At 59.5% G+C, this 56,189-nt stretch carries 55 protein-coding genes and 1 riboswitch (1 of these 56 only partly in view); of the genes, 12 read left to right on the top strand and 43 right to left on the bottom strand.

The window, feature by feature from the left end; all coding sequences use genetic code 11:
* The 6 genes from proB to rplU form a co-directional block, all read right to left on the bottom strand.
* Positions 1-784, bottom strand: partial view of a glutamate 5-kinase gene (gene proB, locus F3H58_RS09420; protein WP_149742010.1) — the 5' portion only. It extends 386 nt beyond the left edge of the window; only the first 784 of its 1,170 coding nucleotides appear in the window; its start codon is at positions 782-784; its stop codon lies off the left edge, out of view.
* On the bottom strand, positions 781-1,851 hold the full coding sequence (obgE, locus tag F3H58_RS09415) for a GTPase ObgE (RefSeq protein ID WP_035265258.1): 1,071 nt from the start codon (positions 1,849-1,851) through the stop codon (positions 781-783). Before obgE ends, proB begins: the two co-directional genes overlap by 4 nt.
* Positions 1,852-2,019: 168 nt before the next feature.
* Positions 2,020-2,613, bottom strand: a complete 594-nt coding sequence (locus F3H58_RS09410) for a GNAT family N-acetyltransferase (RefSeq protein WP_149742009.1) — start codon at positions 2,611-2,613, stop codon at positions 2,020-2,022.
* A complete protein-coding gene (locus F3H58_RS09405) occupies positions 2,610-3,242 on the bottom strand; it encodes a GNAT family N-acetyltransferase (protein ID WP_003505256.1) in 633 nt (210 codons plus the stop codon). Before F3H58_RS09405 ends, F3H58_RS09410 begins: the two co-directional genes overlap by 4 nt.
* Before the next feature lie 131 nt (positions 3,243-3,373).
* Positions 3,374-3,643, bottom strand: coding sequence for a 50S ribosomal protein L27 (gene rpmA, locus F3H58_RS09400; RefSeq protein ID WP_003492686.1), 270 nt, complete (start codon positions 3,641-3,643; stop codon positions 3,374-3,376).
* Positions 3,644-3,683: 40 nt separating this feature from the next.
* Positions 3,684-3,998, bottom strand: coding sequence for a 50S ribosomal protein L21 (gene rplU, locus F3H58_RS09395; RefSeq protein WP_003492690.1), 315 nt, complete (start codon positions 3,996-3,998; stop codon positions 3,684-3,686).
* Between the two features lie 330 nt (positions 3,999-4,328).
* Between rplU and F3H58_RS09390 the strand changes: the two genes are divergently transcribed.
* Positions 4,329-4,769: a metallopeptidase family protein gene (locus tag F3H58_RS09390; protein WP_003492693.1), complete on the top strand. Its 441-nt coding sequence runs from the start codon at positions 4,329-4,331 to the stop codon at positions 4,767-4,769.
* Positions 4,770-4,788: 19 nt separating this feature from the next.
* Here the strand turns inward: F3H58_RS09390 and F3H58_RS09385 are convergent, their stop codons facing one another.
* Entirely contained in the window at positions 4,789-4,995 is a 207-nt protein-coding gene (locus F3H58_RS09385; protein ID WP_003505258.1) for a DUF1737 domain-containing protein, read from the bottom strand.
* A complete protein-coding gene (locus F3H58_RS09380; RefSeq protein ID WP_188128846.1) occupies positions 4,992-5,903 on the bottom strand; it encodes an HpcH/HpaI aldolase/citrate lyase family protein in 912 nt (303 codons plus the stop codon). Before F3H58_RS09380 ends, F3H58_RS09385 begins: the two co-directional genes overlap by 4 nt.
* A 110-nt stretch (positions 5,904-6,013) precedes the next feature.
* Between F3H58_RS09380 and F3H58_RS09375 the strand changes: the two genes are divergently transcribed.
* The 3 genes from F3H58_RS09375 to leuB all read left to right on the top strand — a co-directional run bounded on the left by F3H58_RS09375 (position 6,014) and on the right by leuB (position 8,350).
* Positions 6,014-6,244, top strand: coding sequence for a hypothetical protein (locus F3H58_RS09375; protein WP_149742007.1), 231 nt, complete (start codon positions 6,014-6,016; stop codon positions 6,242-6,244).
* Positions 6,245-6,410: 166 nt separating this feature from the next.
* On the top strand, positions 6,411-7,016 hold the full coding sequence (gene leuD, locus F3H58_RS09370) for a 3-isopropylmalate dehydratase small subunit (RefSeq protein ID WP_149742006.1): 606 nt from the start codon (positions 6,411-6,413) through the stop codon (positions 7,014-7,016).
* 221 nt (positions 7,017-7,237) lie between these two features.
* Positions 7,238-8,350, top strand: coding sequence for a 3-isopropylmalate dehydrogenase (leuB, locus tag F3H58_RS09365; protein WP_065657028.1), 1,113 nt, complete (start codon positions 7,238-7,240; stop codon positions 8,348-8,350).
* Here the strand turns inward: leuB and F3H58_RS09360 are convergent.
* From F3H58_RS09360 to cobA, 3 genes are all read right to left on the bottom strand, one after another.
* On the bottom strand, positions 8,331-9,581 hold the full coding sequence (locus F3H58_RS09360) for a cytochrome-c peroxidase (RefSeq protein ID WP_149742005.1): 1,251 nt from the start codon (positions 9,579-9,581) through the stop codon (positions 8,331-8,333). The two genes, leuB and F3H58_RS09360, sit on opposite strands and share 20 nt — an antisense overlap.
* A gap of 169 nt (positions 9,582-9,750) precedes the next feature.
* The gene (locus F3H58_RS09355; protein WP_149742004.1) at positions 9,751-11,067 is read right to left on the bottom strand and encodes a cobyrinic acid a,c-diamide synthase CobB; all 1,317 of its coding nucleotides are present in this window, start codon (positions 11,065-11,067) and stop codon (positions 9,751-9,753) included.
* A complete protein-coding gene (gene cobA / locus F3H58_RS09350) occupies positions 11,064-11,852 on the bottom strand; it encodes a uroporphyrinogen-III C-methyltransferase (protein WP_149742003.1) in 789 nt (262 codons plus the stop codon). Before cobA ends, F3H58_RS09355 begins: the two co-directional genes overlap by 4 nt.
* A 58-nt stretch (positions 11,853-11,910) precedes the next feature.
* Here cobA and F3H58_RS09345 point away from each other — a divergent pair, with 58 nt between their 5' ends.
* Positions 11,911-13,041, top strand: a complete 1,131-nt coding sequence (locus tag F3H58_RS09345; protein ID WP_188128845.1) for a cobalt-precorrin-5B (C(1))-methyltransferase — start codon at positions 11,911-11,913, stop codon at positions 13,039-13,041.
* On the opposite strand, the gene cobM is transcribed toward F3H58_RS09345, so the two are convergent.
* From cobM to cbiE, 3 genes are read right to left on the bottom strand one after another with little or no spacing between them, the layout of a single operon-like run.
* Positions 12,996-13,769, bottom strand: a complete 774-nt coding sequence (gene cobM, locus F3H58_RS09340) for a precorrin-4 C(11)-methyltransferase (protein ID WP_149742002.1) — start codon at positions 13,767-13,769, stop codon at positions 12,996-12,998. The genes F3H58_RS09345 and cobM overlap by 46 nt on opposite strands.
* On the bottom strand, positions 13,766-14,185 hold the full coding sequence (locus tag F3H58_RS09335) for a cobalamin biosynthesis protein (protein WP_188128844.1): 420 nt from the start codon (positions 14,183-14,185) through the stop codon (positions 13,766-13,768). Before F3H58_RS09335 ends, cobM begins: the two co-directional genes overlap by 4 nt.
* Positions 14,179-15,438 carry a precorrin-6y C5,15-methyltransferase (decarboxylating) subunit CbiE gene (gene cbiE / locus F3H58_RS09330; protein WP_149742000.1) on the bottom strand — a complete coding sequence of 420 codons (1,260 nt, stop codon included), beginning with the start codon at positions 15,436-15,438 and terminating at the stop codon, positions 14,179-14,181. Before cbiE ends, F3H58_RS09335 begins: the two co-directional genes overlap by 7 nt.
* Between cbiE and F3H58_RS09325 the strand changes: the two genes are divergently transcribed.
* Complete coding sequence (locus tag F3H58_RS09325) at positions 15,437-16,219, top strand: cobalt-precorrin-6A reductase (protein ID WP_149741999.1); 783 nt, start codon at positions 15,437-15,439, stop codon at positions 16,217-16,219. The genes cbiE and F3H58_RS09325 overlap by 2 nt on opposite strands.
* Here F3H58_RS09325 and F3H58_RS09320 read toward each other — a convergent pair.
* Genes F3H58_RS09320 through F3H58_RS09290 form a run of 7 tightly spaced genes read right to left on the bottom strand, consistent with a single transcriptional unit; the run spans position 16,186 to position 24,501 of the window.
* Positions 16,186-16,947 (bottom strand): precorrin-3B C(17)-methyltransferase, encoded by a 762-nt coding sequence (locus F3H58_RS09320; protein ID WP_149741998.1) that lies wholly within the window; start codon positions 16,945-16,947, stop codon positions 16,186-16,188. The two genes, F3H58_RS09325 and F3H58_RS09320, sit on opposite strands and share 34 nt — an antisense overlap.
* The gene (locus tag F3H58_RS09315; RefSeq protein ID WP_149741997.1) at positions 16,944-17,711 is read right to left on the bottom strand and encodes a precorrin-2 C(20)-methyltransferase; all 768 of its coding nucleotides are present in this window, start codon (positions 17,709-17,711) and stop codon (positions 16,944-16,946) included. Before F3H58_RS09315 ends, F3H58_RS09320 begins: the two co-directional genes overlap by 4 nt.
* The gene (locus F3H58_RS09310; RefSeq protein ID WP_149741996.1) at positions 17,708-18,340 is read right to left on the bottom strand and encodes a precorrin-8X methylmutase; all 633 of its coding nucleotides are present in this window, start codon (positions 18,338-18,340) and stop codon (positions 17,708-17,710) included. The genes F3H58_RS09315 and F3H58_RS09310 overlap by 4 nt, the downstream gene beginning before the upstream one ends.
* The gene (cobG, locus tag F3H58_RS09305; protein ID WP_149741995.1) at positions 18,337-19,692 is read right to left on the bottom strand and encodes a precorrin-3B synthase; all 1,356 of its coding nucleotides are present in this window, start codon (positions 19,690-19,692) and stop codon (positions 18,337-18,339) included. The genes F3H58_RS09310 and cobG overlap by 4 nt, the downstream gene beginning before the upstream one ends.
* The gene (cobN, locus tag F3H58_RS09300; protein WP_149741994.1) at positions 19,689-23,039 is read right to left on the bottom strand and encodes a cobaltochelatase subunit CobN; all 3,351 of its coding nucleotides are present in this window, start codon (positions 23,037-23,039) and stop codon (positions 19,689-19,691) included. The genes cobG and cobN overlap by 4 nt, the downstream gene beginning before the upstream one ends.
* A gap of 2 nt (positions 23,040-23,041) precedes the next feature.
* Positions 23,042-24,079, bottom strand: a complete 1,038-nt coding sequence (gene cobW / locus F3H58_RS09295) for a cobalamin biosynthesis protein CobW (protein ID WP_149741993.1) — start codon at positions 24,077-24,079, stop codon at positions 23,042-23,044.
* A complete protein-coding gene (locus F3H58_RS09290) occupies positions 24,076-24,501 on the bottom strand; it encodes a DUF1636 family protein (protein WP_149741992.1) in 426 nt (141 codons plus the stop codon). The genes cobW and F3H58_RS09290 overlap by 4 nt, the downstream gene beginning before the upstream one ends.
* A 121-nt stretch (positions 24,502-24,622) precedes the next feature.
* Positions 24,623-24,838, bottom strand: a riboswitch (cobalamin riboswitch).
* A 134-nt stretch (positions 24,839-24,972) separates the two neighbouring features.
* Here F3H58_RS09290 and cobO point away from each other — a divergent pair.
* Entirely contained in the window at positions 24,973-25,590 is a 618-nt protein-coding gene (cobO, locus tag F3H58_RS09285) for a cob(I)yrinic acid a,c-diamide adenosyltransferase (RefSeq protein WP_149741991.1), read from the top strand.
* Position 25,591: 1 nt separating this feature from the next.
* Positions 25,592-27,049, top strand: a complete 1,458-nt coding sequence (locus F3H58_RS09280) for a cobyric acid synthase (protein ID WP_149741990.1) — start codon at positions 25,592-25,594, stop codon at positions 27,047-27,049.
* Here F3H58_RS09280 and cbiB read toward each other — a convergent pair.
* Positions 27,036-28,001 (bottom strand): adenosylcobinamide-phosphate synthase CbiB, encoded by a 966-nt coding sequence (gene cbiB / locus F3H58_RS09275; protein ID WP_149741989.1) that lies wholly within the window; start codon positions 27,999-28,001, stop codon positions 27,036-27,038. The genes F3H58_RS09280 and cbiB overlap by 14 nt on opposite strands.
* Here cbiB and cobD point away from each other — a divergent pair.
* Entirely contained in the window at positions 28,000-29,046 is a 1,047-nt protein-coding gene (gene cobD / locus F3H58_RS09270; RefSeq protein ID WP_149741988.1) for a threonine-phosphate decarboxylase CobD, read from the top strand. The two genes, cbiB and cobD, sit on opposite strands and share 2 nt — an antisense overlap.
* On the opposite strand, the gene F3H58_RS09265 is transcribed toward cobD, so the two are convergent.
* The 9 genes from F3H58_RS09265 to F3H58_RS09225 all read right to left on the bottom strand — a co-directional run bounded on the left by F3H58_RS09265 (position 29,028) and on the right by F3H58_RS09225 (position 38,346).
* Positions 29,028-30,305 (bottom strand): L-fuconate dehydratase, encoded by a 1,278-nt coding sequence (locus F3H58_RS09265; RefSeq protein ID WP_149741987.1) that lies wholly within the window; start codon positions 30,303-30,305, stop codon positions 29,028-29,030. The genes cobD and F3H58_RS09265 overlap by 19 nt on opposite strands.
* A gap of 36 nt (positions 30,306-30,341) precedes the next feature.
* Positions 30,342-30,671 (bottom strand): L-rhamnose mutarotase, encoded by a 330-nt coding sequence (locus tag F3H58_RS09260; RefSeq protein ID WP_149741986.1) that lies wholly within the window; start codon positions 30,669-30,671, stop codon positions 30,342-30,344.
* An 11-nt stretch (positions 30,672-30,682) separates the two neighbouring features.
* On the bottom strand, positions 30,683-31,816 hold the full coding sequence (locus tag F3H58_RS09255; protein ID WP_149741985.1) for a mannitol dehydrogenase family protein: 1,134 nt from the start codon (positions 31,814-31,816) through the stop codon (positions 30,683-30,685).
* Positions 31,813-32,823, bottom strand: coding sequence for a zinc-binding alcohol dehydrogenase family protein (locus F3H58_RS09250; protein WP_149741984.1), 1,011 nt, complete (start codon positions 32,821-32,823; stop codon positions 31,813-31,815). The genes F3H58_RS09255 and F3H58_RS09250 overlap by 4 nt, the downstream gene beginning before the upstream one ends.
* Positions 32,824-32,826: 3 nt before the next feature.
* Positions 32,827-33,648: an amidohydrolase family protein gene (locus F3H58_RS09245; protein ID WP_149741983.1), complete on the bottom strand. Its 822-nt coding sequence runs from the start codon at positions 33,646-33,648 to the stop codon at positions 32,827-32,829.
* Between the two features lie 4 nt (positions 33,649-33,652).
* Positions 33,653-34,666: an aldo/keto reductase gene (locus F3H58_RS09240; RefSeq protein ID WP_149741982.1), complete on the bottom strand. Its 1,014-nt coding sequence runs from the start codon at positions 34,664-34,666 to the stop codon at positions 33,653-33,655.
* Positions 34,667-34,731: 65 nt separating this feature from the next.
* Positions 34,732-35,673: an ABC transporter substrate-binding protein gene (locus F3H58_RS09235; RefSeq protein ID WP_003520222.1), complete on the bottom strand. Its 942-nt coding sequence runs from the start codon at positions 35,671-35,673 to the stop codon at positions 34,732-34,734.
* Between the two features lie 76 nt (positions 35,674-35,749).
* Positions 35,750-36,772, bottom strand: coding sequence for an ABC transporter permease (locus tag F3H58_RS09230; RefSeq protein ID WP_003520221.1), 1,023 nt, complete (start codon positions 36,770-36,772; stop codon positions 35,750-35,752).
* An 8-nt stretch (positions 36,773-36,780) separates the two neighbouring features.
* Positions 36,781-38,346 (bottom strand): sugar ABC transporter ATP-binding protein, encoded by a 1,566-nt coding sequence (locus F3H58_RS09225; protein ID WP_188128843.1) that lies wholly within the window; start codon positions 38,344-38,346, stop codon positions 36,781-36,783.
* A 254-nt stretch (positions 38,347-38,600) separates the two neighbouring features.
* Here F3H58_RS09225 and F3H58_RS09220 point away from each other — a divergent pair, with 254 nt between their 5' ends.
* Positions 38,601-39,293, top strand: a complete 693-nt coding sequence (locus tag F3H58_RS09220) for a FadR/GntR family transcriptional regulator (RefSeq protein ID WP_020809848.1) — start codon at positions 38,601-38,603, stop codon at positions 39,291-39,293.
* Between the two features lie 42 nt (positions 39,294-39,335).
* A complete protein-coding gene (locus F3H58_RS09215; protein ID WP_149741981.1) occupies positions 39,336-40,868 on the top strand; it encodes a UxaA family hydrolase in 1,533 nt (510 codons plus the stop codon).
* Between the two features lie 86 nt (positions 40,869-40,954).
* Here F3H58_RS09215 and purH read toward each other — a convergent pair whose 3' ends face one another.
* From purH to htpX, 4 genes are all read right to left on the bottom strand, one after another.
* Entirely contained in the window at positions 40,955-42,571 is a 1,617-nt protein-coding gene (gene purH, locus F3H58_RS09210) for a bifunctional phosphoribosylaminoimidazolecarboxamide formyltransferase/IMP cyclohydrolase (RefSeq protein WP_149741980.1), read from the bottom strand.
* A gap of 152 nt (positions 42,572-42,723) precedes the next feature.
* Entirely contained in the window at positions 42,724-44,391 is a 1,668-nt protein-coding gene (locus F3H58_RS09205; RefSeq protein WP_188128862.1) for a heparinase II/III family protein, read from the bottom strand.
* A 125-nt stretch (positions 44,392-44,516) separates the two neighbouring features.
* Positions 44,517-45,902 carry an RsmB/NOP family class I SAM-dependent RNA methyltransferase gene (locus F3H58_RS09200; protein ID WP_149741979.1) on the bottom strand — a complete coding sequence of 462 codons (1,386 nt, stop codon included), beginning with the start codon at positions 45,900-45,902 and terminating at the stop codon, positions 44,517-44,519.
* Positions 45,899-46,864, bottom strand: coding sequence for a zinc metalloprotease HtpX (gene htpX, locus F3H58_RS09195; RefSeq protein ID WP_003520211.1), 966 nt, complete (start codon positions 46,862-46,864; stop codon positions 45,899-45,901). The genes F3H58_RS09200 and htpX overlap by 4 nt, the downstream gene beginning before the upstream one ends.
* A 116-nt stretch (positions 46,865-46,980) precedes the next feature.
* Here htpX and F3H58_RS09190 point away from each other — a divergent pair, with 116 nt between their 5' ends.
* A complete protein-coding gene (locus F3H58_RS09190; protein WP_149741978.1) occupies positions 46,981-47,193 on the top strand; it encodes a DUF1674 domain-containing protein in 213 nt (70 codons plus the stop codon).
* A gap of 61 nt (positions 47,194-47,254) precedes the next feature.
* Here F3H58_RS09190 and F3H58_RS09185 read toward each other — a convergent pair whose 3' ends face one another.
* From F3H58_RS09185 to hemE, 8 genes are all read right to left on the bottom strand, one after another.
* On the bottom strand, positions 47,255-48,136 hold the full coding sequence (locus tag F3H58_RS09185; protein WP_149741977.1) for a ParB/RepB/Spo0J family partition protein: 882 nt from the start codon (positions 48,134-48,136) through the stop codon (positions 47,255-47,257).
* A gap of 30 nt (positions 48,137-48,166) precedes the next feature.
* Positions 48,167-48,961 (bottom strand): ParA family protein, encoded by a 795-nt coding sequence (locus F3H58_RS09180; RefSeq protein WP_003521142.1) that lies wholly within the window; start codon positions 48,959-48,961, stop codon positions 48,167-48,169.
* A gap of 19 nt (positions 48,962-48,980) precedes the next feature.
* On the bottom strand, positions 48,981-49,598 hold the full coding sequence (gene rsmG, locus F3H58_RS09175) for a 16S rRNA (guanine(527)-N(7))-methyltransferase RsmG (protein WP_003521143.1): 618 nt from the start codon (positions 49,596-49,598) through the stop codon (positions 48,981-48,983).
* An 11-nt stretch (positions 49,599-49,609) separates the two neighbouring features.
* Positions 49,610-51,493: a tRNA uridine-5-carboxymethylaminomethyl(34) synthesis enzyme MnmG gene (mnmG, locus tag F3H58_RS09170; RefSeq protein ID WP_149742145.1), complete on the bottom strand. Its 1,884-nt coding sequence runs from the start codon at positions 51,491-51,493 to the stop codon at positions 49,610-49,612.
* A 62-nt stretch (positions 51,494-51,555) separates the two neighbouring features.
* Positions 51,556-52,887 carry a tRNA uridine-5-carboxymethylaminomethyl(34) synthesis GTPase MnmE gene (mnmE, locus tag F3H58_RS09165; protein WP_188128842.1) on the bottom strand — a complete coding sequence of 444 codons (1,332 nt, stop codon included), beginning with the start codon at positions 52,885-52,887 and terminating at the stop codon, positions 51,556-51,558.
* An 86-nt stretch (positions 52,888-52,973) separates the two neighbouring features.
* Positions 52,974-54,239 carry a transcription termination factor Rho gene (rho, locus tag F3H58_RS09160; protein ID WP_004444236.1) on the bottom strand — a complete coding sequence of 422 codons (1,266 nt, stop codon included), beginning with the start codon at positions 54,237-54,239 and terminating at the stop codon, positions 52,974-52,976.
* 186 nt (positions 54,240-54,425) lie between these two features.
* Entirely contained in the window at positions 54,426-54,971 is a 546-nt protein-coding gene (gene hemJ, locus F3H58_RS09155) for a protoporphyrinogen oxidase HemJ (protein ID WP_188128841.1), read from the bottom strand.
* The gene (gene hemE / locus F3H58_RS09150) at positions 54,968-56,002 is read right to left on the bottom strand and encodes a uroporphyrinogen decarboxylase (RefSeq protein WP_149741975.1); all 1,035 of its coding nucleotides are present in this window, start codon (positions 56,000-56,002) and stop codon (positions 54,968-54,970) included. Before hemE ends, hemJ begins: the two co-directional genes overlap by 4 nt.
* Positions 56,003-56,189: the final 187 nt, after the last annotated feature.

Here is a 56,189-nt window from a genome sequence, read left to right as displayed (position 1 = left end):
CGAACCATGAGGAGCGCGCGCCGTTTTCAATAGCCTTCAAAGGATTAAGCGTCTTGCCGGAGGCGATGATCATGCCGCAGCCGGCAGCGGTCGCGATCTTGCCCGCATCGATCTTGGTGCGCATGCCGCCGCGTGAAAGCTCGGATGCCGCACCGCCTGCCATGGCCTCAATCTCGGGCGTGATATCGGCGATCGTCTCAAGGAATTTCGCGTCGGGATCAAGATGCGGCGGAGCCGTGTAAAGCCCGTCAATATCCGAAAGCAGCACCAGAAGATCGGCGCCCGTCATGGTCGCCACACGCGCCGCCAGACGGTCATTGTCGCCATAGCGGATTTCGGTGGTCGCCACGGTATCGTTTTCATTGATGATCGGGATAGCGCCGATCTTCAGCAACTGGTTGATGGTGGCGCGCGCATTGAGATAACGGCGACGCTCTTCGGTATCGGAGAGCGTCAGAAGAATCTGGCCGGCGACGATCTCATGCCGCGACAGGCTTTCCGACCATGCCCGCGCCAGCGCAATCTGGCCGACAGCCGCCGCCGCTTGGCTTTCCTCCAGTTTCAATGCACCGGAAGGCAGGCCGAGCACGGTGCGGCCAAGCGCGATGGCGCCCGAAGACACGACCTGGACATCCGCGCCGTTTTTCTTGAGCGCGGCGATATCCTCGCAGATGGCATCCAGCCAGTCTTTCTTCAGGCCGCTTTTCCGGTCCACCAGAAGCGCCGACCCGATCTTGATGACGATCCGGTGATGGCTCGCCAGCGGCTTGCGCGTCAGGCTCATAGGCGGTCGTCCTCTTCCTCGGCCTCGCTGTCCTCATGCGGCATCGACCGGTCGGGTAGGGCGGTTTCGCCGCCATTGCTCGCCGAGACGATGACATCGCGAAGGGCGCGCAGCGCTTCCGTCATGCCGATATGGGCGGCAGCGGAGAGAAGTAGAGGGGGGCGGCCGCAGGCCTTCTCCAGTTCCTTGGCCTTCTTTTTCAGCTCTTTTTCATCGAGCACGTCGATCTGCGACAGCGCCACGATTTCCGGCTTGTCGGTCAGCCCGCCGCCATAGGCGTCCAGCTCGGCCTTAACAGTCTTATAGGCCTTGCCGACCTTCTCCTCCTGCGCGGAAACGAGATGCAGAAGCACGCGGGTACGCTCCACATGGCCGAGGAAACGGTCACCGATGCCCACACCCTCATGCGCGCCTTCGATGAGGCCGGGAATATCGGCCAGCACGAATTCACGGCCATCGATGGTCGCGACGCCCAGATTCGGATGAAGGGTGGTGAAGGGATAATTGGCAATCTTCGGCCGCGCACGGGTGACCGTCGCAAGGAACGTGGATTTACCCGCATTGGGCAGACCGACGAGACCGGCATCGGCGATCAGTTTCAGGCGAAGCCAGACTGTCTTTTCCTCGCCTGCGAGGCCCGGATTGGCATGGGTGGGCGCCTGATTGGTGGACGACTTGAAATAGGCATTGCCGAAGCCGCCGTTGCCGCCGGCGGCAAGGCGAAAACGCTGGCCTTCCTTGGTAAGGTCAACGATCAGCGTCTCGTTATCTTCCTCGAAAATCTGGGTACCAACAGGCACCTTCAGCACCACGTCCGAACCCTTGGCGCCGGTGCGGGTCTTGCCCATGCCGTGCTGTCCGATGGAGGCCTTGAAATGCTGCTGGAAGCGGAAATCGATCAGCGTGTTGAGGCCGTTGACCACCTCAACCCAGACATCGCCGCCGCGTCCGCCATCGCCACCGTCAGGGCCGCCGAATTCGATGAATTTTTCGCGCCGGAAGGAAACGGCGCCCGCGCCACCGTCGCCGGACTTGATATAGACTTTTGCTTCATCGAGAAATTTCATCGGACTGCCGTTCTATCGGTTTGCGGACGCAACAATCTTGCCGTTGCGTCGAACAAAAATATCGTCGTTTCGAATACAAGCGCTTCTTCACGAGGTCAAAGACTATCGTGCGGGAAGCCCATGCGCGAGACAAGGCCGGTTTGGATCAAACCGGCCTTGCAATGCTCCTCAAGTACGATGCGGCTGAATGAAATCTTCAGCCGTGATCATCGTATCGATATGCGCCACCATGGCGGCGCGCGCCGTGGCATAGATTTGGTGGCAGCCGGTCACCCGGAAGCCAAGTTTCTCCTGCACACGCAGCGAAGCGGGGTTATCCGCAAACACGCCGGAATGCAGAACCACTCCGGGCATGCGACGGAAAAACCGCTCGACCACGGCGGCCACCGCCTCGGTCATGTAACCCTTGCCCCAGTAGAAGCGGTTCAGCCAGTAGCCGAGATGCCACTCGCCGTGCCGCAATTCCACCGAGACGACACCGATCAGGGTATCGTCGCCGCTGGTAATGGCGAAATCCCAGTCGGGCAGGGTGCCGGAGGTGCGCAAGACCAGCCATTCCAGCGCATCCTGCTTGTGGTAGGGCGCCGGAACGCGGGCCAACATTCTGGTCACGGCGAAATCGCCAAGCGATTCCGCAATGCTGCCGGCATCGGAAAGCCGCTGCGGCCGCAGCACCAGACGCTTTGTCTCGATGACAGGGCAGGGGCCGGGCGGCGCCACGGCAGTGGCGGCGCGGCGACGGGTAAGCTCTATCGTGCTCATCCCATATCCCCCCAGCTCTTCAGCGAAACCCAGGTCTTGCGGTCCAGCCTGTACCATTCGACCGGCACCATGCCGCCAAGCGCCAGCGAACCGACCATGCCGGAGCCCTGGAACTGGAAACCGCATTTCTGGATGACGCGGCGCGACGCGATGTTGGTGACCCGGCAACGGGCATCGATCTGGTCGATTTCACGCGTGCGGAAGGCCATGTCGATCAGCGCATGCGCCGCTTCCGTCATATAGCCGCGGTTCCAGTAAGGTTCCCCCAGCCAGTAACCGATCTCCAGCGTCTTTTCATCTTCCTGGGGTTCGAGCGCGCAGCAGCCCAGAAACTCGCCATTGTCCATGCGGGTAATCGCATAGACGCACTTGCCAATCTCGCCAGCTTTGGAGCGTCGCACAAAATCCGCGGCGTCTTTGGCCGTGTAAGGGTGCGGCATACGCGACACCATGGTCGCGATATTGGCATTGTTGGCAAGATGGGCAAGGGCGTCGATGTCTTCTTCGTGAGGCTTGCGCAAAACCAGCCTCTGCGACAGTAAAACGGGGCAATCGCTCCTCGACCGATCGGGCCTCGGCCGTTCCTCGGGTGACCGTGATTGGTCAACCCTCAACAATTCAGCTTGCATGGTTCAGTCCCTCCTTGGGGTTAAAGAAAAAGGGGAGTTGGGTGGTGCCCCATCTCCCCTGTTTTCTTGACTGAACCTGATACGTCTCAGCCGGGTCGATGGGACACCGGCTGCATATGACGCTTACCGGCTTATTCTGCGGCTTCCGCTTTCGGGGCCACGGATACGAATACGCGGCCGTTGGCCTTCGTACGGAAGTTCACGTTACCTGCGGTCAGTGCGAAAATCGTGTGGTCCTTGCCGATGCCAACATTGGCGCCCGGATGCCACTGCGTGCCGCGCTGACGCAGAATAATGTTGCCTGGAATGACAGCTTCGCCGCCGAACTTCTTTACGCCAAGGCGCTTGGATTCGGAATCGCGACCGTTACGCGAGGAACCGCCAGCTTTTTTGTGTGCCATTGGAGTTCTCCTTTAAACCTTGTTTCCCGTGTCGCGCCGATCAGGCAGCAACGATGTCCGTGATGCGGACGACAGTGTGATGCTGACGATGGCCGCGCGAACGCTTGGAGTTCTGACGACGACGCTTCTTGAAGGCGATGACCTTCTTGCCGCGATTGTGCTCGACAACTTCAGCCTTGACGATGGCGCCCTTGACGAAGGGTGCACCGAACTTGGCGTCGGCGCCTTCGCCAACAACGAGAACTTCGGTGAATTCTACAGTTGCGCCTGCCTCTGCTTCCAGCTTTTCGATGGTCAGCACGGCGTCGGCCGCTACGCGGTACTGCTTACCGCCGGTCTTGATGACTGCGAACATTTTTTATCCTTTCATGTTCGTTCCGGCTCTGCCCGCAAATGCAAGCTGGCCGTCTTTTTATCAGTCGGAGTAGCGGAAATCCGTCAGGACTGAATGCCCTTTTGAATGTCTGCCGGTGAAGCCGCCTTTTGAAGGGCGGAATAAACAGAAGGCGCACTACGCCATCAATTTGGGTGCCGATTACGCGAGACGCCCGTTTATGTCAAGATGACGACGGCTCGAAAAGTAACTGTAACGCCAAGAATTTCATGCTTTTTCGGCGGGTGAAGCAGTCGGGTCTCGAAATTTGTCCAGCAAGTGTTTATATGGGCCTTCCAACAAGGAGCAGAAATGGCCCGCATAGACCAGACCGACGATTGGCGGGACCGCCATGCGCCGACACTTTCCGCCTTCGAGTCGCTTGCGATCGAGGCATATGGCCACCTGCCGGAAGAATTTCGCGCACTGACGAAAGATCTCATCATCGAGATCGCCGATTTTCCGACCGATGACGTGTTCGAGGACATGGCGCTCGAAACACCCTTCGATCTTCTCGGACTGTTCGAAGGACGCGGCATCTCCGAACGTTTCACCATGGAAACGGGCGAGATGGTGAACCGCATCACGCTTTATCGCCGTCCCATTCTCGACTACTGGGCCGAGAATGAGGAGACGCTGGGCGATATCATCACCCATGTCCTCATCCACGAAATCGGCCACCACTTCGGCCTGTCGGACGACGACATGGAGCGGATAGAGGAAAGCGCCGACGAAGCCGCCGCCGAACGCTGATCGGGGCGGCTACCGCCGCTCACTGCTCGCCGAGCTTCATGTCCGGATGGTATTCCTTGCCCTCGACCACCTTGGTCACGGCCTGGCCGCAATGCATGACGCCGCTTGCGGCGTTGAAGGCGTAGCTTGGCGAACCCGCGAGTTCCCATCCCTTGTTCAGCGCCTCGGTGACCCGGTGACAGAATTTCGCGTCGTCGGGACCGGTTATGAAACGATAGACCTTCACGTCTTATTTGCCTCTCTTTGTGCGATGATATCGGCCATGGCGACCAGCCTTTCGGCCTGCCCCACATGCAGACGCTCGATCATGCGGCCGTTCATGTTGATGACGTTCAATTCCACAGATTCGGGTTTTGCGAAAGCGGCAATGATCTCGCGGGCTTCCGCAACCGCTGCCCGGTCCGGGGCGAAGTGCCGGTTGGCCGGCTCGATCTGTGCCGGATGGATCAGCATCTTGCCATCGAACCCCATCGCGCGACCCTGCTCACATTCGGCTTCGAAAGCGGCGATATCGCGGAAATCGTTCGAGACGCTGTCGATGACATCCAGACCATAGGCACGGGCGGCAAGCACCACCTGCATCATCCAGGGTACGAGATAAGTGCGTCCGGGAAGGGCCGGCACCCGCGTTTCCTTGCGCAGATCGTTGAGCCCGATCACAAAAGCCGAAAGCCGCGCATCCGGCGTGTGGGCCGCGTCAGCAATCGAGGCGGCATTCAGGACGCCAAGCGGCGTTTCGATCATCGCCCAGATTTTCAGGTGCTCCGGCACATCTGCCTCGGCCAGAAGATCGGCCACATCGTGAATATCGGCCGGCTGCTCCACCTTCGGCAAAAGAATTGCATCCGGCCGGCAGGAAAGCACAAGCTGCAAATCCGCCTTCCCACCCGGCGTGGAAGGTGGGTTGATGCGGATAATGGTCTCGCCCGCTGCAAAAGGCCCTTCCGAAAACAGCTTTTGCAGATTGTCCCGCGCCTTGCCCTTCATCCCGGGTGCGACCGAATCCTCCAGATCGAGGATAACTCCGTCACAATCGAGATCGCGGATTTTTTCCAGTGCCCGGACATTGATGGCCGGCACGGAGAGCAACGAACGACGTGGTCTCACAAGAATATTTTCGGAAAAGTTGACCATGCCGCACTTGTGTCAAGCTTTTGTGACATCTGCAAGCTGACAATCCACTGAATCCTCTTGCAAGCCGGAAGAAGAAGGCCCACATTCGTCTGGATAGAAAGGTTTGGATCATGCAAGGCATACGTTCGTTTTTCATCGCCGCATCCGGCATTGCAATTCTGGCGATAGTCGCCCTTTTCACTGCGTCGCTCACGGTCGCTTTTGTCGGCGTGCTCGCGGTTCTCAGTGCTGCCCGCCTGCTTTCCGCGCGTCTGAAGCCGGCCCCCATTCCGGTCAAGCCCCGTAACCAGCGCGATATGCGCGTCTGGAACGACGGCAAAGGCACGATTATCGATCTCTGAGATCGTCTCTAATCGGCAAAAATGCCAGAGCGCCGCGCGCGGCGTACCGAAGAACGCGGGTTTGCGCTTCTAAAGTGATGAGTTTTGCAGTATTTCCCGGCAGAACACGTCCGGTGAGCTTTAACCAGCCCCGGATTTTGTTGAAGGGAAACACGGGAAGCGACAGATGGAAAAATTCACCAAGCTGACGGGCGTTGCCGCGCCCATGCCGGTGGTCAATATCGACACCGATATGATCATTCCGAAAGACTATCTGAAGACCATCAAGCGCACCGGCCTTGGCAAGGGCCTCTTCGCCGAGTCGCGCTATCTCGAGGATGGTTCGCCCAATCCGGATTTCGTGCTGAACAAGCCCGCCTACCAGAACGCCCAGATTCTTGTCGCCGGTGACAATTTCGGTTGCGGCTCTTCGCGCGAACATGCGCCATGGGCGCTTCTCGATTTCGGCATCCGCTGCGTGATCTCCACCAGCTTCGCCGACATCTTCTACAATAACTGTTTCAAGAATGGCATCCTGCCGATCGTCGTCAGCCCCGAGAACCTCGAAAAGCTGCTGGACGATGCGTCGCGCGGATCGAACGCCGTTCTCTCCATCGATCTGGAACGTCAGGAAATCAGCGGCCCCGATGGCGGCACGATCACCTTCGAGATCGACGAATTCAAGCGTCACTGCATGCTGAACGGTCTGGACGATATCGGCCTGACGCTTGAACATTCGGGCGCTATCGACACGTTCGAAAAGGCAAACGCCTCGGTCCGCCCCTGGGCCTGATCAGATTTCCGCTCTTCAAAAAAGCCGATCCCGTACCAAACCGTACCGGATCGGCTTTTGCTTTGCTTGAAAAGCCCTTGAGGCGGAGATAAGAAGCCTCCGATCCCGTCCGGCCGCGATACGACTTTTCATGTGCAGGACGGAAACGAGTTTGACGCCGCGTTCGCCGCAATCGAAAACCCTTCAGGATTTTTCCGGCGCGCCGCCCAAGGAGGGTTCTCATGACAGTCCGTTCGCTTTTCCTGCTGCCCGGTGACGGTATCGGCCCCGAAGCCATGGCCGAAGTTCGCAAGCTGATCGATTATATGAACAGCGCGCACAATGCCGGCTTCACCGTTGCGGAAGGTCTGGTCGGCGGCTCTGCTTATGACGCCCATGGCGTGGCGATTTCCGATGCGGATATGGAAAAGGCGCTTGCCGCCGATGCGATCCTGTTCGGCGCCGTCGGCGGCCCGAAATGGGATGGCGTGCCCTACGAGCACCGCCCGGAAGCCGGTCTGCTTCGTCTGCGCAAGGATCTCGAACTTTTCGCCAATCTGCGCCCCGCCATCTGCTATCCGGCACTTGCCGCGGCCTCTTCGCTGAAGCCGGAACTGGTCGAAGGCCTCGATATCCTCATCGTCCGCGAGCTGACGGGCGGTGTTTATTTCGGTGAGCCGAAGCAGATCATCGATCTCGGCAACGGCCAGAAGCGCGGCATCGACACGCAGATCTACGACACTTTCGAGATCGAGCGTATCGCCAGCGTCGCTTTCGAACTGGCCCGCACCCGCGACAACCGCGTCTGCTCGATGGAAAAGCGCAACGTGATGAAATCCGGCGTTCTGTGGAACCAGGTGGTCACCGAAACCCACGCCGCCAAGTTCAAGGATGTTCAGCTGGAACATATGCTGGCCGATGCCGGCGGCATGCAGCTGGTGCGCAAGCCCAAGCAGTTCGATGTGATCGTCACCGACAATCTCTTCGGCGACATGCTCTCCGACGTCGCCGCCATGCTCACCGGCTCGCTCGGTATGCTGCCGTCCGCTTCGCTTGGCGCGCCTGACGCCAAGACGGGCAAGCGCAAAGCCATGTATGAGCCGGTCCACGGTTCGGCCCCGGATATTGCCGGCAAGGGCATCGCCAACCCCATCGCCATGATCGCGTCCTTCGCCATGTGCCTGCGTTACTCGTTCAACATGGTAGATGAGGCAACGAAGCTCGAAGCAGCGATCGCAAACGTGCTCGACAAGGGCATCCGCACCGCCGACATCATGGCAGAGGGCAGCCGCCAGGTCGGCACCTCTGAAATGGGTGATGCGGTTCTCGCCGAATTCAAGGCGCTTTCGGCGTAACGCTTGACGAAATCGGCTGGGCAGGCGGCACCTTCGCCTGCCCATCTTCCTTCGGCAGAAGATGCTCGTATCTCTTGTCAGTCAGCGTCTTCAGAAAGGCGACGATGGCGTCCACACGCTTGTCGTCCAGCGCCGGCGCGGATGTCAGTTCCGCCATAGCGATATTTTCAGGCACTTCCGGCGCATCCCACGTCTTGCCCGTTTCCGGATTGATCTGGCGGCTCGGCTTCTTGCTTTTATATTTCACATAAAACAGCACCACCGTGCGCAAATCCTTAAACACACCATTGTGCATGTAAGGACCGGTGACGGCGACATTGCGCAACGTCGGCACCTTGAACTTGCCACGCTGGGCGGCATCGCCGGCAACTTCAGGATTTTGCGCCAGACCCAGATCGACCGCGCCCGGCTTGGAGCCGTTCACGGCCCGAACCGATATATTGGCGGGAACGCCGATGTTGAAATATTTGTGGTTGGTGAAGAGGCCGTCTTCCAGACCCCTGGCGCCACGGATTTCATGGCAGGTATTGCAGTTGGTGAATTGCGTCGAGGAGATCAGGACCCGACCCAGCTCTTCCTGATCGGTCAGCTTCTCCTCACCGCGCAGGAAGCGGTCATATTTGGAATCGAAGGTGGAGAACTCATCCGAACGCTCAAAGCTCGCCAGCGCCTTCGTCATCGCGGCATAGGCGGTGTCGTCGCTTTCAAAAACATCCTTGCCGAACTGCGTTCCGAAAGCCGCGACATAATCCGGGTTTTCCCTGAGCCGTCTGACGACCGAGGCCTTGTCCGGCATGCCCATTTCGAGAGGATTGAGCGGCGGACCGCCCGCCTGATCTTCGAGCAGGGAGGCGCGGCCATCCCAGAACTGCCCGCCGACATACTCTCCCGCCGCATTCCTGCCGAATGGCGGCGTGAAGCGGGCATAAGCTGCAGTGGGCGCGTTGCGGTCGCCCAGTGAAATGCCGTCATCGCCGAGCGATACATCCCGCCCGACCTTGTCGCTCTCCCGCGCATCGGAAAAACCGGCGGCCTGCATATGGCAGGTGGAACAGGCCATGGTGCGGTTCATCGAAAGACTGGGATCGTCGAATAGCGCGGCACCCAGTTTTTCCAGCGTCGCATAGTCTTCACCGCCGTGGGCAGCCATACCATCGACACCGGTGCCCAAGGGGGCCAGCAGAATGGATGCGGCAAGAGCAGCGGAGACAAAAAATCCGGGTTTCATCATCGGTAGGCACGCTCGATATAAATGCGCGAGAGCAGGTTCGGACCGGGAGATAACTCCGCGCTTCCATGCCCTGTAAAGAAATCTATAGCACTTTCCCGTGATCCAGGCCTACAAACTTTCGCAGCTTGGTCCACTTTGCCGCAGGTCCACGGGCAGCACCCGGAAACGATCAACCGCCTCTGGCGATGGCGTGGAAAAAAGTCCCCGAGACAAGACCTCTCCTGCCACCGGATGGCCCGAGCGGACGACCCTGCCCGTCCGCAATCTGGGCAAAGGGTTCATCGCGGCCAGGATCGGTAACCCGCGCATAGTGGAATTCATGGCCGCGCAGAACATCACCAGCCGCGCCGAGCGGTCCGCTTGCCGCGATTGTCGCCTGCCGGTAGCCGAGATTCATCTTGCGGGTCGCAAAGCTGGTGGCATGCGACAGAAGCCCGGTCATGGCATGGGTCACGCCATCCGCATCTTCCAGCGCCTCGCCGAGCACCATGTAGCCGCCGCACTCGCCATGAACAGGCTTTGTCGCAGCAAAGCGGGCAATACCCGCCTTGAAACCAGCCGCATCCGCAAGCTTTCCGGCAAAAAGCTCGGGGTACCCGCCCGGCAGCCAGCAAATATCACAACTCCCGTCAGGCGCCTCATCGGCGAGCGGCGAGAACGGCACGATCTCGGCTCCGGCCGCCTGCCAATGCTTCCTGAGATGCGGATAAAGGAAAGTGAACGCCGCATCCTCCGCCAGCGCGATGCGCTGGCCGGGCGGTGCAATCGCCGCATCCACCGAGCCGGAAGGCACACTCACCGGCGCGGCGAGAGAAAGCAGCGCATCGAGATCGATGGATTTTTCCATCGCATCCGCCAGCCGTTCTATATGCGCATCGATTTCCGGATGCTCGCTGGCCTGCACCAGCCCCAGATGCCGTTCAGGCAAGATGAGCGAAGGATCACGCAACACGCAGCCGGCAACGGGAAGGCCGGTTTTTTCGATGGCTTCCGTGCACAGCGTCCGGTGTCTTTCGCTGCCCGCCCGGTTCAGCACAACGGCCGCCATAGTAACGGCCGGATCGTAGTGAGCAAAACCATGGGCGACGGCAGCAGCCGTCTGCGACTGGCCGGACACATCCAGTACCAGCAACACGGGAATGCCGAACAGCCGCGCCAGATCCGCCGCCGAACCTGTGCGATTTTCCGCAACCGGAATGCCGTCGAACAGGCCCATGGCGCTTTCGATCAGAACAAGCTCCGTATCCTCGGCCTGCTGCGAAAACAGGTGCCGCAGCAATTCCGGCCGCATGGCCCAGCTATCCAGATTAAGACCGGCTGTGCCGGTGGCGAAGGCATGGAAACCGGGATCGATGTAGTCAGGCCCCGTCTTGATGCCGCGCACCTTGATACCGCGTCGGGCAAAGGCCCGCAGCAGACCGATGGTCACGCTGGTCTTGCCGGAACCCGAACGCGGCGCACCGATGATGATCGCCCGCGCCGTCATGAGTCGGAAACTCCAAGACGCGCCCGCATCGAAACAATCTCGCCGATGACGATCAAAGCCGGCGCCTCGAAATTTTGCCTGATTGCATCGTCAGCTATGCTTTCCAGCGAACCGATGAAAATCCGCTCCTGCGCCGTCGTTGCCGACATGATGACGGCGACCGGCGTTTCGCCGGAACGCCCACCCTGCATCAAAAGGCTGGCAATCGTGCCGATATTCTTGAGCCCCATATAAACGACGATGGGTTCGCGTGTTTTCGCCAGCGCCAGCCAGTCCAGATCCTCTTCGGTGCCCGCCGCGTGGCCCGTGGCGAGCGTCACGGCGCGGCTGATGCCGCGCATGGTGGCGGGGATGCGGGCGGAAGCAAGGGCGGTGAACGACGAGGTCATGCCCGGCAATATGCGGAACGGAATGCCGGCTTGGACAAGCGCCTCCGCCTCTTCGCCCCCCCGCCCGAAAATAAGCGGATCACCGCCCTTCAGCCGCAGCACCTTTTTGCCCTGGCTGGCGAAATCGATCAGCGAAGCGGTAATATCATCCTGCGTCGCAGAAGGCTTGCCACCCCTTTTGCCCGCAAACACAATCTCCGCCTGCGGACCGAGCGCTATGACATCATCGCTCACCAGCGCATCGCGCACGATAATATCGGCCTGGGACAGCGCGAGCGCCACTTCCAGCGTCAGATAACGCACATCGCCCGGCCCTGCGCCCGCGAGCCAGACGTGGCCGGCTTCGAAGACCGGACCTTTTGCGGCAATGCTGTTCAAAATCTGCGCTATCGACATTCTTCCTGGCTGCTTTTTAACGATGACGGAAAAAGCCGTCCCGGCTATAGAAATTCATATGGATACGGATGGAAAGACCCTTCGCCGCGGCTGGACCACGGGCACCTGCGCGGCAGCCGCCACGAAGGCGGCCTGCGCCGCCCTTCTGACCGGCGAGTTTCCTTACCCTGTGGAGGTCGAACTTCCAAGCGGCGCGAGGCCGGCATTTTCCCTCGCCACTGAGGAAAAGGGTGAAAACTTCGCGCGCGCCGGCGTCGTCAAGGATGCCGGAGACGATCCGGACGTTACCCACGGTGCGCTGATCGAAAGCACGGTGCGGCAAGGTCAACCGGGAAGCGGGATTATCTTCAAGGCCGGAAAGGGCGTCGGCACCATCACCCGGCCGGGCCTGCCCCTGCCGCCGGGAGAACCCGCCATCAACCCGGTGCCGCGCAAGATGATCGAAACCGCCATTCGCGAAGTGGCTGGCGAGGAGGCCGATTTCGAGGTCGAGATTTCCGTCCGCGACGGCGAAAAACTGGCGGAAAAAACCCTGAACGGCAGGCTCGGCATCGTCGGTGGCATTTCCATCCTCGGCACCACCGGCATTGTCATTCCCTTTTCCTGCTCGGCATGGATCCACTCCATCTGGCGCGGCATCGATGTGGCGCGTGCGACCAGCTGCACCCATGTGCTTGGCGCCACCGGCAACACCTCCGAAAAAGCCGGGCAGACGCTTTACGATCTGCCGGAAACCGCGCTGATCGACATGGGCGATTTCATCGGCGGCATGCTGAAATATCTGCGCAGCCACCCCGTCGAGCGGGTGACGATTGCCGGCGGCGTCGCCAAGATGACCAAGCTCGCCCAGGGCATGCTCGACGTGCACTCCAAGAAGGGGCTGGCCGATCTCGATGCGCTGGCGGCATTGGCGACGGAAGCCGGAGGAGATGAAAATCTCGCCATTGCCATCCGTCAGGCCAACATGGTCGCACACGCCTTCGAATTGGCCGAGGGCGCGGGGATAGACCTCGGTGCGGTAGTTGCGGAAAAAGCCTGGGTAACCGCCGCGGCGGCGCTGAAGACGCCGGCCATTGCGCTCGATATTCTGGTGTTCGATCGTCAGGGCGCGCTCAAGGGCCGCACCGCCTCCACGCCGTCGCATCAGCCCTTTGCATCTTCCTTCGGAGAGCGGAACCGCCGGACATAGTCGGTGCTATAGAGCGCGCTTTCGCGAAAATCCGTCGAGGCAAGTCCATGCCCGACGAAGATAAGGGCGGTCCGCTCCACCGGTTCGGCGGCGAGCTTGTCCTCAATGTCGAACAGCGTGCCGCGAATGACCCGCTCATCCGGCCAGGAGGCGCGTACGACGATGGCGACCGGGCAATCCGAACCGTAAAGCGGCGTCAGCTCTTCCACCACCTTGCCGATGGCATGAATGGCGAGATGGACGGCAAGCGTCGCGCCCGTCGCACCGAAAGCCTTCAGCGTCTCACCGTCAGGCATCTTCGATGCGCGCCCGGAAATGCGGGTCAGCACAAGGCTCTGCGCCACTTCCGGCACCGTCAGTTCCCGCTGCAAAGTGGCGGCTGCAGCGGCAAAGGAGGGCACGCCGGGCGTGACGGTATAATCGAGACCCAGTCGCTCCAGCCGGCGGATCTGTTCACCCATGGCGCTCCAGACGGAAAGGTCGCCGGAATGCAGCCGCGCCACATCCTTGCCGGCCTCTGCTGCAACCACGAATTCCGCCTCGATCTCGTCAAGCGAAAGCGCTGCCGTATCGACGATGCGGGCGCCCGGAGGGCAATAATCAATGAGCGCCTTCGGAACCAGCGAGCCGGCATAAAGGCACACCGGGCAGGCGGCGATAAGATCGCGCCCGCGCACCGTAATGAGATCGGCAGCACCCGGACCGGCGCCGATGAAATGAACCGTCATTGTTGTTCTCCATATTCGATGGCGCAGCCGCTGTCGCGTGGGGCATCGTCAGTCGTTGCGATGGCCACCGTCACATCGCCAACAACAAGACGCGACGCGACCAGCCTTGCATTCTCTCCGGCGGCGGCAAGCGCCGCCGCTTCACTGACACTTGGCGAGCCGGCATGATCAAGGCTTGCCTGTGAAAATGTCATTGTTTTCGAAGCAACCGCCTCAAGCCGTTCCTGCGATACGATTTCCAGCGACAGCGACAAGCTCTTCGCCGCCTCCACAATACCGGCTTCATCGGCCTTGAGCGGCGCAGTCGCCAGGCATTCCGCCATCATGCCAAAAGCATGCTCCGCAGCGCGCACGGCGGCAATAATAGCATCTGAACCCGTGCCTCTGCGGCAGCCTATGCCAGCCACGGTCACCATGGCTTGGTCCAGCTCCACTGCGTCACCGGCATTGCCGGACGCCAGCCCGACATGGAGCCAACGGCCGTCACTCGCGACACATCCAGACGGATCATCGAGCCGCGGTGCCGCGCATGGGCGGCAAGCAGCACGGCCTCCATTTCCAGTGTAATCGCATTGGCGACCAGCCGCCCGCCCGGTTTCAGGGCCTCCATAGCCCCCTCAAGCACACCCGCTTCACTGCCGCCGCCACCGATGAAAATCGCATCCGGCTGAGGCAAGCCTTCAAAAGCCGCAGGGGCCGCGCCGATCATCACCTCAAGCCCCGGCACACCGAAAGCTTCGGCATTGCGGGCGATACGCTCCGCCCTTTCCGGGTGTTGTTCTATGGCGATGGCACTGAGCGAGGGATGGGACAGCATCCATTCGATGCCAATCGAACCCGAACCGGCACCGATATCCCACAGCAATTCGCCCCGCCGTGGGGCAAGAGAAGAAAGTGTCACGGCGCGGATTTCACGTTTGGTGATCTGCCCGTCATGTTCGAACAGGCTGTCATCAAGCCCGCAAGTGAAAGGCAGAACGCGGGCGCCCTCATCAGCCACGACATCAATCGCCACCACATTCAGTGCATCAATATCAGCAAACGTAAAATCAACCGCCTTGACCTGCCGCCGCATCTCCCGCTCTCCGCCCAGGGCTTCGAGCAAAATGAATTCCGACTGGCCGAAACCCAAATCGGACAACAATTCCGCGATCAAGGCCGGGGCGTGGGCATCCGAGGTGAGCGCGATGATGCGTGCGCCGGCATGGAGATGCGGCCGCAGGAGATCGATGGAACGCCCGTGCAGCGAAATGCATTCGACCGATTGCAGCGCCCAGCCGAGCCGCGCGGCGGCCAGCGAGAAAGCGGAGGGCGAGGGATAACAAACTGTCTCACCCGCCTCGATACGCCGCAGAAGCGTAACACCGACGCCATAAAAGAACGGATCGCCGGAAGCCAGCACACAAACCCGCTTGCCACGCAGCGCCACGACATCGCCCATATCCGTATCGAACGGCACCGGCCAGCGTCGTGCTTCACCACGAATGGCCGCGGCCGCCAGTTCCAGATGGCGTTTGCCGCCGAAAACCACCTCGGCCCCTTCTATCGCCTCTATCGCATTCCGGCCCAGCCCCTTAAGCCCATCCTCGCCAATGCCGACGATGGAAAGCCAGGGCTTCTCTTTCTTTTCTGTGGAAGCATCGCCCGTTCCGGAATATTCAGACGTCATGACACGCTCCATACTCATCCTTGGCGGCACGGCGGATGCCCGCATTCTGGCTGGCAGACTGGCCGAAGAATCCGGCTACCGAATTCTGCTCTCCATGGCCGGTCGCACGCTCGCGCCGGTCGAACAGCCAGTGCCGATGCGCAGCGGCGGTTTTGGCGGCGCGGGCGGGCTGGCGGATTTCATTCGCGCAGAGAATTTCGATATTCTGGTGGACGCCACCCATCCCTATGCGGCGAAGATTTCCGCCAATGCCATTGAGGCCGCAGGGCTTGCCAAAGTTCCGCTGGTCGTCCTTTCGCGTCCTGCCTGGCAGCGCCAGCCGGGTGATAGGTGGCGTGAGGTGGAAAGCGTCGAACAGGCTGTCACCGCGCTCGGCGACGAAAGCAAACGTGTATTTCTGGCGCTCGGCCGACAGGAGCTTCTTCCTTTCGAAGCCGCGCCCCAGCACAACTATCTCATCCGCAGCGTCGACCCGGTGGAGCCGCCACTGAAACTGCCGCATGCGCGCTATATTACCGCGCGCGGCCCCTTTGCGTTGGACGACGAAATCCGCATGCTGGAAGAAAACCGCATCGAGAGGGTGGTCTCGAAAAACTCCGGTGGCAGCGCGAGCTATGGCAAGATCGAAGCCGCAAGACGGCTTCGCCTGCCGGTCATCATGATTGACCGGCCGCGACAGCGGAACGACGCGCCCCTGAATGACGTGACGGTGCCGGATATTGCCGCTGCGCTCACCGCCATTGGCCATCAGCTCTCTCTTCTCGAAAAACGCGGCGAATAAACCAGCGGTTCTTTGCCGGAACGTTCGATCAGACGTGTTTCAACCGAGCCGACGATAATGCAGGTGGCCATATCTGCCATGTCGCTCGTTGCTTCCGATAGGGGTACGACCCGAATACGCTCATCCGCCCGGCCTGCCGCACGACCGAAAATCACCGGCACCGAACCGGGCAAATGCGCCCTCAACAGATCAAAAGCGGTACCTAGTTGGTGCGGCCGCGACTTGCTGACGGGATTGTAGAAAGCCATCACAAAGCCTGCTTCCGCCGCCGCGATCAGCCGTTTTTCAATGATGCCCCAGGGTTTCAGATTATCCGACAGAGAAATGGCGCAGAAATCATGGCCAAGCGGCGCGCCGGCCTTTGCTGCCACGGCCAGCATGGCAGTCACACCCGGCACGACGGAGAAATCGATATCGCGCCATTCGGCGGGGCCACTTTCGATCGCCTCGCAAACCGCAGCCGCCATGGCGAAAACACCGGGATCGCCGCCGGACACCACACAGACTCTGCCGCCGGAAGCCGCAAGCCGCAGCGCCTGTTCGGCGCGTGAGATTTCCTCACGATTGTCCGAAGCATGGCGGCGTTGATCGGGTCTCAGCGATAGACGGTCGAGATAGGGAATATAGCCGAAGAAATCCTCCGACGCCTCGACGGCGACAAGCGCCTCCGGCGTTACCTGCGCCGCACTGCCGGGGCCGAGGCCGACAACGACCAGCCTGCCCGTCATGGCTTTTCACCAGCAGAGGGTCTGGTTTTCCAGCCCGGCACCAGAACCAGCGAAAAATAGGGAGCAGGTGATGCGTCACGCTCGATGAGCCGCACCGCATGGCTGTTGGCCATGGTGCCGCGCTCGACATAAAGCGCTTCTTCAAGCTTACCGGCCTTTTCCAGCGCCCGGCGAATCTTCGGCAGGTTGCGCCCCACCTTCATGATCACCGCACCATCCGTGCCGGACAGACGTTCCGTCAGCACATCTTCACCGAGCGTGCCGGGAAGCACGCTCAAAATATCATCGCCCTGCACCAGCGGCAGACCGGCCATGGACCAGCAGCCGGACATGGCCGTGATGCCCGCAACGACTTCCGCCGGGTAAGATGGCGCAAGCCGCAGATGAAGGTGCATATAAGAACCGTAAAACAGAGGATCGCCTTCCGACAGCACGGCGACGTTGCGCCCGGCTTCGAGATGCACAGCGATGTCCTTCGCCGACTGATCGAAAAAGGCGGCGATGGCATCGCGGTAATCGTTGCCATTTTTATCGCTTTCGACTGTTACCGGATAGACCAGCGGCATTTCCAGCGTTCCGGGCCGGATGAAAGCTTCGACAATACCGCGACCATTGCCGCTGCTGCCTTTCTTGCAGAAGAAGGCAAGCACATCGGCATTTTCAATGGCGCGGACAGCCTTCAGCGTCAGAAGCTCGGGATCTCCGGGGCCGGTGCCGACGCCCACGAGTTTACCCTTCGGATGTTCAAAAAGAGCCGCACTCACAGGCCAGCCCTCGCAACGGCATTTATAGCGGCAGCCGTCATGGCCGAACCGCCCATGCGTCCCTTGACGATGGCATAGGGAATGCCAAGCGAACTTGCCTCCAGCGCGTCTTTCGATTCCGCCGCACCCACAAAGCCAACCGGCATGCCGATGATGGCGGCCGGGCGCGGGGCGCCTTTTTCCAGCATCTCGAGAAGATAGAACAGTGCAGTCGGCGCATTGCCAATGGCAACCAGAGCGCCGCCCAGCTTCTCTGCCCACAGATCGAGTGCGGCGGCGGAGCGGGTGTTGCCAATCTTTTTCGCCAGTTCCGGCGTGCGGGCATCGCGAAGGGTGCAGACCACATCATTGTCAGCCGGAAGGCGCGCGCGCGTCACGCCATGGGCGACCATTTCCGCATCGCAGAGAACAGGCTTGCCGGCTCGTAGAGCACCACGTGCCGCGGCAACAAAATCCGGTGAAAAGCGGAAATGGCTGGCCGCCTCCACCTGCCCGCAGGCGTGGATCATGCGAATGGCGATATCCGCCTGCTCTTCGGTAAAGGCGGACAAATCCGCTTCCTCACGAATGATGGCGAAGGAGCGCTCATAGATCGCATTGCCGTCGCGAATATAGTCATAGTCGGTCATCGGTCATCCTGTCGAAGCGCCGCACCGATCGCCTGTTCGCCCAGCCGGGCAAACAGGGTGGCGGCGTTTTCACCGGGCTTATGTTCTTTTTCGTAAAGACGGGCAAGCCGCGAAAGCGCCGTCCTCTGATGCTGAAAAAGTAAAATGCCATCCGGCAGGTCACCGGCGCGGCCCGAAATCGAAAAGGCCAGACCATCGGCGGTGCCGGAAAAAGTGAGAAGCGACGGCGCGGGGTGCGCGCAACCTTTGCCGCAGCCGGAAATATGCAGCGTGAAGGAGCCATCCAGCAACGAGGCGCATTCCTCAGACGCAAAGGCGGCCAACTCATGGGTGGGAAGAAAAGCCGAAGCGCAGCCTGGCGCGCCGGGACAGGCGGCAATGGAAGAGCGCGCGTCACCTGCCGTCGTGATGAAACCGGACGCCCTTGCAATCTGAAGCAATGCGCCGCAGGCAAATGACGATCCAAAGAATAGCAGGCTATGGTTTGGTGCCGGCAGCAGGGCCGTGATGCCGAGGGCACCGGCCCGTTCGCAGAGATGCGCCAAATCGCAGGCCCGGATTTGCCCGAAAGCAGGCGCGACAGCAATGGCGAAGCGATCCTTTCCCGTCATCATCAGTCCCAGAGGCGCAGAAGCCGCCCTGGCGTCATCCACAATCACCCGATCCAGCAGGCGATCACCGCAGATTGCTTTTATCGTCGAATGGTCCAGATCGCGGCCACGGGCAAGCGGCCCTTCGCCGGCCAGATAGGCGAGCAGCGACAGGACGACACCCGCCGCTCTGTCCGCCTCGACCAATCCCGCACTCAGCGCCCTGCTTTCCGCTCCACCCACGAGCAATCGCCATACGGCCCGCCCATCAAGCGACACAGCTTTCAGGCGAATATCGGCCAGCAGATCTTCCATGGAGAGGCGCCCGCCGCCATCGATGACGACAGACATTTTAGCGGCAAGCTTTTCATGGAGAACGAGCCTGTCGGCCTCTTTTCGAATCTCCTCGGCGAGAGGGCGACCATCAGCAATTTCAGCGTCATCACGGCCGGCAAGAGGCGACGTCTCGACCGCGAGCCCCGCACGCAGCGGCAAATGCAGCGCCAAAACGTCTTTTTCCAGAGCACAGGCGCTTTCCGGCGTCAGACCGCGAAATTGCAGGCTGCCGCGGGCGGTAATGTCGATCAATCCGTTGCCATGCCGCTCGGCAAGATGGCAAAGCACCACCATGTCACGCGGGTCGATATCCGCCTCGAAAGCGATCCGCGACAAAAAACCGTCGCCGGTGCGCATGGGGGCGGACAGGGCCGGGCAGAGGCCACGGCGGCCGAATGGCTGAACGGGATCGGCGGCCATCATCACGCCTCCACCCTTTGGGAGCGCGGCAGGATCAGCATTTCGAGTTCCGCATCCACCGCGTTGCGGCGGCTGTGCCACAGCCCGCGACGGCGAGCGGATAAAAAGCGTTCGGCCATCACCTGTGCCGCTTTCGGGTTTTCCCGCAGGATGAAATCGCGCACATCCCCATTGCCGAAATAGGCGTCGTAAAGCGCCTCGATCATCGAGGAGGATACCGCATGGGTGGTTTCGGCAAAACCGATCAACCGGTCCACCGTCTCGAGGAATTCCGCCGCCCCGCGCGGACCGTGCCGCATCTGGCCGGCAATGAAGCGGGGATTGACGGCGCGCGCGCGCACCACCCGCGTCAGCGCCTGCGTCATCGACCTTGCACGCGGGCGCGCCGGATCTGTCGTATCGAGTGCAACAATATCGGCGACGCCGCCAAGCACAGCCTTCGCGGCGGAAAAGCCGCCGATGAAGGCAACATCCGAAGAACCGTCCAGAAGGTCACGGCCCGGATCGTCGCCGGTATGAACAAGAAGATCGGCGCGCCTGACCAGCTCCACAAAACCGGTATCTTCGAAAATCTCCAGCCCGTCCGCACCGCCGAAAGCGTAGCTCGCCGCATCGAGATAGGCCTGCCCCAGCTCCTCGCGTTCGTCCCATTTCCCGCTGGCAAGCTTTTCTTCGATGCCCGCACCATAGGTGCCGGGCGCGGAGCCGAAAATGCGCGGCGGAATATGCCCGAGCGTGGCAGCCTCTTCCGCAAGCGGATTGTCGCCAGGCGCCTCCTCCCGTCGCGCAACGGCCTTGGCGGCGGCGTCGAGAAGCGCGATCAGCGCCGGGAACATGTCGCGGAACAGGCCGGAAATGCGAAAGGTGACGTCGACACGCGGCCGCCCCAGGCTCGCCGGCGGCAGAACCTCAATGCCGGTGACCCGGCCGGTGGCGGGGTCGTGGATCGGTCTTGCCCCCATCAGATGCAGCGCCTGCGCCACATCCTCACCGCCATTGCGCAGGCTGGCGCTGCCCCACAGATCGAAAACCAGATGTTTCGGCCAGTCGCCATGGGACTGCAGATGATGGCGCAGCACCTCTTCGCCCGCCATGCGGCCCAGCTCGAACGCCGTCGGCGTCGGCATGGTGCGCGGATCGGCGGCATAGAGATTGCGGCCCGTGGGCAGCACATCGAGCCGTCCGCGCGCAGGTGCGCCGGAAGGGCCGGGGACGATATGCCGGCCATCGAGCGCGGCAAGCAGGGCAGCTTTTTCCGATTTGGCGCTTTCAAGCCTCAGAAGGTCGGTCTCACCCTCGGCACTGCGGCCAAAAACATGCTGGCCATCCTTGATGGCGAAATCCTTGAGGTCGCAGAGAAAAGCGTCGATGCGTGAGAGGGCCGCATCGGCATCATCCTTCGCAGCCACGCCCGCTTCCGCCGCAAGCCCGGTCTCCAGCGCCTTTTCGACGATCAGTTTCGCCAGCCGGTCACGCCGGCGGCGATCCAGCCCATCCGCCTGCGCATATTCATCGACCAGCTGCTCCAGCGCCGACTGTTCTGGCGAAAGCCCGGCATTGACCAGCACGGGCGGGACATGGCCGATGGTCACGGCCGCGATCCGCCGCTTGGCGACCGCCGCCTCGCCCGGATTGGAAACGATGAACGGATAGACCACCGGCAGCGAGCCGGTGACGATTTCGGGAAAACAATTGCGAGAAAGCGCCACCGTCTTGCCCGGCAGCCATTCCAGCGTTCCATGCGCGCCAACATGCACGATGGCATGCGCACCCGCAATCCGCTGCATCCATACACCGAAGGCAACAAGCGCGTGACGCGGCGGCAGGGCAGGGTCGTGGTAGTCCACCCGACGATCCTCATTGCGGCCCCTGTCCGGCGCCAGCGCCACGAACACTTCGCCGAAACGGGCAGCGCGGAACCGGAATGCGCCATCGACGAGTGCATCGTCATCGGTTGCCGCGCCCCATGTCGCGTTCACGGACCCGGCAGATGCCGAGGGCAAGGCGGAGAAAAAAGCCTCGTAGGTGGAAAGATCAATTGCCGCTTCCTGCTGTTCGACGCAGTCGAGCAGCGCCCACGCGGTCTTAGGAATATCCGTGACCGTATAACCGGCCCCGGCGAGATCATGCAGCATTTCGAGAACGCTTTGCGGCACATCGAGACCCACGGCATAACCGGTTCGCCCGGGTGCCGCACCGGGATAATCCGGCATCAGAATGACGATACGGCGATCCCGTGGAAGGGCATTCCTCAGCCGCAGGAAAGCGGCGATGCGATTTGCCACCTGCTCAACGCGATCAGCCTCGGGTACATTGAGCAAACTCGCGCCGCCATCCACGCGCGCCTGTTTGAAAGAAATCGCACCGGCGAGAATCCGGCCATCCAGTTCCGGCAGGACGACATGCATGGCAAGATCGGAGGGATTGAGACCCCGCGCATTTTCCGCCCATCCGTCGCGCCGCGTCGTCGCCATCACCACCTGAAACACCGGCACGCCGAGACGGTCGAACAACGTTGCACCGTTTTCATCCGTCTGGCTGGCGAAGGCGGTGGCGGCAATGATGGCGGCGGGCCTCAGATCGGGCAGCACCGTTTTGAGGAAACGAATCGCCTCCCCATCCTTCAGACCACTGACAAAAATCGGCAGGGGTGCAAAACCGCGCTGCGAGAGCGCCTCGAAAAGCGCATCCACCGGTGCAGCATCTGCCGCCAGCAGCATGGAACGGTAAAACAGAATGGGCAGAACGGGCGCACCGCCGGGAAAACCCGCGCAAGCTTCCGCCCTATCCACAACGCCCCTGCCGGGCCGGTAGAAACCGGCTTTCGGCAGCGGCTCGGCTTCGATATCCGGCCATGGCTCGCCTCTTGCAAGAGCGGCGAGACCAAAAGCAAGCCGGTCCATATTCTCCTGCCCGCCCTCGCGGAAGAAGGAGAGGACCGAGGCCAAAATCCGCCGATCGACGGTCGAGGCCGCTTCGAGTTTCTCGTCCCTTTCGCTGCACTCACCCGGCAAAAGCAGAAGCTTGATGCCGCGCCTGCGCGCAAGAATGGAAAGCTGATCGACACCGTAACGCCAGCGTTCCGCACCGCCGAGAATCCGGATAAGAATAACCCTGGCATGTTCCGCCGTCTTTTCGATCCAGAGATCGACCGACATGGGATGTCGAAGCTCGGAGAGGTTGGCGGCTGACAGGGAGGGGAGCGCACCCTCTGTTCGCCGCCAGGCCTGTTCCAAGCCGGCCAGGTCGCTTGCCGAAAAAGACAGTACCGCCACATCAGACCGGGGCTGGTTGAGATCAACCGGCTCGATCAGGTCGTCCAGAGACGAGGATGTGGTGGCGAGAATGTGCATCGTCAGGCGGCCAGCATCTGTTCGATCTTTTCGCGGTTGATGCCCTTTTCGCCGATGACGACGAGGCGGCTGCGGCGTTCCTCACCCGCGGCCCAGGGTCGGTCGTAATAATGGTTGACGCGGCTGCCGACAGCCTGCACCTGCAGACGCATCGGCTTTGCGGAAACCTCGATGAAGCCCTTGATGCGCAGGACATTTTCCGCAGCCGCCGTCTCGGCGATACGGGCCGCCAGCGCTTCCGGGTCGGTCACGGCCGGGAGATCGATGACGAAGCTGTCGAAATCGTCATGCTCGTGGTCGAGTTCGCCATCATGGTGGGTACGGCGGTTTTCGATATCCTCTTCCACCGCAAGGCCAAGACCGATCAGCACGGCGGGGTCGATGGCGCCATTGGAGGCCACGACGATCTTTGCCGCCTTCGGCAGATGTTCGAGAACATGCTCCTTGGCCTTGTTGAGGCCGGCATCGTCAAGAAGATCGGCCTTGGTCAGCACGATAAGATCGGCGCAGGCGACCTGATCCTCGAAAACCTCTTCGACCGGATCATCGTGATCGAGCGCCTCGTCATTGGCCCGCTGGGCGGCGAGCGCTTCCATGTCGTGCGCCACCTGCCCTTCGGCAAGGGCGGCGCCATCCACCACGGCGACGACGGCATCCACCGTCACGCGGCTCTTGATCGCCGGCCACTGGAAGGCCTGCACCAGCGGCTTCGGCAGAGCGAGGCCCGAGGTTTCGATGAGGATATGCTCCACCTTCGGCTGGCGGCTCAGAATCTGTTCGATGGCAGGCTGGAAATCATCCGCCACCGTGCAGCAGATGCAGCCATTGGCCAGTTCGACGATGTTTTCTTCCGGGCAGCTTTCAATACCGCAACCTTTGAGAATCTCGCCATCGATGCCGATATCGCCGAACTCGTTGACGATGATCGCCAACCGCTTGCCGTCCAGCTTTTCGAGAAGGCCGCGCAGTAGCGTGGTTTTGCCAGCCCCCAGAAAGCCGGTGACGATGGTGCAGGGAACGCGGTCCAGAAGGGTACTCATGATCTCTCCTCGGTAAAATCGAATGGGGGAATGCGCGCCACCATGCCGCGCTTTAAGGGTTCGGGGCGGCCGCGCCAGGGCATCAAGCCGTCGTGGGCGGCAGCCAGCAGCCGTGCACCGGTCAGCAAATCTTCCGCGTCACCGGTCGTCAGCCCGCCGAAGACATAGGACCAGCCATTGGCGCTGCGCAGCACGGCGCTAAGCCCGCGCTTGCAATTGGCGAGGCAGTTGACGGAACGAACGGTGACACCCGTTTCCTCCGCCTTTGCGAGGACGGCATCGGCGAGACGCGAACCGGGGCGCGGTTCGGCATTGGGATCGGCTTCATCGCGACAGCTTCTGCAAACGAAGACGGTCACGCCGGACGCCGTTTCGTCCTGCGTGTTTCCGCCTGCACATGAAGATGTCGCTGAAATATCCAAACCGTATCGTTTCCCGCGCCTTGCAAAAAAATCTCGGGGGTGCGGATGTCGAATACGGTATGCGGACAGGCGCAAACCGGATGTTCGATCTAACCGACTGACCGGAGCACCCCGCCCGGCAGACGTTTTTCCTGAAACGGCAGGTCTCCTGGCTCGCGGCTTTACACCCTGACACCGCCTTCCCGAACCCGTTGAGGTGTCCAGTGGCTTTACGGTGCGGGCTTACCGCTTACAGTTGCGGGGGCAGCCACGGAATGACCCGGTAGTCGGGGTTGGAACCGTGTTCCCTCTTAGCTTTTCCCGTTGCCGGGAAAAGACCGTCAGTCCGTTACCCTTAGGCTGAACGGGCGTGGGGGTCAATGCCGGGGCCCTGTGGCCCGCACATTGCCGGGTGCGGCAAATTGGGTATAGTCGCCGCTCCGAATGGCGGGGGCACCGGGTCCCGCGCCGCTGGATGAAAAGGAAAACGCGATGACACGCGATATCAGCGACAGCGAAGCCGAACGTCACCGGCAGAAAATGGTCACCCGCAAGACCGTGCAGGACGCGGAAGTTGCGGAAAAGACCATCGAAAAAGGTCTGCTGATGATCAATACCGGTCCCGGCAAGGGCAAATCCACCGCCGCTTTCGGCCTTGCCCTGCGCATGCTCGGCACCGGGCGGCGGGTAGGCGTCGTTCAATTCATCAAGGGCGCATGGTCGACGGGAGAACAGCAGGCGCTGACTTTGTTCGGCGACAGGGTCGTCTGGCGCACCATGGGCGAAGGGTTCACCTGGGACACGCAGGATTTGAAACGCGACGTCGCAGCGGCGGCAAAGGCCTGGGAAGAAGCCAAAATCCTGATGGCCGACGAGACCATCGGCCTGCTGATCCTCGATGAGCTGAACATCGCACTCCGTTACGATTACCTGCCGCTGGAAGAGGTGGTGGAAACGCTTTCCAGCCGCAGGCCCGATCTGCATGTCATCGTCACCGGCCGCAATGCCAAGCAACCGCTCATCGACGCGGCCGATATGGTGACGGAAATGACCCTCGTGAAACATCACTTCAAGGCGGGCGTAAAGGCGCAGGCAGGGATAGAATTTTGATATGACTGCGCGCGTGCTGATGTTTCAGGGAACTGGCTCGGATGTTGGCAAATCGCTGATGGTGGCCGGCCTTGCCCGCGCCTTCGTCAGGCGCGGCCTGTCCGTCATGCCGTTCAAACCGCAGAACATGTCGAACAATGCGGCGGTCACCGCCGATGGCGGCGAAATTGGCCGCGCGCAGGCGCTGCAGGCACGGGCGGCGGGCGTGCCGCTTTCCGTGCATATGAACCCGGTGCTCCTGAAGCCACAGAGCGAGACCGGCGCCCAGGTGGTGGTGCAGGGCAAGATTGCCGGCAATGCCAGGGCGGCCGACTATCAGAACATGAAGGCCGGGCTGATGCCGCGCGTGCTCGAAAGCTTTAACCGCCTGAAACAACGGGCCGATCTGGTGCTGGTGGAAGGGGCGGGCAGCGCCTCCGAAATCAACCTGCGTACCAATGACATCGCCAATATGGGTTTTGCGAGAGCTGTGGACGCGCCTGTGATACTGATCGGCGATATCGACCGGGGCGGCGTCATCGCCAGCCTCGTCGGCACCAAAGCCGTGCTCGACGCTGAAGACGCGGCGATGATCGAAGGTTTTATCGTCAATCGCTTTCGCGGCGATCCGGCCCTGTTTTTGGACGGCATGCGAATAATTGCGGAAAAAACCGGCTGGGCCTCTATCGGGCTCCTGCCGCATTTTTCCGATGCCGCGAAGCTGCCGGCTGAAGATGCTCTCGGGCTTTCCGGCCCGGCTGAACGGAAACCTGGCGCGAAGATCCGCATCGCCGTACCGATCCTGCCGCATATTTCCAATTTCGACGATCTCGATCCGCTGGACATGGAACCGGATGTCGAACTGATCCGCGTGCGGCCGGGCGAAACCATTCCCGCCGACTGCCGGCTGGTGCTGCTTTGCGGCTCGAAAGCCACCATTGCCGATCTTGCCGTGCTGAAAAATACGGGGCTCGACATCGATATCAAGGCGCATGTGAGACGCGGCGGCCATGTTCTGGGCCTCTGCGGCGGCTACCAGATGCTTGGAAAAACCGTTGCCGATCCCGAAGGCATCGAAGGACCGCCGGCAACAGTCGACGGGCTCGGCCTGCTGGGTGTCGACACTGTTCTGACGGGGGACAAAAGGCTGGTTTCCGTTACAGGGAAAAGTTTCGACGGAATTGATTTATCCGGCTATGAAATGCATGTCGGTGAAACCACGAGCGGAACCGACAGCCTGCCGTTTTCGAAAATTGATGGACATGAAGACGGCGCTGTGTCGCCTGACGGCCGCATCTTCGGCACTTATATTCACGGCCTGTTTTCAGATGACCGCCAACGCGGCGCGTGGCTTGAGCGGCTTGGCGGACAGAACACGGAACTGAACTACGATGCACAGGTGGACGCCGTTCTCGATCGCCTCGCTGCGCATATGGAACAGCACCTCGATCTCGACCGTCTGCTTGCTATAGCGCGATAAGGATCGCCAGAAGTCCCAGCAGGCCGATCAACAACAGGTCGGCAACCCGTGCAAGCCGCAGCGCCGTGCGAATATCGCCGGCAACAAGTGCCGCCCTGCCGCCTTCGCCCATGAAACGCGCCTCGATCATCTGCCCGCCATAGGAGCGCGGCCCTGCGAGCGCAAAGCCGAGAGCGCCGGCCAGCGCCGCCTCCGGCCAGCCGGCATTGGGGGAACGGTGATGATGGGCATCGCGACGTATCGCGGCAATGGCCCCGCCGGGTGATGCACCCTTAACAAAAAACGCGGCAACCACGAAAAGACCGCCGCTCAGCCGTGAGGCCGGCAGATTGACCAGATCGTCCAGCCGGGCGGAGGCCCAGCCGAAAGCCTCATGACGGGGTGAGCGATGGCCGATCATGCTGTCAGCCGTATTGATCGCCTTGTAGGCCGCGCCGCCCGGCAGGCCCAGAAGACCGAACCAGAAGGCGGGAGCGACGATGCCGTCGGAAAAATTCTCGGCCAGACTTTCGATCGCCGCCCGGCAGATCGCCGCCTCGTCCAGCTTTTGCGGATCGCGCCCGACGATCATCGATACCGCCTTGCGGCCGCCTTCCACGCCCTCTCGTTCAAGCGCAGTGGCGACAGCCTCCACATGCTGTTCGAGACTTTTCTGCGCCGGCAGCGAAGCGCCAAGCACGGCAACCAGCAAAAGGCCGGAGGGCAGGAAGAGGAGAATGGATTGCGCTAACCATGCAACAAGCAGCGTCAGCCCGACGAAAACGACGAGCGCCGCCACGCCTGCCCCCTTGCGCTGTGAAAATGACGCGCTCTCCCGGTTCCATTTTTTATCCAGCAGCGCGATAAGCGAACCGATCCAGGTGACGGGATGGCCGATGCGTTTGAACAGCCAGTCCGGATAGCCGGTCAGGCGTTCGATCACGAGCGACAGGAAAGCGAGAGCAAAGAACATGGGCGAGACAGTACCAGAAAAGGCGAAAGCTGCGATCCGTCACGGCGGCAATCTCGGCAGGGCGCGTCTGCTGTTTCCTGAAGCGCCGGAACCATGGATCGACCTTTCGACCGGGATCAATCCGCACTCCTATCCGCATTCGCCGATCCCCGCTAGCGCATTCGCCCGCCTGCCGGAACCGGACGCCGCCGAAGAATTGAAACATCTGGCCGCAACCCATTTCGGTGCGCCCTCCGCCCGGCATGTGGCGCTTTCCCCCGGCACCCAGATGCTGATGCCATTGCTGGCCCAGATCGCTATCGCCCGCGGGGCCAAGAGCGGCGCAGTACTTTCACCAGCCTACGCGGAACATGCCCGGACCGCACGCATGGCCGGGCTGGCTGTGACCGAGGTGGAAAACATTGATGCGATGTCGGCTCACGACTATGCCGTGGTGGTCAATCCCAATAATCCCGATGGCCGCATCACGGATCGCGCCGCATTGTTGTCGCTGGCCGAAGCCATGCGCCGCAAGGGCGGACTGCTCGTCGTGGACGAAGCCTTCACCGAAACAGGAGGTGCCGAAAGCCTAGCAGATGCCGCCGGTCAGGATGCGCTGGTGGTCCTGCGCTCCTTCGGCAAATTTTACGGCATGGCGGGCGTTCGGCTGGGTTTCGCGATTGCGCAGCCCGATATCGCTACTGAGCTGGAGGCGAAGCTTGGACCCTGGGCGGTCTCCGGCCCGGCGCTGCATATCGCGACGCAGGCTCTGGCGGACGGGGAATGGCAATCATCCATGCGTCTGCACCTTGCCGAAGACGCCCGGCGCATGAACGCCATGCTGGAGAAAGCGGGGCTGGCAATTGCCGGCGGCACCTCGCTGTTTACTCTGGTGCGGGATCCCCGCACCGCAGACCTGTCCAGCCATCTGGGCCGACACGGCATTCTGGTCCGCATTTTTGATGAAAGGCCGAACGACATGCGTTTCGGCCTTCCCGGTAGCGAGACGGAGTGGCGGCGGCTCAAGGAGGCGCTGTCATCCTTTGACTATTCCTCGAAGGTGTAGGTCTCAATCGACTCCGGCTTCATTTCGATGGAGAAGCCCGGCAGTTTCGGCGGCATGTAAGCGGCATTTCTGATATCGCAGGGCTCGATGAAGTGCTCATGCAGGTGGTCCACATATTCGATCACGCGGCCTTCCTTCGTGCCTGATACGACCAGATAGTCGATCATCGACAGATGCTGCACATATTCGCAAAGGCCAACGCCGCCGGCATGCGGCCAAACCGGCAGATTGTATTTGGCGGCGATCAGCAGCACCGCCAGCACTTCGTTCAAACCGCCCATACGGCAGCTGTCGATCTGCACCACATCGATGGCGCCTTCGGCGATGAACTGCTTGAACATGATGCGGTTCTGGCACATTTCACCGGTCGCCACCTTCACCGGGCCGATGGCGGCGCGGATCTTGCGATGGCCGGCGACATCGTCCGGGCTCGTCGGCTCCTCGATAAAGAATGGCTTGGCGAAAGCGAGCTTCTTCACCCAGTCGATTGCCTGATCCACTTCCCACACCTGGTTGGCGTCGATCATCAGATAGCGGTCAGGACCGATCACCTCACGGGCAATGGTGAGACGGCGGATGTCGTCTTCCAGATCGCGACCGACCTTCATCTTCACATGGTTGAATCCGGCATCGATGGCTTCCTGGCAAAGACGGCGCAGCTTGGCGTCGTCATAACCGAGCCAGCCGGCCGAGGTCGTGTAGCAGGCGTAACCTTCGTTCTTCAGCGTCTCAATACGTTGCTTCTTGCCGCTTTCGGCTTTTTTGAGGATCGCGAGCGCATCGTCACGGGTCAGCACGTCCGTCAGATAGCGATAATCGACGATATCGGCGATTTCTTCCGGGCTCATGTCGGCGACAAGCTGCCACACCGGCTTGCCCGCCTTCTTGGCCAGCAGATCCCATACCGCATTCACAACGGCGCCGGTGGCGAGATGCATCGCGCCCTTGTCCGGCCCAATCCAGCGCAGCTGGCTATCGCTGGTCAGATGCCGCCAATATTTGCCGGGGTTCTCGGTGACGGTGGCAAGATCGGTGCCGACGACCAGATGACGCATCGCTTCGATGGCCATGCAGCAGATGTCATTACCGCGGCCGATGGTGAAGGTCAGCCCGTGGCCTTTGAGACCCGGCTCATCGGTATCGAGAATGACGTAAGCCGCCGAATAATCCGGGTCAGGGTTCATCGCATCCGAACCGTCGAGGCTCTGGGAGGTCGGAAAACGCAGGTCGAAAACACGCAGATCAGTAATTTTGGTCATGGCCGTTCACTCGCGGTCAGTGTCAAAGGAAATCGTTCAATCGTGGTGGAAGGTTTCTTCCATCATCGCCCACCACTCGCCTTCCTTCCGGCTTTCGAGCGGTTGCTGGCAGGGAATGGTGAAGGACCACCATTCCTGGTTCTTGGGGCTTGCGGCCATCTTCGCCATGTCGGCGCTGATATCGCTGCCGTGATATTCCCAATAGCCGAAGAGCAGATTTTCCGGCTCGCGCAGGAAGATCGTGTAGTTGCGGATATTGCAGTCGCTGATAAGCGCCAGAATTTCAGGCCACACAGCCGCATGCAGCCTTTTATAATCCGCGATCATCTCCGGTTTGACGCCTATGACCATGCCCATGCGCTGCATGAAAAACTCCGTTATTGCTTTATGGTGGCGAGCGCAGCGCGCAGCTTCGACTGCGGCAGGCTCAATCCCAGCCGTTCCGCTGCGGCAATGATCGGGGCGAAGCGGCGACGCTTCTTTTCATCGTGGTTGCCGGCGATATCGGAGAGCCGATGCGCGAGAAAGGGATTGCGCAAACGCTCCCGCAGCACGCCGATATAGGCCTGCGCATCATCCCCCATGCCTTCGGCGGCAAAGACCGGCAGAACCTCGTCCCGCCAAAGCATCTCAAGATCCGCAACGAGCGCATCGTCGGCCATTGCCTGACGCACCGTCTCGTCCTTCGCACGCGCATCCTGCAACCAGCGTTCCGCCAGATAGGAGTGGCCGAGATTGAGAAGGAAAAGCTTCAGCTTTTCATAGTGATCGAGATCGTCCGTCAGCACCACGGCAGGGTGCGTGCAGGGAAGGACAAGCCCGTCCTGCTTCTCTATAGCCCATAGCGCATAGGGTTCCGCCACCGCACCCACCGGGTCGATAGGCTCGGAGACGATGCGATCCACCAGACTATTGGCGAAACGGCACTTCTCATTCAGATAAAAGGCAAAACCCGCCGGCAATTGCCACTCATCGGCAAGCCGGCGAATGACCTGTTTCAGCTTTTCGCCATTGCGCGGCAAGAGTTCGCAGGGGAAGATGGACACAGGTGCTTCCGGATTGCGCTGAAAACGCTCCAGCAGCAACATGCAGAGTTTCGCCGGAAAGCTTTTCGGTACGACCGTGAAATCGCCAGCAAGCCCGGCATTATCCGCCGAATCCAGCTCATAACCGCGATCGCCTGTATTGGACAGAATAACCTCGGTCTCGCAGGCAAGGCGGCGCACTTCGGCCCAGTCGGTCGCAGCCGTCAGCGCCCGCGCGACAGCTCCGCCATGAATTTCCTCGTCCACTTCCTGCCCATCGCGGATGCCGCGAATGCGCACGGGGTAGGGGGCGCCGCTGTTCAGCGCCGCAACACGCTTCAGGCTCTCCGCATTGCCGGTCGTCTGGACAATCGCGATACGCCCGAGAGCCTCGCCCTTGTCCAGCGCCTGCGACACAAAGAGATCCGCATGCGCCAGAAGAAAGCGGCTGGTGCCGAATTGCAGGATGGGCGTATCGGGCGTCATGCGACCTCCACCATGCCCTTGATCACTCCGGCCTTCGGATCGGTCAGGCCAGCGAATCTGGAGGGCACATCGGCAAGCGTCATGCGATGGGTGATCAGCGCTTCCGGTACCTTGCCTTCGCGCAACGCCTGCAGGACGCGCTCGAAATCCTCAGGCGTGGCATTGCGGCTGCCGAGCAGCGTCGTCTCCCGCTTGTGGAACTCCGGATCGTTGAAGCTGATATCGCTGGCAACGATGGAGACCAGCACATAGGACCCGCCATGGCCGACAAAGGAAAAGCCGCGCTCCATGGCTTTCGGATTGCCGGTCGCATCGAAGACCGCATCGAAAAAATCGCCGCCGGTGATGTCGGAAAGGCGATCCCTGTCGCCCTCGCCGAGCGCCACCGTGTGTGCGACGCCGAGATGCTCCTTACAGAAATCCAGCCGGTCGGTGCGGCCGTCGATCATCGTTACTTCGCCGCCATCGAGAACGGCGAAAACCGCAACCGCCATGCCAATCGGGCCGGCGCCGACGATCAGAACCTTCTGCCCCTTCTCGACTGCGCCACGGCGCACCGCATGCGCACCGATAGCCAGAAATTCGGTCATCGCCGCCTGATCGAGACTCAACCCCTCCGCCTTCAGCACGAATTGCTGTGGCACGCTCAGATATTCGACCATGCCGCCATCGCGATGAACGCCCAGCACACCGATATTGCGGCAGCAATTGCTCTTGCCCTTCAGGCAGGCGCTACATTCGCCGCACGAGATATAGGGAATGACGGTGACCACATCGCCGGCGGACAGATGGCTGCCTTGCGGCGCTTCTTCCACCGTGCCGGAAAGCTCATGACCCATAATGCGTGGATAGGAAAGATAAGGCTGGTTGCCGGTGAAGATGTGCAGGTCCGTGCCGCAAACCCCGATGCGGCGAATACGCACCAGCACTTCACCTTCGCCACGCACTGGTTTCGGCAGTTCCTTGGAGACGAGTTGACCCGGGGTTTCGCAGAAAATCGCCAGCATGCATCACCTGTGGGAAAGGGAATAAAAACGGATGGCGTTACCGCCGAAAACTGCTGCATGGTCTTCTGCCGGCACGATATCGTGGCAGAAATCCAGCCATGCCTGATAATCGCCCGCCAGCCGCAACACCGGCCAGTCACTGCCGAAAATCACGCGGTTGCCGCCAAAGAGTTCCAGAATGGTCTCGGCATAAGGCCGTACCGCTTCCGGGCGCTGCTCACCGCGCTCGGTCAGCAGACCGGAGAGTTTGCAATGGACATTCGGGAGAGCCGCCAGAGCGGCCATATCCTTGCGCCAGTCGCTGTAGTGACCGGTAGCAATCAGCGGCTTCGCGCCATGGTCGATGACGACAGGCAATTGCGGATGGCGGCGGGCAAAGGCGAGGAGATGCGGCAGATTGGGCGGCAGGACCAGCGCATCGAACGCCAGACCATATTTTACCAGCGCCGCCACGGCGGGATCGAGTGCCGGATCATCGATCCAGGCGGCATCCTCCATGCCCTGCAACATCGGGCGGACACCCTTGAACGCCGGATGTTTTGCCCGACGGGCGATTTCACTCGCTGCATCGGCGGATTTCATGTCCACCCAGCCGACCACACCCTTGATGAAATCGGTCTTTTCCGCCAGTTCCAGCATGAAATCCGTGTCGGCCGCCGTCTCCATCGTCTGAACCAGCACGGTGCCGGAAACGCCGGCAGCGGCCAGCAAAGGCGACAGGTCGGCGGGAAGAAAATCCCGGTAGATCGCGGCGAGCGACGGCGGCGGCCATTGCCCGGCGCGATCTTTCATCAGCCAGAAATGCTGGTGGGCATCGATGAGCATTGCCTCAGCCCTTCCCGCCGGGCACCGGCGCGCCTTCGGCAATCAGGCCGCGCCTGTGCAGTTCGGACCAGAATTCATCCGGGATAGACTGTTCGAACCATTCGATATTGGAGGCGAGCTGCTGCGCATTGCGCGCACCCGAAACGACCGTGACCGACGCCGGATGGGCAAGCGGAAACTGCAGCGCGGCCGCCTGCAGCGATACGCCGAGTTCCTCGCAAACACCCTGCAACGCATCGACACGCATGAGAATATCGGCAGGCGCGTCGGCATAATTGAATTTGCGGTTGCCGGCCAGAATGCCGGAATTGAATGCACCGGCAACAACGATGGCGACACCGCTTTCGGCGCAACGGTTCATGAAAGCAAGGCTCTGCTGCTCCAGCAGCGTATAGCGGCCGGCGAGCATGGCGACGTCGATATCGAAGACATCCATGGCGTCGCTGACGATTTCCCACTCATTGACGCCGAGGCCGACGGCCCCCGTCGATCCTTCCTCGCGCAGCTTGCCGAGCGCGCGGAAGCCACCGCCGGTGGTCAGCTGCTCCCAGTAATGCTGGTGCTTTTCGCCGTGGGTGAAGGAGCCGATATCATGCACATAAAGAATATCCGGCTTCAGAACACCGAGCCGTTGCTGGCTTGCCTCGAAGGAACGCAGGATACCGTCATAGGAATAATCATAGACCGGGCGGAACGGCAGGGGCGCTATATAGGCATCCTCCTCCGGACCGACGGTCTCGTCAGGCACCATCACACGGCCGACCTTGGTGCTGAGCGTATATTCGTTCCGGTCATGCTCCGTCACCATGGTGCCGAGGCGGCGCTCCGACCGCGTATAGCCGTAAAACGGCGCGGTATCGAAATAACGCATGCCGCTTTCCCATGCCTTGTCGAACGCACCCTTGGACTCTTCATAGGGCGTGACGCGGTAGAGATTACCCATCTGGGCGCAACCGAGGCCCATGACGGTGGCGTCGACGGCGCGGCGCGGCAATTTACGTGTATCGGAGACTTTCATCGCAGGGACTTTCCAGCTTGTCTTTGGAACGACGCGCCGCCGCAAAGCGGCGCGTCATCACGCAATCAGTAAAGAACGTTCTTGGCTTCAGGCTTTTCGATATTATCCTTGGTGACAACAACGACACCGGTATCGACGAACTTCTCGACCTTTTCCTTGCCGATGAGCTTGGAAATGGTCTCTACGCCCTTCTCACCCATCTGATAGGAACCCTGAACCACGATACCGGCCAGCGTGCCATCCTTGACGAAGCCCTGAAGGTCCTGGTTGCCATCGAAGCCGATGGCGACGACCTTGCCGGCCTTGCCGCTCTGGGCGAGCGCGCGGCCGACGCCGATTGCCGTCGGCTCATTGGCGCCGAAAATGCCCTTGAGGTCGGAATTGGCGGCCAGAACGTCGGTCGTCTGGTTCAGCGCGGTCGCCATCTGCGACTGCGAATAGAACGGGCCGACAATCTTCAGGTTGGAATTCATCTGGATGTAATCGGTGAAACCGCCGACACGGCCGATTTCCGAACCGGCACCGGCGACATAGGACATGACGGCGATCTTGCCTTCCTTGCCCACCTTGTCGATCAACGCCTGCGCTGCCAGTTCGCCGGCTTTCTTGTTATCGGTCGCCAGAAACGACTGGTAATATTGCTCCGAGCCCTTTGCGAGCTGCGAGTCGATCAGAACCACCGGAATACGGGCTTCCCAGGCCTTCTTGACGGCAGGCACCAGCGCGTCCGGATCGGAAGGTGCCAGAACAATGCCAGCGACCTTACGGTTGATGGCGTTTTCAACCATGTTGACCTGGTCGGCAATGGCGGACTCGGCGGCCGGACCCTGGAAGGTCATGGTGTTGCCGGAAGAGTTCTTCATCGCCGCGTCAGCACCCTTTTGGACGTTCTGCCAGAAGGTGGAGTTGACGGTTTTGACGATGACGGCGATTTCACCGGCCTGCACGGTGGAAACGCTCCACAGCGCAATTGCGGATGTCAGAAGGGCAGTCGCAATTTTCTTCATTTCTTCCTCCGTGATGTCGGCATACCGGGCCTCCCCTTGCCGATCTTTTTTGCGGAAAGGGTCCGCAGGCCCTTGATCAGCGGCGGTTGCGCAACTGGTCGATCCAGACGGTGACCAGAATGACGAGGCCGATGATGATCTGTTGTGTGAAGGCAGAGACGCCATTCATGTTGAGACCGTTGCGCAGGATGCCGATGACGAAAGCGCCGATGGCCGTACCGGAAATCGTTCCCACGCCGCCGATCAGCGATGTGCCGCCGATAACGGCGCTGGCAATGGCGTCCAGCTCATACATCACACCCTCGTTCGGCTGGGCGGTGACGAGGCGAGACATCAGCACGCAGCCCGTCAACCCGGCGAGCGTGCCGGACAGGATGTAGGTGAAATTCGTGACGCGGGCGACATTGACGCCGGAAAGGCGCGCGGCTTCGGCGTTGGAACCGACAGCGTAAATGTGACGGCCGAGGATTGAGCGGTTGAGCATGAAGGAAACCGCAAGCGCAATCACCACCATCAGGATGACGGGGTAGGGGATGCCGGGAAACACCACATTCGGAAAGCCGTCGTCACCGATAGTGACGATGCGGAAGAGGGCGCCATTACCAAGTTCGCCGAAAGATTCGCCGAGGCCGGAGACAGCGCGCGCACCGGTGATCTGCAGCGCTACGCCACGAGCGATCAACATCATGCCGAGGGTGGCGATGAAGGGCGGCAGCTTGAAACGGGTGACCAGAAGACCGTTGATGAGACCGCAGAGCGACCCCGTCAGAATGCCGAGCAACATGCCGACCGGCACCGGCATGCCGAGTTCCTTCACCGCAAGGGCGGCGACGACACCGGCAAGCGCAAGCACCGAACCGACGGAAAGATCGATGCCGCCGGTGATGATGACACAGGTGGCCCCGATGCCGAGCAGCGCGATGGACGTGACCTGCAACGCAATCGTCATGCCGTTATTGACGGTGAAGAAGGCGCTGCTGGTGGCGGAAAAGACCGCGACAAGCGCAAAGAGGCTGCCAAGTGCGGCAAACTTTTGGATAATATCCTTCTGGCGGTCGCTGACTGCGAAGCTCTTTTTGGTTTCTGCAATATTGGCCATGTCGTTCCTCACTGCGCGGCCCGGCCGTAACCGGACGCATACCGCATGATTTCTTCCTGATTGGTCTTGGCGGTTTCGAGCACGCCCGTAATCCGGCCCTGGTGGAAAACGGCGATACGATCCGTCAGCCCAAGAATTTCCGGCAGTTCCGAACTGATGAGAATGACGCCGATACCCTGCGCGGCGAGCTCGTCCATGATCTTGTAGATCGCGAATTTCGCGCCGACATCGATGCCGCGTGTCGGCTCGTCGAAGAACAGCACGCGAGATTGCCGGAACAACCATTTGCCGATGATGATTTTCTGCTGATTGCCGCCGGAAAGCAGCCGCACCGTCTGCCCGATCGAGGGAGTGCGGATATTCAGGAGATCGACGTAGCGCTTTGCCACATCGTCATGTTTCTTGAAATCGATCAGGCCGAAACGGTTGGAAACCTCCCCGAGATTGGCAAGCGTCGTATTAGCCGCCACCGACATCTTGATGGCGAGACCATCGCTTTTACGGTCTTCCGAGAGATAGGCGATGCCCTCCTCGATGGCGTCCTGCGGCGAACTGATCGAAAGCTCCCGCCCGTTGAAAAAGATCCTGCCCGCATCGAGCGGATCGGCGCCGAAGATCGCCCGGGCGACTTCGGTGCGGCCGGCACCCATCAGCCCGGCGAAACCGAGGATTTCGCCACGTCGCAGCGAAAAACCGACGTCGTGGAACACGCCGCTGCGCGTCAGGCCCTCGACGGAAAAAATAACGTCTTCCGTGGGACGCGATGTACGCTCGGGGAATTTGTCTTCCAGCGAACGCCCGACCATGCGCGTGACGATGTCGTCAACGGTGATCGAAGCGAAATCGTCGGTCGAAATATAGCGTCCGTCGCGCAGAACCGTCACACGGTCGACGATTTCGGCCATTTCATCGAGACGGTGGGAAATATAAACGATCCCGACACCGGATGCCTTGAGATCGCGGATGACCTTGAACAGGAGCCGGGTCTCCTGCTCGGTCAGCGAGGAGGTCGGCTCATCCATGATGAGCACTTCAGCGTCAAGAGAAAGCGCCTTGGCGATTTCCACCATCTGACACTGGGCGACCGAAAGGCCGCGGACGATCTGGTCGGGGTCGATGTCGACACCCAGCCGGTCGAGACAGCGCTTGGCATCGAGGCGCAGCTTCTTGCGGTCAACAAGGAAACCACGACGCGGTTCGCGCGCAAGATAGATGTTTTCGGCAACGGAAATATGCGGAACGAGGTTGAGTTCTTGGTGGATGATGGCGATGCCAGCAGCTTCGGACTCCAGCGGCGATGCATATTGCACCTTTACACCTTTATGAAGGATGGTGCCGTCGCTCGGCTGATAGACGCCGCTGACGATCTTCATCAGCGTCGATTTTCCCGCACCATTCTCACCACAGACGGCATGCACCTCGCCGGCGCGCAGATCGAAATGCACGTTCGAGAGTGCTTTGACGCCGGGAAATTCCTTGCTGATGTTATCGAGGCGCAGGAGCACTGCGCGCTGTCCATGCGCCATCTGTTCAGGCGAAAAATCGCCCCGAATTGTCGATGCGCCCTGCGACATCTGGAAACCTCCCACCCGTATCCCCGCTCCACCGGGGTCATAAACAGGCCAAATGGTTAGGCCGGTTTTTCAGAATGGTCAAGCCAATTACGCCAAAATTTGCGAAGCCATATCCGAAGCAGAGGCAACACATGAAACGATAACTGAAAATAAATTCGTAATTTCATATGTTTAAGTAATTTCTTGCGTATTGATACGCTTGGCGTTACGGTAAGGCCAAATACGAACTGCAGATAGGACTCGTCAAAAAACACATGAGTGGTCAGGCCAAAATAGCGGAACCGCGCAGACTATATCAGCAGATTGCGGACCAGATACGCGAACTCATTGATATGGGTGAATTCCTGCCCGGCACGCGGCTTCCAGCCGAACGCGAACTGGCACAGAAGCTCGGTGTATCGAGGCCTTCCTTGCGCGAGGCACTGATTGCGCTTGAAATCGACAACACCGTCGAAATTCGCATGGGTTCCGGGGTTTATGTGTCGGCGGAAGCGCTGCAGACGACCCACCATACCAAATCGCTGGGTGACAGCCCCTCCGAACTGATGCAGGCGCGCGCCGCGCTGGAGGGAGCGACCATCGTGCTGGCGGCAAGCCGGATGACCGATGAGACAATCGCGACCCTCCGCCAGATACTCAATACCATGCAGCGGGAAATCGAGGCCGGTCGCAAGCCTCTGGATCAGGATCGGCTGTTTCACGTCACCATCGCCGAGCAATCCGGTAACAGCGTTTTGGCGCGAATGGTGGCGAACCTCTTCGATGAGCGCCACAGCCCCATTTCGGCCCAGCTTCGCGTGAAATTCGAAGACCGCGATACCTGGACCCATGCGCTTCAGGAACACGAGGCCATTCTGGCGGCGCTTGAACTGAAAGACCCGCTGCTGGCGCAGGCCGCCATGCATACCCATCTGGAGGGTTCGAAGAGACGCTGGGTCGAAAACTGATCTGGAAACATAGCAGGCAATATACCGGGAGGAGGAAAACCCGTGAGTGAGAATTCCGAGGCAACCATTTTGCTGAACGCCAACGACAATGTTGCGGTGGCGCGTCGGTCCATTCCGGCCGGCGGCGCGACGGGCAGGGGCGGTCTGGCGGCGCTCGAGCTGATCGGGCGCGGGCACAAGGTGGCCCTGAAGTTCATCAAATCGGGCGATGAGGTGCTGAAATACGGACAGGTCATCGGTATTGCCACCCAGGATATCGAGCCCGGCCGGCACGTGCACCTGCACAATCTCGCCATGGTGCCTTCCGAACACGCGCATCAGTTCAGCGTCGATATCGAAGAAAAGGGCATGGTTCCGGAAGCCGAACGCCGGACGTTCAGGGGTTATGACCGCGGCCTCGGTGGTGTCGGAACACGAAACTATATCGGCGTCATCGCTTCGGTGAACTGTTCCGCCACGGTGTCGCGTTACATCGCGGATTATTTCAACAAGCAGGGCGGCCTTGATGGTTTCGACAATGTCGATGGCGTCGTGGCGCTGACCCATGGCGGCGGCTGTGCGCTGAATACGAAATCGGAAGGTTACCGCCTGCTGATCCGCACTATTCAGGGCTATGCCCGCCATCCGAATTTCGGCGGCATTCTGCTGATCGGCCTCGGTTGTGAAACCAACCAGATCGCGCCCATTCTCGAACATTATAAGATGGAAGAGGGTGAGCGGCTGCGCACCATGACGATCCAGCAGCATGGCGGCACCCGCAAGACGATTGATGCGGCAATTGCCGAGATCAAGGCCATGCTGCCGATGGTCAATGCCGCCCGCCGCACGGAGCAACCGCTTTCCAAGCTGAAGGTGGCGCTGGAATGCGGCGGTTCGGATGGTTATTCCGGTATTTCGGCCAACCCGGCTCTGGGTTATGCCTCCGACCTTATCGTCCGCAACGGCGGCACCACGGTCCTCTCGGAGACGCCGGAGATTTACGGCGCTGAACACCTCCTGACGAAGCGCGCCGTCACACCTGCCGTCGCCGAAAAGCTGCTACAGCGTATCGACTGGTGGCGTGATTATACCGCCCGTAATGGCGACGAACTTAATAACAACCCCTCCCACGGCAACAAGCTTGGCGGCCTCACCACCATTCTGGAAAAATCCCTGGGCGCGGTCGCCAAGGGCGGCTCCATGCCGCTGAAGGCGGTTTATGAATTCGCCGAAACCGTAACGGAGCAGGGTTTCGTCTTCATGGATACGCCCGGCTATGACCCTGTTGCCGTCACCGGCCAGGTCGCCGGCGGCTGCAACGTCATCTGTTTCACCACCGGCCGCGGCTCGGTTTCGGGCTTCAAGCCGTCACCCTGCATCAAGATCGCCACCAATTCCGAAATGTATGAACACATGAAGGAAGACATGGATATCAATTGCGGTGAGATCGTCACCGGCGCTGAAACCATCGAGGAATCCGGCAAACGAATTTTCGAGCATATTCTGGCGGTGGCTTCCGGCGACAAGACGGTCAGCGAGATCTACGACTACGGCGACAATGAATTTGTGCCGTGGCAGGTTGGGGCCGTCACCTGAACCTGCCGCACCAAGTTTGTCCCACGTGAAACAAAAGGCCCGGAAAGTGATTTCCGGGCCTTTGTCATTTCTGCCTGCTTCCACGCTTAGTGGCGGAAGTGGCGCATGCCGGTAAAGACCATCGCCACATTATGCTCGTTCGCGGCGTCGATCACTTCCTGATCGCGCATGGAGCCGCCCGGCTGGATGACGGCGGTGGCACCTGCGGCAATCGCGGCGAGCAAGCCGTCGGCAAAGGGATAAAATGCTTCCGAAGCGACGGCGGAGCCGCGCGTCAACGGTTCGGCAAGGCCAAGAGCCCTGGCGGCATCTTCCGCCTTCTGGGCAGCGATACGAGCCGAATCCACACGGCTCATCTGGCCTGCACCAATACCCGCGGTCTGCCCGTCCTTGGCGTAAATGACGGCATTGGACTTCACATGCTTTGCGATCTTGAAGGCAAATTTCATGTCTTCAAGTTCCTGCGGCGTCGGCGCACGCTTCGTTACGACCTTGAGGTCTAGATCCTCGACCATTCCATTGTCGCGGCTCTGCACCAACAGGCCGCCCGAGACGGTCTTCGCGGTAATACCCGCCGCGCGGGGATCAGGCAGGCCGCCAGCGGCCAGAAGGCGCAGGTTCGGCTTGCGGGCAATGATGGACTGGGCTTCTTCGGTGACATCGGGCGCGATGATGACTTCGGTGAAGAGCTTGACGATTTCTTCCGCCGTTTCCGCATCGAGCGTGCGGTTCAGGGCGATGACGCCGCCAAAGGCCGACACGGAATCGCATGCCAGCGCCCGCCGGTAAGCTTCGGCAAGTGTCGGACCCGTCGCCACGCCGCAGGGATTGGCATGCTTGATGATGGCGACTGCCGGCGCATTTTCCGGCAGGAATTCCGCCACGAGCTCGTAAGCTGCATCGGTATCATTGATGTTGTTATAGGAAAGCTGCTTGCCCTGAAGCAGCGTCGCGGTTGCGACGCCAGGACGCTTTTCGCCGGTGAGGTAAAAACCAGCGCTCTGGTGCGGGTTTTCGCCATACCGCATCTTTTCCTTCAGCGCGCCGCCGATGGCGCGGTAATCCGGCGTTTCGATCGCAAGCGCCTCGGCAAACCAGTTGGAAATCACCGCATCATAGGCGGCGGTGCGGGCATAGGCCTTGGCGGCAAAACGCTGGCGCAGCGCATAGGATGTCTGGCCGTCATCGGCCTGCAGGGCTTCAACCAGATCGGGATAGTCAGACGGATCGGTAACAACAGTGACATAGGCATGGTTCTTGGCGGAAGCGCGGATCATCGCCGGGCCGCCAATATCGATGTTCTCCACCGTCGTCGGATAATCGCCGCCCTTGGCGCGAACTTCCTCGAAGGGATAGAGATTGATAACCGAGAGATCGATTGCCTCGATGCCGTGCGCCTTCATCGCCTCGACATGCTCCGCATCGTCCCGGATGGCCAGAAGCCCGCCATGGACATTGGGATGCAGCGTCTTGACGCGGCCGTCCATTATCTCGGGAAAATTCGTTACGTCGGAGACATCCGTCACCGGCAAGCCTGCTTCGGCAATGGCCTTCGCCGTTCCACCGGTCGACAGAAGCTTGACGCCAAGCTTCGACAGAACCGTCGCCAACTCGATAATGTCAGTCTTGTCGGACACTGAAAGAAGCGCCGTGCGGATTTTGACCTTATCGGGGGCGGGGATTTTCTTGGACACGACGGCCATCAGGCATACTCCGTTTAACGGGGAGGACAGGCTGGAATGGGATTGATCCAGCAATTGCCGCCGCGTTAACACAGCTTACCGGATTAATAAACAGCGTGGATGCCGAACGGTGAAAACTATGGTGGTTTTTGACCGGCACCGCCGGAAATTGTCTAAGCCTGGCGTTCGATGAGCCAGCGGATTTCCCACGTATTTGCGAGATTGAAGGGGAGCTCGATCTGCTGCGACGGGCGTATGCCGGATGCATCGGCCATGAAGACATCCTCGGTGACGAAAAGCTCCAGCCCCGGTGCGGAAAACAGCCAGACGGTTCCATCCGCTGCCTCCAGATAGGCAGACTCCTCATCCCGCTGGTGTATCTGAATGTGGGGATGAATATGGAAACGTGAAACCGCCGTGACCGACTGAAATTGCGTTTTTACCGCACTCGCATCGGCCCGAAGCAGATCCCGACCCTTTATCTTGGTGCCGGCCACATTCAATTCTATTTCCCGCTCATGGTGGCAGCCGAAATTCTGCAAATAACCGTCATGAGACGCCCAGAGAACATCATTGCCGTTTGCATCCGTTCCACGCCGGCTGTCGACGTGGCTGACGCCTGATACCATGATCGGACCAAGCAGCCGCGAGCGCGACAGTCTACAGGATGATGTATCCGCAAGCGTGACGGTAGAATGCGCCGCCGTGGAACGGCTGGCCCGCTGATATTCCGGCGCGGCGTTGCGTGGAAAGCCGGAATTGACGATGAAGCGGTTCTTGCCGCAGGACATTTCGAAAGACAGACAACCCGAATGGGCATTGCGTGAAAGCTCCGCCGAGCCGGGATAGCCCGTATCCACGATGATGACCGTATCGTCCGTCGCAAGCCGGTGGTAGTTCACGTCTGGCAGGACCTTGGAGGGCCGGCCGGCCGTTTCGTCATAACGCAGCACGGAAACAAGCTCATTGGCGAGCGTCGCCGTGGCGCCGTTGAACAGCGCGAGATCGCCGCCCTGATGCCGGAAGAACCGGATCGCCGGGAACATGCGGTCTATCGCCGGCACCAGACCCGACGGCAGATCGTGGCCGAGATTGATATAACTTTGCCGAAGCGGCAGGAGATCGAGCAGCAGGTCCAGCATGACGCGTGGATTGCGGGAAACATGTCCGCCGTCGGGCAGAATCTGGCGTTCCATTTCCTGAGCCAGCTTCATTCCATTCCGCGTGATCCGCGAAAGGCGCGTTGGCATGGCGATGGAAGCCATGGCCAAGGCAATCCTGATCCTCAACCGAGCTTCGCCATCGGGCGCATGTCGGACGATTCTGTCGAGATAACGCACATGAAAGGCGAGGCTTTTCAGGAACCGGCGATAAAAGCCAGCATCGGCCTCGTATAAAACCACGGGAGAGTGCGAAAGCCAGGCAATCAGCCTTTGTGCGGTGATTTCCGGCGACCAGGCAGTGCCTGCAAGCCGTTTGCCATGAAGCACCATCCATTCCGCAACGATACGACGCGCCCGTTTGCAGGCCTCGCTCGATTTATCGGAGCGAATATGCCGTAGCCAAGTGAATGCATGCAGCCGTTCTTCAAAGACCGCCGAGGGATATTCCACCTGAAATGGCGAAGCTCCGCCGGTTTCGACGACACGCCCGGCCAGCGCGATGCGGCCCCGCAACAGTTCCTCGACGAAATAGGGATCGATGGCTCTGAGATCGGTCGGCGCCGCCACCAGACCATCTGGTGCACGAGTGGCAAATCGCGACATATGCAGGCGCAAAGGGGCGAGGCCGACACACAGATGACGATACGCCATCCGCGACAGAAGACCGGCGGCATTCATGCTGCCTGCAAAGGACCCTAACAAGCTGTGTTTCCCGTTTCACATGTTTTGTTTTTATCAGTGAACCGCGACGACCGGAACGTTTTCGATAAATATCTAATGATTCGCGAAAGCTTGGCTTTTTTCTACTTCTTACGCAAGACACTGCTAAAAAACCCATCGACGCCGCCGAACATATCCGGTGTCGTGCGAAGATCGCCATTTGGGCTGATGGCCGCTTCCATTCCGGGCCAATCCTCGCGGCGGACGGCAACACGTTCCACGCCGGGATTTTCTGCCAGAACCTCGGCAACCATCGCTTCTCCTTCGGAAGGATCGAGCGAGCAATTGGAAAAGACCACGAGGCCACCGGGGCCAACAAGGGTCAGCGCATGCCGCAGCATCTGGCCCTGAAGGGCAGCGAGTTTGGCAATGTCTTTCTCATCCTTGGTCCAGCAGACATCGGGATGTTTGCGAAGTGTCCCGGTGGAAGAACAGGGGGCATCGAGGAGGACCGCATCAAAAAGCTGTTCCGGCTGGTACTTCAGCATATTGGCCTCCACCGTTTCGGCACGGAGGCCAAGCCGGTCGAGATTTTCCCTGAGGCGACGCAGACGGTTACCGGACTGATCCAGCGCCGTCACATTGGCGCCCGCCAGTGCCAGCTGCGCGGTCTTGCCACCAGGAGCAGCACAGAGATCTGCGACACGTTTGCCCGCGATGTTACCCATAAGCCGAACCGGCATGCTGGCGGCGAGATCCTGCACCCACCATGCACCCTCGGCGAAGCCTTCGAGCGATGGGATCTGCCCCTCGAATTCACCCAGACGTACGCTGCCATTCGGCATGAGCGTGCCACCCAGTTTTTCCGCCCAGAGAGCGGGATCAGCCTTGATTGTCAGATCAATTGAGGAGGGTGTCAGCTGCGCCTGCGAAATCCTTTGCGCAACCTCATTCCCGTAAGCGGAAACAAGCCGCGCATGGAACCAGTCCGGCAATACCGGAACGCCGGCGACAGCCTTCTCGATATCCGCTTTTTCACGACCGAGCCGTCGAAGAACGGCGTTCACCAGTTTGACGAAACGCCTATTGCGCGGATCGCGGTGAGCCTGCTCCACGGCGAGATCGACAGCGGAATGATCCGGCACATCGAGGTAAAGCATCTGCGCCGCACCGACGACAAGAACATGATGCAGCGAACGCGCTCCTTGCGGCAGCGGCCCATCAAGCAGCATCGACAATGCCGCTTCAATCCGCGGGAGGTGGCGAAGCGCGCTGTTGACGATGGCTCTCACCAGCGCCCGGTCGGCGAGCGACAGGGCTCGATAGACGGGATTGCCGTTTTCGCTATCGAGCATCCCATCCAGCGAGGTCTTCTTTTCCAGAACGGCGGCGAGAATGCGGGTCGCAGCGATGCGCGCGGCAAGACCCGGCTTGTCCTGGAAAGACGAAGGGCCGTCTTCACGGCCCCTCCCATTTGCCGGTCTCGGTTTTCTGGACCGCGCCGGCTTATTCTGAATATCGGATGTCAAGACCACGGCCCCTTGCGCTCGTTTTCATTGCCTCGTCCCCAGCCTGTTTTGGGAACGGAGCCTGATTTGCGCAGAGGTCTATCACCCGATGGCGGCGGCGTCGATCCTCGCGGGGAAAACTCCTGTGCCATGGCATGCAGCGCGGCCACGCGGTTTTCCGTATTCGGATGCGTGGAGAAGAGATTGTCCATGCGCTCACCGGAAAGCGGATTGATGATGAACATATGCGCCGTTGCCGGATTACGCTCGGCATCGTCATTGTGGATGCGCTGTGCCATGCCCGAAATCTTCTGCAAGGCGGAAGCAAGCCAGAGCGGGTTGCCGCAGATTTCCGCGCCGCGCCGGTCAGCGGAATATTCCCGCGTGCGGCTGATCGCCATCTGCACCAGCATCGCTGCCAGCGGCGCCACGATCATCGCGACCAGCACGCCGATAAATCCGAGCGGATTATTGTTGTTCTCCCGATTGCCGCCGAAGAAGAAGGCAAAATTGCCGAGCATGGAGATGGCGCCCGCCAGCGTGGCGGTGATTGTCATGGTCAGCGTATCCCGGTTCTGCACATGCGCAAGCTCATGCGCCATGACACCGGCCACTTCCTCGGGCGTCAGACGCTCCAGCAGGCCTGTCGAAGCGGCAACAGCGGCATTCTGCGGATTCCGCCCGGTCGCGAAGGCATTGGGTTGCGGGCTATCGTAAATATAGACCTTCGGCATCGGCAGACCGGCATTCTGCGACAGGTCGCGGATCATGTGAAAAAATTCGGGCGCATTCGCCTCGTCGATCTCCCGCGCATGATAGGCGGAGAGAACCATCTTGTCAGAGTTCCAGTAGGAAAAAATATTCATACCGGCTGCGATGACCAGGGCAATCATCATACCGCCCTTGCCGCCAATCAGAAAACCGACACCCATGAACAATGCGGTCATGAAGGCCAGAAGCATTGCCGTGCGCATCATGTTCATCCGTTAAACTCTCCTTGTCACTCACCGGGAATATTCCGGGGTTTATAAAGCCCCTCGGATTATATAATCTGGTAAGCGGCAAACGTATTTCAATATCCCGTCATAGGGAGGATTCCATGCAGAATGCGGATAATGACAACGCCACAGACAGTGTCGCGGAAAGTGTAAAGCGACTTTCACCGGCGGCGCAGCGAGCGTTGAAGGAAGCGGAAGAACGGCGCAAGCAACAGGCCGATCTCCAGCTGCCGCCGGAAACCGGCGGCCGCGGCGGCGCAGAACCCGTGCGTTTCGGCGATTACGAAATAAAAGGCCGGGCCATCGATTTTTGAGCGCCGTAAATAAAAATACCCGCCAAAGGCGGGTATTTTATATTTTAAAACAAATAGTTACCTATTTCTGCTCCAGAAGCCGGCATACCGCTTCAAGCTGTTCCAATGTGCGGTAACCGATACGGATTTGCCCCGATCCGCCCTTGTGGTTGATCTTCACATCCAGCCCGAGAGCGTCGGACAGGCTGCGTTCAAGCGCGATCGTATCGGAATCCTTTTCCGCAGCAGGTCGCTTGTCCGCAACATCGCCCTGCGATTTGATATCGTTCTGCGCCAGGCGCTCGGCGTCACGCACCGAAAGTCCCTTGGATACGATTGTTTTCGCGAGCGTCGCCGGATCGGAGGTGGAAACAAGCGCGCGGGCATGACCTGCGGAAAGCGAGCCATCCGCCAGCATGTCCCGTACCGGATCGGGAAGCTTCAAAAGCCGCAGGCTGTTGGCAACGTGGCTTCGGCTCTTGCCGATGATTTCGCCGAGATCATTCTGCGTATAGCCGTGCTCGGCGATCAGCTGCTCATACCCCATCGCTTCTTCGAGCGGATTGAGGTCGGAACGCTGTACGTTTTCGACAATTGCCAGTTCCAGCGCCGTGCGATCATCCACATCGCGAACGATGACGGGAACATCGGTAAAGCCCGCCAGCTGTGCCGCACGCCAGCGCCTCTCGCCTGCAATAATCTCGTATCGGTTGACTTCAACCGTTCTTACAACCACAGGCTGAACAATTCCATGCTGACGAATGGAGGCAGCAAGATCCTGCAGCTCATTCTCATCGAAATGACGCCGCGGATTCCTCTGGCTGCGAGCGATGAATTCGATGGGAATGGTACGATCGGCGTTAACAGCGCGCTGGGGCTCACCCACGGGCACAGGCTGGTCCATTTCTCCGATCAATGCGGCAAGACCGCGCCCCAGCCGACGCTTGGAAAGATCATCACTCATAAGATATTACTCCATACATTCCGGCAAACGTCAGGCGGCTTTACGCAGACGCTCTCTCTGAATCACTTCGGACGCCAGTTGCAGATAGGCCTGACTGCCGGCACATTTCAGATCATAGAGAATTGCCGGCTTACCATAGGACGGCGCTTCGGAAACACGCACATTGCGTGGAATGAGCGTGTGGTAAACCTTTTCGCCCAAATGCGTGCGCACATCCGAAACCACCTGTTGTGCAAGATTATTGCGCGCATCGAACATCGTAAGAACAATGCCCTGTATATCGAGCTGCGGGTTCACCGATCCACGAATCTGACTGACCGTATCCAGCAACTGGCTAAGGCCCTCCAGCGCAAAGAATTCGCATTGTAGCGGCACGAGCACGGAATGTGCGGCCGTCATGGCATTCATCGTCAAAAGATTGAAAGAAGGGGGGCAGTCGACGAGAATATAGGAATAGCCTCTGGCTTCCTGCGTCTCCATGGCCGCACGCAGCAGAAAAACGCGGTTGGAAACATTCGCGACCTGCATCTCGAAACCGAGCAAATCCATCGTGGAGGGTACGATGTCGAGATTGGGAACGGCGGTGGGAACAGCAACTTCCGCTACCCCATGATCTCCTACCAGAAGATCATATGACGAAAGCTTGCGCTCCTTACGGTCGATTCCAAGGCCGGTACTCGCATTACCCTGCGGGTCCAGATCCACGATCAGCACGCGCTCACCAATAGCCGCCAGCGCGGTCGCCAGATTGATGGCGGTTGTTGTTTTACCAACGCCGCCTTTCTGGTTTGCAACTGCGATAATTCGGTTTTTTTCCAAAGTCATGCCGCACCTGGCCAGCTTATCAGCGCCTCAAAGCGAGGTTGCTGATTTCAAGAACAACAGAATCTGCCTCAATGGCACTCTGATGTTTTACCAGATCAAACTCCCAGCGACCATGTGCTTTCTGCACTTCAGAATCATAATCCCGGCCTTTATTAAAATAGGCCTTGAGATTTGGATTATTTTGCGCCCAGGGATGAATATAATCGAAAAGCAGATCCAGCTCGGCGAGCGCACGTGCTGAAACCGCGTCGCAATTTTTGATGATTTCCGGTGCTGTCTCGATCCTGACAGGGTGGACTGCACCTCTTGCACCGGTTTCCTTCAGTGCAATTCGCAAGAATGCCGCCTTTTTATTGTTGCTTTCGACCAGATCAACCCAACCGTCGCCAAGCTCCGCCAGAAAAATCGCGGTGACGACACCGGGAAATCCGCCGCCGCTTCCAAGATCAATCCACTTTTTTGGCTGAGGGGAGAGCTGGAATATCTGCGCGCTGTCGGCCACATGCCGGTTCCAAAGCTCCGCCAGAGTGGAAGGCGCTACCAGATTTGTGGTTCTGTTCCACTTCTTGAAAAGCTCGACAAAATGTTCGAGCCTTTCCTGTGTTTCACGTGAAACACTCTGGCCGTTTATCTTCATAATCCGACTCGCTATTGGTGCATGCGTAATTTTTCACTTCGCGTTGCGGAATCCTTCCGCAGAAGTGCGAGTAGCAGCGATATCGCAGCCGGCGTCATGCCGTCAACACGAGCGGCTTGGGCAATATTATCAGGACGGGCTTTTTCCAGCTTTTGTTTAAGCTCATTGGAGAGGCCGGACAGACTCTTGAAATCAAAATCATCCGGGATTTTTCTGTCTTCGTCCCGCTTGATATCGATGATATCGGCGCTCTGTCTCTGCATATAGACCGCATAACTCGCCTCGATCTGCAAGACCTCGGCAACTTTCCCGTCAAGGGCACCCAATTCCGGCCAATGTGCGGTAAGGACTCCGAGCGTCATATCCGGATAGGCCAGCAATTCATAAACAGAACGGCGTTGACCGTCCTGATTAAGTTTCAATCCCTGCTTCGCCGCCTGGGACGGGCTGATGGAAATCGCCTTCATCAGCTCTCGACCGCGATCCAGATCGGAAATGAAGTTTGCGAAGCGTTCCTGCCGTTCACGGCCGATAATGCCAGCCATCTGGCCAACTGGTGTAAGCCGTAAATCCGCATTGTCCACGCGCAGCGAAAGACGATACTCGGCTCTGGATGTAAACATGCGGTAGGGCTCGCTGACGCCCTTCGATGTCAAGTCGTCAATCATGACACCGATATAAGACTCGGTTCGGCTAAAATAGACCGGATCTGCATCGCCGGCATAAAGCGATGCATTCAAACCTGCAACGAGACCCTGGGCACCCGCTTCTTCATAACCCGTCGTGCCATTAATCTGGCCGGCCAGAAACAATCCGGGAATCTTGCGGCATTCCAGCGACGGCTTCAGCTCACGCGGATCGACATAGTCATATTCGATCGCATAACCTGGCTGCAGGATCGTCACCTGCTCAAGGCCCGGTATCGTTCGGATAAACTGTTCCTGCACGGAAGCAGGAAGGGACGTCGATATGCCGTTTGGATAAATGGTGTGATCGTCAAGACCTTCCGGCTCGAGGAATATCTGATGGCCGTCCCGTTCACCGAAACGGGTGATCTTATCCTCAATCGACGGGCAATAACGCGGACCGACCCCTTCGATCTGTCCAGAATACATCGCCGACAGATGAATATTGTCCTGAATGATCTTGTGCCCAGCCGGAGTGGTGCGAGTTACACCACATTCTATTTGCGGATTGAGAATACGATCCGTCATGAAGGAAAAAGGGACAGGATCCTCATCGGCGGCCTGCCTATCCACCGCATTCCAGTCAATCGTGCGTCCGTCCAGTCGGGCAGGGGTACCCGTTTTCAGGCGACCCATAACGAGACCCAGCCGCGAGAGCGTGTCCGAGAGGCCAATAGACGGCATTTCTCCAACGCGTCCCGCCGGAATCTTTTCGGAACCGATATGAATGAGACCGCGCAGAAACGTGCCGCTCGTCAGCACAACCGCGCCACAAGGAATCCGGCTACCGTTCTTCATGATAACGGCTGCGACGCGATCATCTGCCATCTCAATATCGAAAGCATCGCCTTCAATGATGGTCAGGTTTTCAATCGCATCGATCTCACGCTGCATGGCTTCGCGATAGAGCCGTCGGTCGGCTTGAGTGCGCGGACCACGGACGGCCGGTCCCTTTTTGCGATTGAGCATGCGGAATTGTATGCCCGCTGCATCGGCAACCCGACCCATCAATCCGTCCAGCGCATCGATCTCACGAACGAGGTGTCCCTTTCCCAGACCGCCAATGGCGGGGTTGCAGGACATGACGCCAATCGTCTCACGCTTGTGGGTAACGAGGGCGGTTTTTGCACCATGCCTCGCAGCAGCGGCCGCGGCTTCGCTGCCCGCGTGGCCACCGCCAATAACAACGACATCGAATGACTGGTGCATATCCCTGCGCCCTGTTCTCTCAGCATCGACATCGCCGCTCGGCCGCCGATGTTTCACGTGAATCATTTTCCTATGCAGAATTCCGAGAAGATCACGCCTAGCAAATCTTCCACATCAACGCGGCCGGTGATCCGTCCGAGCGATGTCGCCGCGAGTCTTAAATATTCCGACCTTATCGCAAGGTCCAGGGTCTCGGAATCGAGCGCATCACTAACATAGTTCAGCGTCTCTTCAAGTCGTTTTTTATGTCTCGCGCGCGCCGGAACCAAAGTCTGGCCGGCGCCGACGCGTTTTTTTATTTCCTGCTTCAGCATCGAACGCAGTTCGTTCAAACCTATCCCTTCTTTGGCTGAGATAGACAAATCAAATCCATCATCCAAGACAGGGGAATGAAGCGCTGTTTTCGTTCTAACTCGCAAGTAGCTCTGGTTCTTGAATGATTCGAGAGATTGTTTCGGAAACGAATCATTATCCTGCAGCAGCAGAATGAGATCTGCTGTTTCCGCGGTCAGAACCGCGCGCCGCACGCCTTCAAGCTCCACAACATCCTGTGTTTCCCGTATTCCTGCCGTATCGAATATCCGGACGAGATATCCTTCCAGATTGATGTCAACGCTCAACACATCTCTCGTCGTGCCGGCAATATCGGTAACGATCGCAACATCGCGGCCGCTAAGAGCGTTCAAAAGAGTGGATTTGCCCGCATTCGGTTCACCGACGAGCGCGACCTTGAACCCGTCGCGAATGATTTCTGCGTTTTCGCCACCCTGGAGATGATCACGGATTTCCTTTTTTAGAAGCGCCATGGCTTCCCAAACTTGAGCCGCCACCGAATCCGGAACATCCTCCTCGTCGGCAAAGTCCAGTTCCGCTTCGATGAGCGCGCGAGCGCGCGTCAAGCGGCTGGCCCAGCCATCATAGAGCGCCGACAATTTTCCAGTGCTCTGTTCCACCGCCAACCGCCGCTGCATTTCCGTTTCAGCCTGCAACAGATCGGCGAGGCCTTCGACCTCAAGGAGATCCATCTTCCCATTCTCGAAGGCTCTACGGGAGAACTCACCGGCATCGGCAGGCCGAAGTCCTTCGAGATTTTCAAGCTCGGCAAAAATCGAAGCCATAACCGCGCGACTGCCATGGCTATGAATTTCAACACAATGCTCACCCGTGAAAGAATTTGGAGCTGGAAAGACGATCACCAGCGCCTGGTCGATGATCTCATCGTTTCGATTCCGAATCGAGCAGAGCGTCGCCTTTCGTGGTGAAGGAAGTTCCCGGCCCGTCAACATGTCGAGGGCATCGAAAGCCTTGGGGCCGCTGATCCTGAGAACAGCCACACCCGCCGGCAGGGCACCGCTGGAAAGCGCATAGATCGTATCGGTGGAAGCTGGCATCATTCACCTCGGTCTAAAACAGTCAAGCCGCATCCGAATAAACGGATACGGCTTTAAAGCTCTTATGATGAATCCGGCTAAAGTTCGGATCAGGTATTCATCGATTCGAAGAAATCCGAATTGTTCTTGGTCTGCTTCAGCTTGTCGATCAGGAATTCGATGGCGTCCATCGTACCCATCGGCGCCAGAATACGGCGAAGAACGAAAATCTTCTGCAGATCCTGACGCGGCACCAGCAGGTCTTCCTTACGCGTACCGGATTTAAGAATATCCAGTGCCGGGAAGATGCGCTTGTCGGCAACCTTGCGGTCGAGCACGATTTCCGAGTTACCGGTACCCTTGAATTCTTCGAAGATGACTTCATCCATACGGCTGCCGGTATCGATCAGCGCGGTCGCAATAATGGTCAGCGAACCGCCTTCTTCGATGTTGCGAGCGGCACCGAAGAAACGCTTCGGGCGCTGCAGCGCGTTGGCATCCACACCACCCGTCAGAACCTTACCGGAAGAGGGAACAACCGTGTTGTAGGCACGGCCAAGGCGCGTAATGGAATCGAGCAGGATGACGACGTCACGACCATGTTCGACTAGGCGCTTCGCCTTTTCGATGACCATCTCGGCGACCTGCACGTGACGAACGGCCGGTTCATCGAAGGTGGAGGACACAACCTCACCCTTCACCGAACGCTGCATGTCGGTCACTTCTTCCGGACGCTCATCGATCAGGAGAACGATCAGGTAGCATTCCGGATGGTTTGCCGTGATGGAATGGGCGATGTTTTGAAGCAGAACGGTCTTACCGGTGCGCGGCGGCGCGACGATCAATCCGCGCTGACCCTTGCCGAGCGGCGCAACGAGATCGATCACACGCGACGACAGGTCCTTCGAGGTCGGAACATCCAGTTCCATCTTGAAGCGCTCATTCGGATAAAGCGGCGTCAGATTGTCGAAGTGAACCTTGTGGCGGATCTTTTCCGGATCGTCGAAATTGATCGTATTGACCTTGAGGAGCGCGAAATAACGTTCGCCTTCCTTGGGGCCGCGGATCGGGCCTTCAACGGTATCGCCTGTCTTCAGCGAGAAGCGGCGGATCTGCGACGGCGAGATATAGATATCGTCCGGACCGGGCAGATAGTTTGCATTTGCGGATCGCAGGAACCCGAAACCGTCCTGCAGGACTTCAACGACGCCCTCGCCGATGATTTCGATGTCCTGGCTCGCGAGAACCTTGAGGATTGCGAACATGAGCTCCTGCTTGCGCATGGTGCTCGCATTTTCAACTTCCAGGGATTCGGCAAAAGTCAGCAAGTCGGTAGGCGATTTGCTCTTAAGTTCCTGAAGCTTCATTTCAGCCATGAAGAGAAGACCGTTTGATAATGTAATGTCGGGGGAGGGCGTGTTCGCGAATCAGATGCTGTGGGAGATACCGCAGATGACTGAATAATTCACATGCCACGAAGATGAGTGGCCCGAAAATAGCGATTGAACACGGCCGCTGCAAGAGGAAAGCACGAATTCCGCGAAATTTATCGTCGCACCGTCTTAACCGAAGGGTTTCACAACCACAAGTATGACGATGAGGATCATCAGCACCGTCGGAACCTCGTTCATCAACCGCCAGTGACGGGCAGGCCGCTTGTTTTCATCCCGCGCGAAACGTTTTGCACTGCGCGTGAAATAAACATGGGTCACAGTCAGAAGCACCACCAGCGCGATCTTTGCATGCAGCCAGCCACCGGAAAAACCATAAACCGACCAGGCGAGATAAAGTCCCAATATCCATGATATCATCATCGCCGGGTTCATGATCACCTTGATCAGCCGCTGCTCCATCACCTTGAAGGTTTCGGACTGCTGCGAACCGGCGGGTGCATCGGTGTGGTAGATGAAGAGCCGCGGCAGGTAAAAAATCGCCGCCATCCAGGAAATGACGGCGATGATATGCAGCGCCTTGATCCAGAGATAGAGATCCGCCGGGTCGGCATAAAATAACAGGGCAACGAAAGCAGCAAAGACACCGAGCGCGATGCCGGCGCGCAAAGCCGCCCGGTTTCCGGAACGGGCGGAGGTCTGTTTTTCCTCGCTCATGCTCCCGCTCCGCCGGCACGCACCCGCTCCACCAGCCGGGTGACGTTTTCCGGGTCAGCCTGCGGGGTGATGCCATGGCCAAGATTGAAAATCAGGGGACCCTCTCCCAGAGCCTGCAGCACGGCATCTATACCATCCCGCAGCGCCTTGCCGCCCGCCACCATCAGCATGGGGTCGAGATTGCCCTGCACGGGCCCTTCCTTCTGCAAGTCCCTGGCAAAGCTCAGCGGCACCGACCAGTCGAGCCCAATGGCGTCGGCGCCCGTCTTGCGACGATAATCCTTGAGAAGATAACCAGCCCCCTTGGCGAAGGCGATGATTTTTGCCGAAGGCCGACGGGCGCGTACCGATGCGATAATGCGGGCAACAGGTTTTATCGCATAGTCCTCAAATTCCTTCTCACCGAGCACACCGGCCCAGGAATCGAAGATTTGAACCGCATCCGCGCCTGCATCGATCTGCGCCACCAGATAATCGGCGGAAACGTCGGCGAGGAAAGCCAGCAGCTTTTCCATGGCCACCGGCTCCTGATAACCGAATAGCCGCGCCGGGGCCTGATCCGGCGTTCCGTGTCCCGCAATCATATAAGTCGCAACCGTCCACGGCGCGCCGCAAAAACCGAGAAGCGTCGTTTCTCCGGGCAAAGAGGTGCGCAGACGGGAGACGGTTTCGAAAACAGGAGAAAGATGCGCCATGACATTTGTGGCATCCAGCTTCTCGATACCGCTGACATCGATCGGGTCCATAGCCGGACCTTTTCCCTCGCTGAAAGACACATTGCGGTGAAGCGCATCCGGTATCACCAGAATATCGGAAAAGAGAATGGCGGCATCGAGCCCGAACCGGCGAATGGGTTGGAGAGTGACCTCCGTCGCCAGTTCGGGATTATAACAGAGATCGAGGAAACTACCGGCGCTCTTACGCGTTTCCCTGTACTCGGGAAGATAACGCCCAGCCTGTCGCATCAGCCATATGGGCGGCGGTGCGACCGTCTGCCCGTTCAACACCGTCATAACCTTGCGTTCGCTCATGGCACCCAGCTTCTAAAAAATAAAATCAAAGAGATTTAAAAGATTTTCTATTTCTTAGAGTCTGTGGGTAGCAAGGATTAAAATCATTCCAGTCGAAATGCCGCAGCCGCAAAGTTTCAAGCGCGCCTGCGGATGTTATCGACCTGCTTGCTTTGGAATAATCCGGAGAATAGAAATTTTATAAATA

It is taken from the genome of Rhizobium sp. NFACC06-2 (assembly GCF_900101425.1).
GTDB classification, from domain to species: Bacteria; Pseudomonadota; Alphaproteobacteria; order Rhizobiales; family Rhizobiaceae; genus Agrobacterium; species Agrobacterium leguminum.
Note: the sequence above shows the minus strand (reverse complement) of the source record. Positions and strands in the feature narration are given on the sequence as shown.

What these genes read in the sequence shown, in the direction of transcription:
- rsmG (WP_003521143.1), bottom strand. Translation starts at nt 49,598, where the DNA reads ATGAAGATAAACGGCCAGAGTGTTTCACGTGAAACACAGGAAAGGCTC.
- obgE (WP_035265258.1), bottom strand. Translation starts at nt 1,851, where the DNA reads ATGAAATTTCTCGATGAAGCAAAAGTCTATATCAAGTCCGGCGACGGT.
- F3H58_RS09280 (WP_149741990.1), top strand. Translation starts at nt 25,592, where the DNA reads ATGACTGCGCGCGTGCTGATGTTTCAGGGAACTGGCTCGGATGTTGGC.
- F3H58_RS09355 (WP_149742004.1), bottom strand. Translation starts at nt 11,067, where the DNA reads ATGACGGCGCGGGCGATCATCATCGGTGCGCCGCGTTCGGGTTCCGGC.
- mnmG (WP_149742145.1), bottom strand. Translation starts at nt 51,493, where the DNA reads ATGCACCAGTCATTCGATGTCGTTGTTATTGGCGGTGGCCACGCGGGC.
- F3H58_RS09410 (WP_149742009.1), bottom strand. Translation starts at nt 2,613, where the DNA reads ATGAGCACGATAGAGCTTACCCGTCGCCGCGCCGCCACTGCCGTGGCG.
- hemJ (WP_188128841.1), bottom strand. Translation starts at nt 54,971, where the DNA reads ATGAGCGAGGAAAAACAGACCTCCGCCCGTTCCGGAAACCGGGCGGCT.
- purH (WP_149741980.1), bottom strand. Translation starts at nt 42,571, where the DNA reads ATGGCCGTCGTGTCCAAGAAAATCCCCGCCCCCGATAAGGTCAAAATC.
- F3H58_RS09260 (WP_149741986.1), bottom strand. Translation starts at nt 30,671, where the DNA reads ATGCAGCGCATGGGCATGGTCATAGGCGTCAAACCGGAGATGATCGCG.
- leuB (WP_065657028.1), top strand. Translation starts at nt 7,238, where the DNA reads ATGACAGTCCGTTCGCTTTTCCTGCTGCCCGGTGACGGTATCGGCCCC.
- F3H58_RS09265 (WP_149741987.1), bottom strand. Translation starts at nt 30,305, where the DNA reads ATGACCAAAATTACTGATCTGCGTGTTTTCGACCTGCGTTTTCCGACC.
- htpX (WP_003520211.1), bottom strand. Translation starts at nt 46,864, where the DNA reads ATGAACATGATGCGCACGGCAATGCTTCTGGCCTTCATGACCGCATTG.
- cobA (WP_149742003.1), bottom strand. Translation starts at nt 11,852, where the DNA reads ATGTCGATAGCGCAGATTTTGAACAGCATTGCCGCAAAAGGTCCGGTC.
- F3H58_RS09345 (WP_188128845.1), top strand. Translation starts at nt 11,911, where the DNA reads ATGGATACGGATGGAAAGACCCTTCGCCGCGGCTGGACCACGGGCACC.
- F3H58_RS09320 (WP_149741998.1), bottom strand. Translation starts at nt 16,947, where the DNA reads ATGACGGGCAGGCTGGTCGTTGTCGGCCTCGGCCCCGGCAGTGCGGCG.
- F3H58_RS09250 (WP_149741984.1), bottom strand. Translation starts at nt 32,823, where the DNA reads ATGCTGGCGATTTTCTGCGAAACCCCGGGTCAACTCGTCTCCAAGGAA.
- F3H58_RS09225 (WP_188128843.1), bottom strand. Translation starts at nt 38,346, where the DNA reads ATGTCGCAGGGCGCATCGACAATTCGGGGCGATTTTTCGCCTGAACAG.
- F3H58_RS09255 (WP_149741985.1), bottom strand. Translation starts at nt 31,816, where the DNA reads ATGACGCCCGATACGCCCATCCTGCAATTCGGCACCAGCCGCTTTCTT.
- F3H58_RS09325 (WP_149741999.1), top strand. Translation starts at nt 15,437, where the DNA reads ATGACACGCTCCATACTCATCCTTGGCGGCACGGCGGATGCCCGCATT.
- cobW (WP_149741993.1), bottom strand. Translation starts at nt 24,079, where the DNA reads ATGAGTACCCTTCTGGACCGCGTTCCCTGCACCATCGTCACCGGCTTT.
- cbiE (WP_149742000.1), bottom strand. Translation starts at nt 15,438, where the DNA reads ATGACGTCTGAATATTCCGGAACGGGCGATGCTTCCACAGAAAAGAAA.
- F3H58_RS09405 (WP_003505256.1), bottom strand. Translation starts at nt 3,242, where the DNA reads ATGCAAGCTGAATTGTTGAGGGTTGACCAATCACGGTCACCCGAGGAA.
- cobO (WP_149741991.1), top strand. Translation starts at nt 24,973, where the DNA reads ATGACACGCGATATCAGCGACAGCGAAGCCGAACGTCACCGGCAGAAA.
- rpmA (WP_003492686.1), bottom strand. Translation starts at nt 3,643, where the DNA reads ATGGCACACAAAAAAGCTGGCGGTTCCTCGCGTAACGGTCGCGATTCC.
- hemE (WP_149741975.1), bottom strand. Translation starts at nt 56,002, where the DNA reads ATGAGCGAACGCAAGGTTATGACGGTGTTGAACGGGCAGACGGTCGCA.
- F3H58_RS09375 (WP_149742007.1), top strand. Translation starts at nt 6,014, where the DNA reads ATGCAAGGCATACGTTCGTTTTTCATCGCCGCATCCGGCATTGCAATT.
- F3H58_RS09390 (WP_003492693.1), top strand. Translation starts at nt 4,329, where the DNA reads ATGGCCCGCATAGACCAGACCGACGATTGGCGGGACCGCCATGCGCCG.
- F3H58_RS09235 (WP_003520222.1), bottom strand. Translation starts at nt 35,673, where the DNA reads ATGAAGAAAATTGCGACTGCCCTTCTGACATCCGCAATTGCGCTGTGG.
- mnmE (WP_188128842.1), bottom strand. Translation starts at nt 52,887, where the DNA reads ATGATGCCAGCTTCCACCGATACGATCTATGCGCTTTCCAGCGGTGCC.
- cobM (WP_149742002.1), bottom strand. Translation starts at nt 13,769, where the DNA reads ATGACGGTTCATTTCATCGGCGCCGGTCCGGGTGCTGCCGATCTCATT.
- cobN (WP_149741994.1), bottom strand. Translation starts at nt 23,039, where the DNA reads ATGCACATTCTCGCCACCACATCCTCGTCTCTGGACGACCTGATCGAG.
- cbiB (WP_149741989.1), bottom strand. Translation starts at nt 28,001, where the DNA reads ATGTTCTTTGCTCTCGCTTTCCTGTCGCTCGTGATCGAACGCCTGACC.
- F3H58_RS09185 (WP_149741977.1), bottom strand. Translation starts at nt 48,136, where the DNA reads ATGAGTGATGATCTTTCCAAGCGTCGGCTGGGGCGCGGTCTTGCCGCA.
- F3H58_RS09230 (WP_003520221.1), bottom strand. Translation starts at nt 36,772, where the DNA reads ATGGCCAATATTGCAGAAACCAAAAAGAGCTTCGCAGTCAGCGACCGC.
- rho (WP_004444236.1), bottom strand. Translation starts at nt 54,239, where the DNA reads ATGGCTGAAATGAAGCTTCAGGAACTTAAGAGCAAATCGCCTACCGAC.
- F3H58_RS09205 (WP_188128862.1), bottom strand. Translation starts at nt 44,391, where the DNA reads ATGAATGCCGCCGGTCTTCTGTCGCGGATGGCGTATCGTCATCTGTGT.
- cobD (WP_149741988.1), top strand. Translation starts at nt 28,000, where the DNA reads ATGGGCGAGACAGTACCAGAAAAGGCGAAAGCTGCGATCCGTCACGGC.
- F3H58_RS09335 (WP_188128844.1), bottom strand. Translation starts at nt 14,185, where the DNA reads ATGGTGACCGTGGCTGGCATAGGCTGCCGCAGAGGCACGGGTTCAGAT.
- F3H58_RS09190 (WP_149741978.1), top strand. Translation starts at nt 46,981, where the DNA reads ATGCAGAATGCGGATAATGACAACGCCACAGACAGTGTCGCGGAAAGT.
- rplU (WP_003492690.1), bottom strand. Translation starts at nt 3,998, where the DNA reads ATGTTCGCAGTCATCAAGACCGGCGGTAAGCAGTACCGCGTAGCGGCC.
- F3H58_RS09245 (WP_149741983.1), bottom strand. Translation starts at nt 33,648, where the DNA reads ATGCTCATCGATGCCCACCAGCATTTCTGGCTGATGAAAGATCGCGCC.
- F3H58_RS09180 (WP_003521142.1), bottom strand. Translation starts at nt 48,961, where the DNA reads ATGACTTTGGAAAAAAACCGAATTATCGCAGTTGCAAACCAGAAAGGC.
- F3H58_RS09220 (WP_020809848.1), top strand. Translation starts at nt 38,601, where the DNA reads ATGAGTGGTCAGGCCAAAATAGCGGAACCGCGCAGACTATATCAGCAG.
- leuD (WP_149742006.1), top strand. Translation starts at nt 6,411, where the DNA reads ATGGAAAAATTCACCAAGCTGACGGGCGTTGCCGCGCCCATGCCGGTG.
- F3H58_RS09380 (WP_188128846.1), bottom strand. Translation starts at nt 5,903, where the DNA reads ATGGTCAACTTTTCCGAAAATATTCTTGTGAGACCACGTCGTTCGTTG.
- F3H58_RS09310 (WP_149741996.1), bottom strand. Translation starts at nt 18,340, where the DNA reads ATGACCGACTATGACTATATTCGCGACGGCAATGCGATCTATGAGCGC.
- F3H58_RS09240 (WP_149741982.1), bottom strand. Translation starts at nt 34,666, where the DNA reads ATGAAAGTCTCCGATACACGTAAATTGCCGCGCCGCGCCGTCGACGCC.
- F3H58_RS09360 (WP_149742005.1), bottom strand. Translation starts at nt 9,581, where the DNA reads ATGATGAAACCCGGATTTTTTGTCTCCGCTGCTCTTGCCGCATCCATT.